The organism is Nocardioides sp. Leaf307 (assembly GCF_001423135.1).
Taxonomy (GTDB): Bacteria; Actinomycetota; Actinomycetes; order Propionibacteriales; family Nocardioidaceae; genus Nocardioides; species Nocardioides kribbensis.
The window spans coordinates 1943665-1999962 of the sequence record NZ_LMNY01000001.1 but is presented as its reverse complement, the minus strand read 5'-3'; the positions used below and the strand labels follow the sequence as shown (position 1 = coordinate 1999962).

Sequence of the window (56298 nt, the reverse complement as noted above, 5' to 3'; positions counted from 1 at the left end):
ACAGCCGCGACCCCGACGTGCTGCGCTGGATGGGGGTGCACGGCGACGGGGTGCCGGTCTGGCTCAACCGCCACTGGGTCGACGCCGACGTCAAGGTCACCACGGGCTTCGTCGAGCCCCACTTCTTCGCCGGCTTCAGCGGTGGACCCAAGCTGGTCGCCCCGGGGCTGGCCGGCCTGGAGACCGTGCTGACCCTCCACGACGCCGCCCGGATCGGCAGCGAGCAGGCGACCTGGGCGGTCTGCGAGGGCAACCCCGTGCACGACGACGTGCGCGCCATCGCCGCGGCCACCGGGGTCGACTTCGCCCTCGACGTGGTGCTCAACCGCGAGCAGCAGGTCGTCCGCGCCTTCGGCGGCGAGCTGCTGGCCATGCACGCCGAGGCGCGCGAGGTCGTGCGGGAGCTGTCGATGCAGGCGGTGCCCGACCTCTTCGACGTCGTGGTGACCAGCAACTCCGGCTTCCCGCTGGACCAGAACCTCTACCAGGCGGTGAAGGGCATGACGGCCGCTGCCACGGTGGTGCGGCCCGGCGGGCTCATCGTCTGCGTCGCGGAGTGCCGCGACGGCTTCCCCGACCACGGGACCTTCCGCGAGGTCCTCGCCTCCGAGGACAGCCCGGAGGCGCTGCTGGAGGCCATCTCGCGGCGCAGCGAGACCGTGCCCGACCAGTGGCAGGTGCAGGTGCTCGCGCGGGTGCTGGCCCGGGCCAGGGTCGGGGTGCACACCACCCACCTCAGCGACGAGGAGCTGCGCACGGCCCACCTCTTCCTGGTCGAGGACGTCGCCGCGGCGGTGCGCGAGGAGCTGGAGCGGGTCGGGCCGGGGGCGCGGGTCTGCGTGCTGCCCGAGGGGCCGCAGACGATCGCCTACGTCGACGCCGGCCGACCCGGCTGACCGGCCGGGGATGCGCCGGGGGACCGCCGCAGGACCGCCCGACCAGGGGACGACCGGCTTGACCTGATCGAACACGTGTTCGATCATGGGGGTGTGACCGCGATGCCCGCCCTCGACCCCAGCCGCCCGGTGCTCGACCAGCTCCGGGAGCGGGTCGCGGCCATGGAGGGCGGGCCGGCGCGGGAGGCCGTGGCGACGCACGCCGGGCTCTCCGACCTGCTCCAGCTGCGTGCCGGGGCGACCTACGCCGTCGACGCCGCCTCGGTGGGTCTGGCGCTGGCCGCGGAGGCCTCGCGGGCGGGGGAGTGGGTCGGCTTCGCCGGCTGGGCCGACTTCGGCGCGGAGGCCGCCGCCGAGCTGGGGGTCGACCTGACGCGCACCGTGCTGGTGCCCGAGCCCGGCGAGCACTGGCTCGAGGTGACCGCGGCGCTGGTCGACGTGCTGCGCGTCGTGGTGCTGCGTCCGCCGGCGAGCGTCGACGCCCGCTCCGCGGGCGTGCTCGACGCCCGGCTGCGCACCCGCTCCTCGGTGCTGGTCGTCCACGGCGACTGGCCCCGCTGCGACGCCCGGCTGAGCCTGGAGGAGTCGCGCTGGTCGGGCCCCGACCACGGCTCCGGCCGGCTGCGCGCGCGCCGGGCCCGCCTCGCCGTGCGCCGCGGCACGGCCCCGCCGGCGCGGGCGGAGGTGTGGTTCCCCGGGATCGACGCGCCGCTGGTCGGCGTCGACGAGCGGTCCGAGCGAGCGGCCCGGGTCTCCCGCCCCCGGGGCCCGGCGCTCGAGCCGGTCGGTCCGCTCGAGCCGGTCGGTCCGCGCGGCCCGGGCGGCCCGGCTGGACCCGTCGGCGTGCGTGGGCCGGGCGGCCTGGTCGTCGAGGAGGCCGGCGCGTGCGGGTGATGGTGGTGTGGTGCCCCGACTGGTCGGTGGTGGCCGGCCTGGCCGAGGCGCGACGCTCGCGCCAGCTGCCCGCGGCGGTGCTGGCCGCCGGCGCGGTGGAGGTGTGCAACGGCCCGGCCCGCGACAGCGGCGTACGACGCGGACAGCGCAAGCGCGACGCGCAGGCCCGCTGCCCCGAGCTGCTGCTGCTGGAGGCCGGTCCGGAGCGCGACGCGCGCCACTTCGAGCCGGTGCTCGCGGCCGTGGAAGAGCTGCGCCCGGGGGTCTCCCCGATGCGACCCGGGCTGCTCGCGGTGCGCGCGCCCGGGCGCTACTTCGGCGGGGAGGAGCACGCCGCCGCGCTGGTCGCCCAGACCCTGGTCGACGCCGGGGTCTGGGACTGCCGCATCGGGGTGGCCGACGACGTGTTCACCGCCGAGCAGGCCGCCCGCACCGCCGCGGTGCAGGAGGCCGTGGTCGTGCCCTCGGGCGGCTCGGCCGACTTCCTGCGCGGACTGCCGGTGCGGGTGCTGGAGAGCGACGGGCAGGCGGGGCGCGAGGTCGCCTCGCTGGTGGGTCGTCTCGGGCTGGGCACGCTGGGCGACCTGGCCGGGCTGCCGCTGGCCTCGGTGCAGGACCGCTTCGGCCGCTACGGCGCCGACCTGTGGCACCGGGTGCGCGGCGCGGGCCGCAGCGTCCTGGGCGAGCGCACCCCGCCGCCCGACCTCGACGTCGAGGTCGTCTTCGAGCCGCCCCTGGAGTCGGTGGAGGCCGTCTGCTTCAGCGTGCGCACCACCGCCGAGCGCCTCGTCTCCGGGCTCGCCTCGCGCCAGCTGGTGGCCACCGAGGTGCGGGTCGAGGCCGAGAGCGAGGGCGTCGTCGTCTCCAGCCGGGCCTGGCTGCACCCGCGCTGCTTCACCGCGCGCGACCTCGTCGACCGGGTGCACTGGCAGCTGCAGGGCGAGGGCGGGTCGCTGCGCTCGCGCCACGACGCGGGCGTCGTGCGCGCGCCGGTGGAGCGGGTGCGCTTCGTGCCCGAGACCGTCGAGCCCGCCGCGGCCCACGCCGAGGCGCTGTGGGGCGGCGGCAGCGACGAGCTCGTCGAGCGGGGGGTGGCGCGGGTGCAGGCGATGATCGGCTTCGAGTCCGTGCTGCGTCCCGTGCTCCAGGGCGGGCGCTCACCGGCCGAGCGGCAGGCCAGCGTGCCCTGGGGCGAGCGGCCCACCGGGCTGCGCCCCCTCGACCGGCCGTGGCCGACCCGGGTGCCCGGCCCGCCCCCGGTGCGGGTCTTCAGCCCGCCGCGGGTGGCCGAGGTCGTCGACGGGACCGGCCACCCGGTGGCGGTCAGCGAGCGGGGCGCGGTGAGTGCCGACCCGCGGCGCTTCCGCTTCGGCGCCGCGCTGCTGGTCGCGGCGCCCGGTTCCGCCGGTGTGCCTCAGACGGGCGGCCGGGCGGGAGCACAGGAGGGCCTGTGGGCCCTCGAGGACACCCCGCAGGTCGTCGTCCGCACCACCGGCCGTCCGCAGGTCGGCGCCGGCGCACACCCGCCCAGCGGGGCACCGGGGGCACCGGGCCGCCCGGGTGAGCGGCCCTGGCAGCCGGTGGCCTCCTGGGCCGGCCCGTGGCCGGTCGACGAGGAGTGGTGGGCGGAGACCGCGCCGGCCGACGGCTCCCGCGCCGCGCGCTTCCAGGTCGTCGGCGTCGACGGTCGCGCCTGGCTGCTGCGGTGGAGCACCGCCGGGTGGACCCTCGAGGCGGGCTACGACTGATGGGCTGGTCCAACCCCGCGGTGCCCTGGCGCGAGCTGGAGAGACGGCTCTCCGGTCGTCCCGGCGCGCCCGGTGCCGAGGACGCGCCGATCTCGCGGCGCAAGCACGCCCGCCCCTCGCAGCGGCCCATCGAGCGTCCGGCGGCGGTCACGCCGTACGCCGAGCTGCACTGCCACTCCCACTTCAGCTTCCTCGACGGGGCGAGCTCGCCGGGGGAGCTGGTGGAGGAGGCGGTGCGCCTGGGGCTGAGCGGGCTGGCACTGACCGACCACGACGGCTTCCACGGGGCGCCGCTGCTGGCCGAGGCCGCCGCGGTCCACGACCTGCGCACGGTCTTCGGCGCCGAGCTGTCGCTGGGGCTGACCCGACCGCAGAACGGCGTGGCCGATCCCGAGGGCTCCCACCTGCTGGTGCTGGCGCGGGGGGTGGAGGGCTACCACCGGCTCGCGGGCGCGATGACCGAGGCCAACCTGCGCGGTGACGAGAAGGGCCGCCCCGACCACGACCTCGACGAGCTGGCCGAGCGCGGCCGGGGGCACTGGGTGGTGCTCACCGGCTGCCGCAAGGGCACGGTGCACCGGGCGCTCGCGGCGGGCGGGCCGACGGCCGCGGCCCTCGAGCTCGACCGGCTCACCGCCCGCTTCGGCCTCGACGGGGTGGTCGTCGAGCTCTCGGCGCGACCGACGCCGCAGGACGCCGAGGCCAACGAGCTGCTGGCCGGCCTGGCCCGCGACCACGGGCTGCCGGTGGTCGCCACGGGCAACGTCCACTTCGCCCAGCCCTCCGGGCGCCGGCTGGCCGCGGCCATGGCGGCGGTGCGTGCCCGGCGCAGCCTGGCCGACATGGACGGCTGGCTCGACCTCTCCGGCGCGGCCCACCTGCGCAGCGGCGCGGAGGTGGCCGCGGCGATGGCGACCCGCCCCGAGGCGGTGCGGCGCTCGGTCGCGCTGGCCGAGGAGCTGGCCTTCGACCTGCGCAAGGCCTCCCCGCGCCTGCCCAAGCACCGCATCCCCGAGGGCCACACCCCCAGCTCGTGGCTGCGGGTGCTGGCCTGGCGGGGCTTCGAGGAGCGCTACGCCGGCACGCCGATGGAGGCCGAGGCCCGCGAGCGCGTCCACCACGAGCTGCGGGTGATCGAGGAGAAGGACTTCGCGGGCTACTTCGTCATCGTGCACGACATCGTCGCCTTCGCCCGCGAGCGCGGCATCCTGTGCCAGGGCCGCGGCTCGGCGGCCAGCTCCGCGGTCTGCTTCGCGCTCGGCATCACCGCCGTCGACGCCGTCTTCTACCGCCTGCCCTTCGAGCGCTTCATCTCCGCCCACCGCGACGAGGAGCCCGACATCGACGTCGACTTCGACTCCGACCGGCGTGAGGAGGTGATCCAGTGGGTCTACCGCACCTACGGGCGGCGCAACGCCGCCCAGGTCGCCAACGTCGTCGCCTACCGCCCCCGCATGGCGGTGCGCGACGCCGCCAAGGCGCTGGGCCACTCCCAGGGCCAGCAGGACGCGTGGTCGAAGCAGGTCGACGGCTGGAGCTCGGTGGTGGCCGCCGACGCCCGCGACCCCGAGGGCGGCCCCGCGCTCGACATCCCGCGCCCGGTGGTGGCGCTGGCCGAGCAGCTGCTGGGGGCGCCGCGCCACCTCGGCATCCACTCCGGCGGCATGGTGCTGACCGAGCGCCCGGTGGGGGAGGTGTGCCCGATCGAGCGGGCCCGCATGGAGGACCGCACGGTGCTGCAGTGGGACAAAGACGGCTGCGAGTCGATGGGGCTGGTGAAGTTCGACCTGCTGGGCCTGGGCATGCTCGGCGCGCTCGACCACATGATGCGCCTGACCGAGGAGCACCTGGGGGAGCGCTGGACCCTGGCCACGATCCCGCGTGAGGAGCCGGCGGTCTACGACATGCTCTGCCGCGCCGACTCCATCGGCGTCTTCCAGGTCGAGAGCCGGGCCCAGATCGGCACGCTGCCGCGCCTGCAGCCGCGGGAGTTCTACGACCTGGCCATCGAGATCGCCCTCATCCGCCCCGGGCCGATCCAGGGCGGTGCGGTCCACCCCTACGTGCGCCGGGCCACCGGCAAGGAGCCGGTCGTCTACGACCACCCCGAGCTGGTGCCGGTGCTCGAGCGCACCCGCGGGGTGCCGCTCTTCCAGGAGCAGCTGATGGCGATGGCGGTGACCCTGGGCGACTGCTCGCGCGACGACGCCGACCTGCTGCGCCGGGCCATGGGCTCCAAGCGCGGCGTCGAGCGGATCGAGAGCGTCAAGGCGAAGCTCTACGCCGGCATGGAGCGTCGCGGGCTGGTCGGCGACGCCGCCGACGCGATCTACGTCAAGATCCTCTCCTTCGCCAACTTCGGCTTCGCGGAGTCCCACGCGCTGAGCTTCGCGCTGCTGGTCTACGCCTCGTCGTGGTTCAAGCTGCACTACCCCGCGGCCTTCCTGGTCGGCCTGCTGCGCACCCAGCCGATGGGCTTCTACTCCCCGCAGTCGCTGGTGGGCGACGCCCGCCGCCACGGCGTCGAGGTACGCCGCCCCGACCTGGCCCGCTCCGGGGTGCAGGCCGGGCTCGAGCCGGTGGACCCGGGCGAGCCGGGCGCGGCGCGGGGAGGACCCACGGCGGGTGCCACCGGGCTCGAGGAGTGCCTCGCGGCGTCCTTCGAGCGCGCGGAGTGGGACCCGGCCCGCCCCGACCCCACCCGCACCCACCGGCGCGACGGCCACCTGGTCGTGCGCCTGGGGCTGGACTCGGTGCGCGGGATCGGCGCCGACGTCGCGGCGCGGATCGTGGCCGCGCGCGCGGAGGCGGCGTACACCTCGGTGACCGACCTGTCACGACGCGCGGGGCTGTCGACCCAGCAGCTGGAGGCGCTCGCCACCGCCGGGGCGCTGGAGTGCCTGGGGCTCGACCGGCGCCAGGCGCTGTGGGCCGCGGGCGCCTCGGAGAGCGCCGACCACCTGCCCGGCTCCACACCCTCGCCGGCCCCGCCGACGCTGCCCGGCATGAGCGCGGAGGAGGTGACCCTGGCCGACCTCTGGGCCACCCGGGTCTCGCCCGAGACCCACCCGGTCGAGCACCTGCGCGAGCTGCTCACCGGCAGCGGCATCTCCTCGGTGGCCGACCTCGCGCGCACCGAGCCCGGCCGTCGCGTGCACGTCGCGGGCCTGGTCACCCACCGGCAGCGCCCGGGCACCGCGCAGGGCATCACCTTCCTCAACGTCGAGGACGAGACCGGGATGCTCAACGTCGTCTGCTCGGTCGGCGTGATGCGCGCCCACCGCTCCGCGGCGCGGGGCGCGGTCGCGGTGGTGGTGCGCGGGATCCTCGAGCGGGAGGAGGGCGTGACCAACCTGGTCGCCGACCGCGTGGTCACCCTCGACTCGGTCATCGCCGGTGCGGGCTCGGCCCTCCAGCTGCGCCAGACCTCCCGCGACTTCCGCTGACCGCCCGCCCCGGAGCCCGGTCGGGTGCGTGCGGCGGGGTCGATTCCGGACCGGGAGCCGGGGTGTTGTAGTGTTCACGCGCTGTCCCGGTCACGCTCGCGTGGCCGCACGGGACGGGGTTCGGGCTGTAGCGCAGCTTGGTAGCGCACTTGACTGGGGGTCAAGGGGTCGCAGGTTCAAATCCTGTCAGCCCGACCGGAGAAGATGCAGGTGGGAGAGGGTGCCGGAGCGATCTGGCACCCTCTTCTCGCGTCTCGGGACTTCCTCCGACACAGGAAGAACAGCGAGGATGGGTGCGTGTCCAGGGTCCTTCTGCTCGGCATCGCTGCCGTCCTGATCGCCGCGACGTCCGGACTGGCCGGCTACGTCCTCGGTCGCGCCGAGGTGTCCGCGTGCCAGGAGGACCTGCGCACGACCATCGAGGCGCTGGAGAGGTCGCAGTCGCGTGCCCCCGACGACAGCGCGGTGTACGGCGTCTCCGGCGGCAGCTGCCTGAGATGACGGGTGGGACCAGCGAGCCCCGGTCCTCCGGCTTCTCCTACGACTCGGCCCGACCCGCTGAGGCGAGCGGCGCCGCCCCGTCACCTACGTCGAGCTGAGGCACCACGAGTACGCCGGGCCGTGTCGCAGACGACCGTGCCGGGACGCAGGTCGTGGCGGTCGGCGAGGACCTCCGCCACCACGGTGTCGAGGTCGACCGGCTCCGGGTGGTGGGTCGCGGCCTGGGCGCTGGCGTAGCCGAGCAGGTCGTCGATCAGCAGCTCCATCCTCCGGGTGGAGGAGCCGATGCGCCGGTTCATCGACGCCGCGTCGTCGGCGTCCGCGCCGAGGCGCTCGAGCTCGTCGGCGAGCAGCTGGTGCCACCCCGCCAGGCTGGCCAGGGGTGACTTGAGGTCGTGGGCCACCATGCCCGCGAATCCCTGCACCTGGCGCAGGTGCATCTGCTCCCGGGTGACGTCGCGCAGCAGGAAGACCGCGACCCTTCGCCCGGAGGCGGTGGGCAGGGGGGCTCCGCTGACGGAGTGGAAGGTGCGCTCCCCGGTGCCGCTGTCGACGTGCTGCACCAGCTCGCCCAGGATCGTCTCGCCGCCCAGCGCCCGGGTGTGCAGGCCGTCGTCGAGACGGATCGGGGTGCCGTCGGGGAGGTGGAAGCCGTGCTGGCCGGGATCGGCCATGTTGATCGCGGTGGACCCGGCCAGCAGCGCGTCGGCGGTGTGGTTGGACAGCACCACGGTGCCGTCGGCGTCGAGCACCACGAGGGCGTCGGCCATCGACGAGGTCACCGCCCCCAGCAGCTCGGCCTGCGACCGCGCCGCTGCCTCGGAGGCCAGCAGGCGGGCGGCGAGCAGCCCATGACGCTCCTCGCCGTAGGCCAGGAGCATGGCCAGGACGAAGCAGGTGCCCACGAAGAGCTGGGCGACGAGGGCGCGCAGCAGGGGGTCGTCGACGGCGGCGAGCACGCCGAGGCCCTGCGAGGTGAGGGCGACGAGGACCAGGGCGGTGCCGGTGACGTGGACCGCCGCGGCCTCCGGCGAGAAGCGGGTCCCGGCCCAGGCGGCGACCGCCATGAGCACGAAGGCGATCGGGAGCTGGGAGGCGACCCCGTAGATCAGTGCGAGGACCGCCGCGGTGGTCGCGACCAGTGCGGCGTACTCCAGCCGGCTCGTCGACCGGGCGCGGGCGCGCCCGGTGGGGCCCAGGAGGTGGTAGCCCCAGCGGAGGCCGGTCCCCTCCTGGGGCGCGCGGGCGGTGGGTGCGCGGCGCAGGGCGACCAGGGTGCCGACCAGCACCGTCACGGTCACCGAGCTCCGGCCGGTCCAGGCCACCACGGTCTCCCAGGACCAGCCGCCCCCGTCGGCGAGCACGGCCGCCCCGATGACGGGCGCCGTCGCCGCGGAGGCCGCCAGGGCGCTGGCCGCCAGGGCGACCAGGCCGGCGCTCGAGCGCAGGGCCGTGAGCAGGTCGTGGTGTCGCAGCCGACCGCGCCGTCGCGTCGTGACCTCGAGCCCGACGGTGCAGCCGCCGCACAGCGCGAGGTGAGCCAGCACGGTCAGGGCCACGCCCGACGGCGCCTCGAACACGGTCGAGGCCTCGACGGCCAGCACCGCTCCCATCGCCACGAGGGCCACGGCGCGGTCGGAGCGGCCCGGTCGCAGGACGAGCCAGGCGACCGCCACGGCCGCGGCGGGCCAGAACAGAGCGATCGGCGAGCCCGGGGGCCTGGTGTGCAGCCCGACCTCCGCGGCGAGGGTGAACCCGGCGACCCACGCGACCACACCGAGGAGGCGCGCACGGGACGCTCCCGATGCTGCCACCGGTGCACCACCTCCGCTCCCGAGCACGACCTCCGGTCCACATCGGCACGAGGACCGACACGCTGAGGGGTTGCGGCGCAGGCGCCTGCCGAGCCCCCCGGCGCGGTCAGTGTGCCAGCGCCCCGAAAGGACCGCCCAGCGCGACACGGGCGAAGCGCTCACCCGCCTCGCGGTGCGTCTCGGGCCCCGGGTGGAGGCCGTCCACGAGCGGGTGCCGGGCGTGGTCGGCCTCGTCGTAGAGCTCCAGGCCGTCGAGCAGGTGCAGGTGGGGGTCGTCGGCCCGCGCCGCGACCAGGCCCGCGAGCGCGCGGCGTACGACGGAGAGCGTGAGCCGGCCCGCGGCGACCTCGGACGGGTCGCCCGTGGCGACGAAGCGCAGCTCGCCGGCGCGCAGGGCGTCGAGGTCGGGAGCGGTCGGCCCGGGGGTGTCCTCGTGGAGAGGGCACAGCAGCGGGGAGAGCACGAGCAGGGGCGTGTCGGGGTGTCCGTCACGGATGGTGTCGAGGAAGCCGTGGACCGCGGGCACGAAGGCGCGCAGCCGCATCAGGTCGGCGTTGACGACGTTGATGCCGATCTCGAGGCTGATCAGGTCGGCCGGGGTGTCGCGCAGCGTGCGGGCCAGGAAGGGATCGAGCAGGGCGCTGCCGCCCAGTCCGAGGTTGACCAGCTCGACCCCGGCGGCACGGGCCGCGACCGCCGGCCACGTGCCCGTGGGGCTCGCGGCGAAGGACCCGTGGCTCAGGGAGCTGCCGTGGTGCAGCCAGACCGGGCGGTCGGCACGCTCGGCGGGGCCGACCGGGGCGTCGGAGCCCAGCGAGACCAGGGTGGTCGTCTCGTCGTGGGGCAGCCAGATCTCGACGGTCTTGTCGTGGCCGGGCAGACCGGTGAAGGTGGCGGTGCCGGCGGGGCCCAGGTCGTGGCGTGCGGTTCCGGCGGCCATGTCGAGGGTGACGGTGTCGCCTCCGCGGATGGTGGCGTCGGCGGTCGGCACGTCGTCGACCAGCAGGTCGTAGACGCCGTCGGGACGGGCGGGCAGGCCGGGGTAGACCCGCTTGGTGGGCACGGCCTCCAGGGCGAGCGTCGTGGCCCGGGTGCGCACCAGCAGCCGCACGCCGGAGGTCTGCGACTGCGCCATCGCCAGTTGGGCGTCGGCATGGCGCTCGCGCACCCACCGGGGCAGCCGGTGCGGCACGAGTCCGCGGTCGGTGTCCTCGAGGTCGAGCACACCGCGGACGAGGGCGTGCCCGGCCGGGGTGGTGAACGAGACCCGGTGCGCGAGTGCGGCGCCGGGGTCCGTCCCGGGGGAGGCGGGGGAGCCGCTGGACGAGGTGGGGGTCGAGGGGAGGGGGTCGTGGGTCACGGTGTCTCCTGGGTGGGGTCGGGCCAACGGCGCAGCAGCACGTCGAGCGCGTCGAGCGTGCGGCGCCAGGTGGTGTCGCTGTCGGGGCTGCTGTGGCCGAAGCCACCGGCCGCCTCGAGGCTGGTGTAGCCGTGGAAGACGCTGCCGAGCAGGCGCACGGCGTGGGTCTGGTCCTCCCCGGTGAGGTCGTAGCCACGGAGCACCGCGCGGGCCAGCTCGGCGTGGCGCGGACCGGCGCTGGCGGCGGCCGTGGCGGGGTCGAGCCGCAGCCTCGCGGCGTCGTGACGGCCGGGGTGCTCCCGGGCGTAGTCGCGGTAGGCACCGCCGAAGGCGACGAGGGCGTCCTTGCCGGCGCGGCCGGCGACGGCCGCGGCGACCCGGTCGGCCATCTCCTGCAGGGCCAGCAGGGCGACGCGGGTGCGCAGGTCGTCGGCATCGCGCAGGTGGGAGTAGAGGCTCGCGGGTCGCACCCCCACGCGCCGGGCGAGCGCGGCGGGGGTGACCGCGGCGAAGCCGGCCTCGTCGGCCAGGTCGGCGGCCTCGAGGGTGAGTCGCTGCGTCGTGAGTCCTGCGCGCGCCATGTCGTGTGTCTCCGTCCCGGTATTGCTAAGCACATCCTGCATCTGCCTACGAGTCATAGGCAAGTCGACGTCCGGCACCACCCTCCGAGACCGGACGGTGACCTCGAACCCCTCCGGTCGGCCCGCCCGCCGCCGATGGTGCGACTGCCCGGCACCCCCCTGACGCCGGACCCACCAGGAACGACAGCGATGACCCCCGACACCCCCTCGTCCGCCACGCCCGCACGCCCCCGCCGTACGCCGCGACACGTGACCCGCCGCGGCCTCGCCCTGCTCGTCGGGCTGGCCCTCGTCCTGGCGCTGGGCGCCACCGCCTCCGCCCGCCCGCGCGTGCCGGTGCACCTGGGCGCTAGCGTCGTCACGGTGGACCGGATGACGCTGTCGTCGGGCGCCGACGCCGCCCGCACGGTCGTGCCCGTGGCCGCGACGACCGCCGCGGCCACCGCGACGGTCACCGTCGACACCTCGCGCCGCGCGCAGGTCTGGCGCGGGGTCGGCGCCGCCCTCACCGACGCCGCCGTCGTCCAGCTCGGTGGCAACGACGCCGCCACCCGCCTGCTCTTCGACCGCACCCGCGCCGACGGTGCACGGCTGGACTGGGTGCGCCTCCCGCTGTCGTCGACCGACTTCTCCACCCGGTTGTGGACGTGGGGGTGGGACGGGCGCAGGGTGACGCCGCCCGCCGAGGCCAGGAGGGCGGTGGACTACCTGCTGACCCGGGCCCTGCCGCTCAACCCCGACCTGGAGGTCGTCGTGGCCCCCTGGTCGGCACCGGCCTCGATGAAGGACTCCCGCTCGCTGCGCGGCGGGTCGCTCCTGGTGGGCGCGGAGGCGTCCTACGCCTCGATGCTCGTGGCCCAGGCGGCCTGGCTGCGCGAACGCGGTGTGCCGGTCTCGGCGCTCAGCATCGTCAACGAACCCGGGCACGCCAGCGACTACACGACCATGCGCATGAGTGACGAGCAGCTGGCACGGGTGGCCGCCGCGGTCGCGCCCCGGCTGCGGGCGCTCGGCGTCGACCTGTGGGCCGTGGACCACAACTGGAGCGACCGGGCGCGCGTCGACGCGGTGCTGGCGCAGGCGCCCGGCGCGCACGCCGCCGCGGCCTTCCACTGCTACGGCGGGACCCCGGACCAGATGGCGGACCTCGCCGTGCCGTCGATCCTCACCGAGTGCACCGGCACCACCGACTCCCGGTGGGGCACCTTCCGCTGGGACTCCGCCCACCTCGTCGTGCGCAGCGTGCGGGCCGGCTCCGGCGGGCTGATGTTCTGGAACGCCGCGCTCAGCACGACCCCCGGCGTGGGTCTCGACGCCGGGTCGCGGTGGGGCTGCAAGACCTGCCGCGGCGTGCTCGCCGTGGCGCCCGACCGCACGGTGACGACCGGCCCGGAGCACGCCGTGCTCGCGCAGCTGGCGCGGGCGGCCCGTCCGGGGGCGGTCAGCGTGGCCAGCTCCACCACCAGCTGGAGCGTGTGGTCCTCGGCCTTCGTGCGCCCCGACGGCACGGTCGGGGTCTACGGCTACAACGACACCGGGCAGACCCAGCTGGTGCGGGTGGTCGTCGGGGGCACGACCTCGCGGACCTACGCCGTCGAGGCCGGGGCGGTCTTCACCTGGGAGGGCACGGTCGCCTGACGCCTGCCCCGCGCCACACTGACGAGAATCATTCTCATGTACGGTGGCTGGTGGTCGCAGGTGCGGCCCGAGGCGAGGAGGTGCGTGATGGCCAGGACGCGTCAGGACGGCGAGCCCACGGTGGCGGTCGGGGTGTGTGCGGCGGGCGGCTGCGGCCCGACGCACGCCCCTGTCCTCGAGGCGCTGCGCGCCGTGGTGCGGCAGGAGGTGGGCGCGGTGCTGGTGCGCACCGGCTGCCTGCGACCGGGCTCGTGCGCCGGTGACCGAGGCGGTGACCGAGGCGGTGACCGAGGCGGTGACCGGAGCAGCGACCGCTCCGGCGGCACGCGGGTGTGCGTGCAGCCCTGGGCTGCGGGCGGCGGTCGTGGCCGACGGTGCGAGACCGTCGCGGCCGACCCGGCCGCCTGCGCCCGGGTCGTCGCCTCCTGGCTGCGCTCCGAGCGCACCTGGCGGGCGATGCGCCGGTGAGCCTCAGTGCGCCTCGGGTCGACCGTGCCCGTACGCGGCGGGCCGCGCGCGGCCGAGGCAGTCCTGGAGCAGTGCGAGGTAGGCGTCCACCCCGGCGTCCTCGGGCCACGCCGCCCACGCGGTGCGGGTGGCGGCGAGCGACAGCTCCACCACCAGGGCGGCCCCGATCGGATCGTGCGGCAGGCGGGTCGTCATCCACGCCACGAGCTGCGCGGCGAGCTGCTCGCCGAGCTCGTGGACGCCGCGCTGCAGCTCCGGACTGTCGGCGACCAGTCGGCGGCGCGCGACCATGTCGTCACGGTCGGCCCGGGTCAGCCCGACCAGCACCGCGGTGAGCGCCTCCCAGGCCTCGCGCTCGACCGGCTGCGCGGCCAGGAGGTCGTCGAGGCGGCGTACGACACGGGGCGCGGGGTCGACGACCACCGCTTCCTTGGTGCGGAAGTAGTTGAAGAAGGTGCTGCGCGAGACGCCGGCGGCGCCGGCGATCTCCTCGACGCTGACCGCGTCGAAACCGCGCTCGGCGAAGAGGCGCCAGGCCGCGCCGCGGATCTCCTGCCACGCGGCCTGCTTCTTGTCCTCGCGCAGACCCATCCGGGAAGTGTGGAACAAAACCGACGACGTGCAAAGTTGTACTCCGTGCAGAAAGATCCCGGGGAGGAGCGGCGCCGCGCCGTCCGTCCCCTGCCGCCGTCGCACCGCCACCGAGAGGGAAGCCTCGTGCCCGACACGCTCACCGACCCCCACGCCCCCGCCCCGGCGGACCCCGGCGCGGGCCTGCCGCCGGGTGCGGCGCGCCTGATCGCACTGCTGGTCGGCTCCGCCTTCGTGGTGATCCTCAACGAGACGATCATGAGCGTGGCCCTGCCGCGTCTGATGGGGGAGTTCTCGATCGCGGCGTCGACCGCGCAGTGGATCACCACCGCGTTCCTGCTGACCATGGCCGTGGTCATCCCGGTCACCGGCTACCTCATCGGCCGCTTCTCGCTGCGCACGCTCTTCACGGTGGCCATGTCGGCGTTCACCGCCGGCACGCTGCTCGCGGCGCTGGCCCCCACCTTCGGGGTGCTCGTGCTCGCCCGGGTGGTGCAGGCCTCCGGCACCGCCATCATGATGCCGCTGCTGATCACCACGATCCTCAACCTCGTGCCGGCCGAGCGTCGCGGCCGCATGATGGGCACGATCTCCATCGTCATCTCGGTGGCTCCGGCGGTCGGCCCGACGGTGTCGGGGGTCGTGCTCGACCAGCTGAGCTGGCGATGGATGTTCTGGATCGTCCTGCCGATCGCGGTGCTCGCGCTCGGGCTCGGGCGCCTGTGGGTCCGCGACGTGGCCGAGCGCACCGCGGTGCCGGTCGACGTCGCCTCCGTCGTGCTCTCCGCCCTCGGCTTCAGCGGCCTGGTCTACGGCCTCAGCAGCATCGGCGAGAGCGCCTCGGGCGACGCCCCGGTCTCGCCCTGGGTGCCCCTCGGAGTCGGCCTCGTGGCCCTCGGCCTGTTCGTGCACCGGCAGCTGCGGCTGGGGGAGCGGGCGCTGCTCGACCTGCGGGCCTTCGGGTCGCGGGCCTTCGCCGTCGCCGTCGCCCTCGTCGTGGTGGCGATGATGGCGCTCTTCGGCACCCTCATCCTGCTGCCCATCTTCCTGCAGGACGTCCTGGGCCTCTCCACGCTGCGCACCGGCCTGGTCCTGCTGCCCGGCGGTGTCGTCATGGGCCTCATGGCACCGGTCGTCGGTCGGGTCTTCGACCGCGTGGGCCCACGTCCCCTGGTGCCGCCGGGCGCGGTGGTGGCCAGTGCGGCGCTGTGGCTGATGAGCACCTTCGACCAGGGCACGGCCACGGCCACCGTCGTGGGTGCCCACGTGCTGCTGAGCATCGGCATCGCGCTCATGTTCACGCCGCTGCTGACCTCCGCGCTGGGCTCGCTGCCCCCGCACCTCTACTCCCACGGCAGCGCCATCGTGAGCACGGTGCAGCAGGTGGCCGGCGCAGCGGGCACGGCGCTCTTCGTGACGGTGATGACCCGTGGCGCGACGCGGGCCGCCGAGGGCGGGTCGCCCGCCGCGGCCGCCACGGCGTCCGGCGTGCAGGACGCCCTGCTCTGGGGAGGCGTGGTCTCGGCGGTGGCCGTGCTGCTCGCACTGCTCGTGCGGACCCCGGCGGCCGCAGCGTCCGCACCGCAGCCGGCGGCCGAGCCCGGCACGGACCGGAGCCGGGCGGGCAAGCGTGGGAGCGACGAGTCCGCCTCGGTCAGCTGATCCAGATCATGGCTTAACTTTGGTCTAGTTCAGCGATATGCTTGACCGATGGTGCAGCTCTTCACCCTCATCGGCGACGTCGTCGGCTCCCGCGACCTGCCCGACCGCGGTGCGGCCCAGCGGCGCATCGTCGAGGTGCTCGCCGAGGTCTCCCGCGCCCTGACCCCGGCTCAGCGCCTCGAGGCGACCGTGGGCGACGAGCTCCAGGGAGCCTTCACGACCCTGGCCGACGCGGTGCTGGCCACCGCCCTGGTGCGCCTGGCCCTGCTGCCCGACGTCGACGTGCGCTGCGGTCTGGGCCACGGCGAGGTCACGGTCTACGACGACCAGCGCACCCCGCTGCTGCAGGACGGGCCGGGCTGGTGGGCCGCCCGCGAGGCCCTCGACGTGCTGGGACGCCCACGCCGCGCCTCCAGCCGCACCTGGTACGACGCCGGGGCCGGCGGCACCCACGCCGGCCCGGTCAACGCCTTCCTGCTCACCCGCGACGCGCTGCTCGACCGCCTCGGCGACCGCGGCCGCAGCCTGGCGCTCGCGGCGCTCCAGGGCCGCTCCCAGGCGGAGATCGCCGCCGACCAGGGCATCTCGCGGTCGGCGGTCAGCCAGCAGTTCGCCCGCGGTGTCGGTGCGCTGCGCGATGCTCACCTCAGCTTCGCAGCGGGAGAGACCGAGGCGGACTCTGGGGCGGGATCGGCGACGGGGCCGGCGACGGCCGGTCGGGAGGAGCAGCGGTGAGCCTGGTGCTGGTGGGGCTGTGGCTGATGGCCCTGGGGGCCTGCGACCTCGGTCGCCCCTCCCACGACCTCCTCAGCCGCGGTCGGCTGCTCGGCTGCCTCGTCGCGGGCCTCGCGCCGCTGCTGGTCGGGCTGGTGCTCCTCGACCTCGGGGCGGGCGAGGTCGTCGCCCTCTTCCTCCTGCTGGCCGTCGCGCTCGTGGTGTGGCTGCTGGCGTCGGCGCGGGCGATGGACGTGGGGCTCCCCGCCCGGTCGCGCTCACGCGCGCGGGTGGTCGCCTTCGCGGCGCCGGTGGCCGGCGCCGCCGTCGCCGTGCTGGGGGTGCAGCTGGTGGGCTCGGAGCCGGCCTGGCCCGCCCGCCTGGACGCCACGCTCCTCGCGCGCTGGCCCGCCGCCGACCTCCTGGTCGCCACCGGCGTCGTGCTCGCGCAGCTGGTGACGGCCAACATCCTGGTCCGCCTCCTGCTCGACGCCGTCGGCGTGCCCGCGACCTCGGGGGAGAAGCAGCTCAAGGGCGGGCGCGTGCTGGGCCCGATGGAGCGCGTCTTCCTGACCGGCCTGGGAGCGCTGGGCGAGCTCACCGCGGCCGCCATCGTCGTGGCGGCCAAGGGGCTGCTGCGGTTCCCCGAGCTGCAGCGCGCCCAGCGCGACCCGGGGCTGCCCGCCGACGGGCCGAGCGACGTGACCGAGTACTTCCTCATCGGCAGCTTCGCCAGCTGGCTGCTCGCCCTCGGCGGCGCCGCACTGATCCACCTGGCCTGATCCACCAGCCCTGTCAAGCCTGGGCCTTCACTGCGTCACAGTGAAGGTGACCGGCCTCAGCCGTGGCGCTCCGACCAGGCACGGAACGGCGCGGTCGGGTCCTCGACCGCCACCTGGGCCGCGGGCAGGCTGCGGTCCGCGGGCTCCCGGGCGTACTCGTCGTAGAAGCTCGCCAGGGTCATCCAGCGGCCACCGTCCTCGTAGTGCTCGCCCTCCTGCTCGCGGGTCGCGCCGAAGAGCACCCGGTCGGGTGCGGCGTAGTAGAGCGCGCCGAGGCACATGGGGCAGGGGTAGGCGGTGACGTAGACGTCGCAGCCCTCGAGGTCGGAGCGCCCCCGGGCGGCGAGGTCGCGGATCGCGGTGATCTCGGCGTGGGCGGTCGGGTCGCCGGACTGGGCGACCTGGTTGGCCGCCTCCACGACCACCTCGCCCGTCGCGGCGTCGACCACCACGCAGGCGAAGGGCTTGCCGCCCTGGTCGACGTTGAGCAGCGCGAGCTCGACGGCGCGCTGCGCGTGGCGCGGGTCGTGGCCGGCCTCCGCCCCGGTGGGCGCGTCGCGGTGGGGTGCGGTCACGAGGACTCCTGCGGGTCGTGGTGGGGCGGCCGGGGACGGCCGCGCGGGTGAGGTGCCACACCACCACGGCCCGCAGGGGCCTGCGCTCACCCCGGCGGACCGGCTTGCCGGGGCGCCTGCGGGCGACCGGTCAGGCGGGTGCGGGGAACGGGAACACCGCGGGGCTGCGGTGGCCGTCGGGCCCCACGGCGCGCACCCCGAGCACGACGTTGTCCTTCGACAGGTCCAGGGTCGCGCTCGTGCCCCGCACCGCGACGACGTGCTGCCACAGCGGCTCGGGGGTCGGGCGCCACACGACCTCGTACGACGCGGTCTCGCCCGACCCGGGCGACCAGCTCAGGGTGCTGTCGTTGGTCAGCGCGGTGGTGTCCACCACCACATCGCGCGGCACGCCCGGGGCCTGGGCCAGCGACCACAGTGCGGCGGCGTTGACCCGGGTGACGCCGGCGATGTAGTCCATGTCGCAGAAGCGCACCAGGTCGCCGTACTGCACGCCGTCCTCGACCCGCACGTCCTGGTGCTGGTGGGCGAAGTCCTCGGCCGGCTCGGTGAAGCGGGCCGCGGGGTAGCCCGCCTCGAGGAAGGGTCGGTGGTCGCCGCCGCGCAGGTAGCGGTCGAGGCGGTAGACCAGGCGCACCTCCATGCCGGTCAGGCGCGGGTCGGCGACCTCGGCGACGAAGCGGCCGAGCTGGCGCGTGGGGGAGTCGTTCTCCCCGCCGATCGAGAGCCGGGTCGCGGCGCGCGCCTCGTCCTCGCTCGTCGGCACGCCCTGCACGAAGAGCCGCACGCTGCGCCGGTCGCGCTCGCCGTCGTCGGCGCGGCTGCTGCCGACGATGTCGTCGGTGAACATGCCCTGGACGTCGGCGCCCTCCTCGGTGAGCTGGCGGGCCAGGAACGTGGAGCCGTAGAGGCCCTGCTCCTCGCCGGCCACGGCCGCGAAGAGGATGGTCGCGGCCGGGCGCCGGGTGGCCATGATGCGGGCCAGCTCCATGGCCACGGCCACGCCGCTGGCGTCGTCGTCGGCGCCGGGGGCGTCGGAGGTGGCGTCCATGACGTCGGTGGCGCGCGAGTCGTAGTGACCGGAGACGACGTAGACCCGTCCGGGATCCGAGGAGCCCTCCAGACGCGCCACGACGTTGCTGATCCGGGTCGGCGCGGGGATGCGCGAGGCCGGCTCCTGCACGTACGACGGGACCGTGACGCTCATCCGTCCGCCCGAGCGCGCGGCGTAGCGGCGCATCTCGGCGGCGATCCAGTCGCGGGCCGCGCCGATGCCGCGCTCGGGGTCGTCCTGGCTCGACAGCGTGTGCCGGGTGCCGAAGGACACCAGCTTCTCCACGATGGCACGGATCCGGTCGGGGTCGACCTCGGCCATGATCGCGCGCAGCTCGCGGTCGGCGCGCTGGGCGCGCAGCGGGCGCCCGGGCCCGTCGGGCCACTCCGCGGTGTCGAGGACGCCCGACGGGCCGGGTCCCCGACCGGGGCCGGCCACGGCGGCGGACCCGCCGGAGACCGTGGCGCCGACGGCTCCGGCGGCCAGCGCGCCCGAGCCGCCGAGCAGCCTGCGCCGGGTGGTGGCGGGGGGAGGCGAGGCCGGGTGGGGCGACGCCGTGGTGTCGCTGCCGGGGGCCTGGGACGAGGGGTGTGCGGGGTCGTGCATGGGTGTGCTCCCGTTCCGAGTAGACGAGGTGCGTGCCGTCCACCCTGCCACGCCCGCTCTCAGCCGCCCCTCACCTGCGGGTGGCAGGGTGGCGCCCGTGGCGACGCACACCGACGGGCCCGGCCCGTCCCCCGACCCCACTCCCGACCCCGCTGGTGGGCCCGCCCCCGGCCCCCGCGGCCGGGCCGCCCGGGGCGCCGAGGTGCCCGGCTCGACCGCCGTGCCGGCGCCGCGGAGCCCGGGAGGACCGCTGAGCCGCCGATTGCTGCTCGTCGAGCTGGTCGTGGTGCTGGCGCTCTCGCTGGGCCGCTCGACCGTCTACTCGGTGGTCAACCTGCTCGAGGCGGCGACCGCCCCCGGCGGGCTCGCGGGCCAGACGGCGTCGATGAACGGCTCCTACGCCCCCCAGCGACCGTGGTTCGACCTGGCCTACCAGCTGCTGGCCTTCGGCTTCTCGCTCGTGCCGGTGCTGCTGGCGGGCTACCTCCTGGTGCGCTCCGGCGCCGGCCTGCGCGAGCTGTGGGCCCGCGGGGGAGCGTGGCTGACCGGTCTGGACCTCGCGCGCGGTGCCGCGATCGCTGCCGGCGTCGGCTCGGTCGGGGTCGCCTTCTACCTCGTGATGCACGCGCTGGGCCTGAGCCTCACGGTGGTGCCGGACAACCTCCCCGACGTGTGGTGGCACATCCCCGTGCTCGTGCTCTCGGCGCTGGAGAACGCCGTCGTGGAGGAGGTGCTGGTCCTCGGCTACGTGCTGGTGCGGCTGCGCCAGCTGGGCCTGGGCGACCTGACGGCGATCGTCGTCGCCGCCGCGCTGCGGGGGAGCTACCACCTCTACCAGGGCCTCGGCGGCTTCGTGGGCAACCTCGTCATGGGCCTGCTCTTCGGCTGGCTCTACCGCCGGTGGGGCCGGGTGATGCCGCTGGTGGTGGCCCACACCCTGCTCGACATCGGCGCCTTCGTCGGCTACGCCGTGCTCGCCGGGCAGGTGTCCTGGCTGCCGACCTAGGAGTGGTGCGCAGCCCCGTCGAGACTCGTGACGCGCGTGACGACCTCCTCCAGCGGGGCCCGCGTGGTGCGGTAGGACGCCGTGGGGTGCCCGGGGTCGGGGTGGCCGAAGGAGATGCCGCAGACCACGCGGCGGTCCTCGGCCAGGTCGAGCACCTCGTGCAGCAGCGGCGACTGGCCCGCCAGGGCGGCCTGGGCGCAGGCGCCGAGGCCGAGGGCGTGGGCCGCGAGCAGGAAGGTCTGCACGTAGAGCCCGCAGTCGACCGCGCCGTAGGTGCCGAGCTCGGCGGCGGTCGTCACGACGGCGACGTGGGGGGCGCCGAAGAGCTCGAAGTTGCGCAGCCCCTCGGCGAAGGAGCGCTCCCGGTCGCCCTTGGCGATCCCGACGGCGTCGTAGAGCTGCCAGCCGCTCTCGCGTCGTCGCGCCTGCCGCTCCTCGGTGTAGGCCTCGGGGAAGGGGAAGTCGCTGCCGGCGCCGTCGAAGGAGGCGAGCATGCGCGCGCTCAGCGCGCGTGCGGCGTCGCCGGAGACCACGTGCACCTGCCAGGGCTGGGTGTTGCACCACGACGGCGTGCGCTGCGCGGCGAGCAGCAGCCGCTCGACCACCGTGTCGTCGACGGGGTCGGGCAGGTAGCCGCGGCAGCTCCACCGCTCGGCGAGGATGCGCTCCAGGACGTCGATGTCGCTCATGGGCGCCATCATGGCACTGTCCGTGACAGCGCTGCTGTCACGGTCGGGCGTGTGGCGTCGGCGTGGGCCGGGCGGCCACGGCCGGTGCCCGCGGTCGTCGGTGGTGGCGCCCGCGTCGGGATGCGATGCTCGGCCCATGAGCGCCTTCGACGCGTCGACCACGGTGGTCGTCGACGACCCCGACCACGGCCCGATCGACCTCGACGTCCACCTCGCCGGGCCCGACGACGGCGTGCCGGTGCTCCTGCTGCACGGCTTCCCGCAGTCGGCGCGCAGCTGGGACCGGGTCGTCGGGCGTCTCGCCGGGCACGGCCTGCGCCTCGTGGCGCCCGACCAGCGCGGCTACTCCCCGGGGGCCCGGCCCGCCGCGGTGGCGGCGTACGCCGTGCCGCGCCTGGTCACCGACGTGCTGGCGGTGGCCGACGCCCTGGACACGGGCCCCTTCCACCTGGTCGGCCACGACTGGGGCGCCTCGGTCGCGTGGGCGCTCGCCGCGCGGCACCCCGAGCGGCTGCGCACGCTGACCGCGCTCTCGGTGCCCCACCTCGCGGCCTTCGGGGCGGCCCTGCGCGAGGACCCCGAGCAGCAGCGCCGCTCGTCCTACATCCGGGTCTTCCGCGAGCCGGGCCGCGGCGAGGCCTCCCTGCTCGACGACGACGCCCGCGGGCTGCGCGCGCTCTACGGCGGCGCGGTCGCCGCGCCCGACGTGGAGGCCTACGTCGACCTGATGCGCTCGGGCGCCCTCACCCCGGCGCTGGGGTGGTACCGCGCCATGGACGGCGACCTCGCCGCCACCCCGCCGGTCACGGTGCCGACGACGTTCCTGTGGGGCGCCGACGACCTGGCCACCTCACCCACCGCGGCGCACGCGTGCGGGGCCCACGTGCGCGCCGACTACCGCTTCGTCGCGCTCGAGGGCGCCTCGCACTGGACCCCCGACGAGTGCCCCGACCAGGTGGCCACCGCCGTGCTCGACCGGGTGCTGGACCGGGTGCCGGCGCAGGAGGATCGGTCCCGCGAGGCCTGATCCCCTCACCCCGAAGGACCGGATCCGCGCGAGCCCCTGGCGCGGCCGGCGACGGGGTGGTCTTCTGTAAGGGCCCTACAGGCTCACACCTGGCGGGTGATGGATCACCCGCATCTCCGGGTGAACCTAGGGCTGCCTGCTGCCTCTGAGCGTTCCCGCTTTCGGGGGGAGCAGGTTGCGACAAGCACCCCCCGGGACCCGTCCCGGGGGGTGTTTCCCGTCCCGGTGCCCCGACCGGGCGGCCGCGCCCGGCGCGGCGCCTGCGCCGGTGGTCCAGAATCGGGGCATGAGGTTCACCGAGCACGAGATGACCGTCGCGGTCGACGCCGTCGCGCGCAGGCTGTGGTCGGCGACGCGCCCGCCCTGGGGGCGTGGCGACCTCGCGACCGCCTGGGCCCGGCTGCCGCGGGAGAGGAGCTACCGCGCCAAGGTCGCCGCGGGCGACGTCGTGCTCCCGGTGCTCACCGCGCTGCCCGAGCGCCCCACGGTCGGCAGTCGGCCGGTCTTCAGCGACGCCGAGCTCGCCGAGGCGGCCGAGCGGGCCACCGGCGAGCTCATGGAGCACCGACGGCCGGGCGCGTGGGACCGGCTGTCCGAGCGGCGCAGGCGGCGCCTGGTGAGTGGTGCCGTCGACCTGACCCAGGCCGCGCTGGAGGCCATGCCGGTGCGCCAGGACCCCGATGCGCTGATCGTGCCCGACCACCTGTGAGGCTCGCGGTCGGGCGCGGGCGCCCGTGGCTCGCGTCGGTGGTGGTGTCGCTCGTGCTCGGCGCCGCCTCGGGCTGCGCCGACGGGGCCCCCGGCCCGGGCGCACCCTCGCCGGGTGACGCGGCCTCGGCTCAGTCGGTCGGGTCGGCGCCCTGGCCCGACGGGCTGACGGCCTACGTCGACCAGTCCCGCCTCGAGCGGCAGGGCCGCGAGGTGTTCGTGCGCCTGGTGGACTCCACCGACCACGAGCTGACCGTGCTGCGGGCCGAGGTGGGCTCCGAGCGCTTCGCCACCACGACCTGGACCGGGGAGAAGACCTTCCTCAACGAGGCCGACCTGCCCTTCGCCCTGCCGCTCGCACGCTGCGGCACGGGATCGGACGCCACGGTGAGCCTCACCTACCGCGTCGACGGCGGCCCACCGGTGGAGTCGACGACCACCGCCGAGGACCGGTACGGCGCGGTCGGGCTCTTCCTCGACCGCGACTGCGCGGCGCAGCGGCTCGCCGACGCGGCCGACCTCGAGGTGGGCGAGCCGCGGGTGGTGGGCCGCGGGCGGGGCTCGGTGCTGGAGCTCGACGTGACGCTGCGCCCCACCGGCGCAGCGCGCCCCGTGACGGTGTTCCGCGGCTTCGAGGACACGGTGCTCTTCCGCCAGGCCGAGGGATCGGCCTCGGTCGGCTCGGGGGTGCGGGTGCGCCTGGCCACCGGGCCGCCCGAGCAGGTGCGGCTGCGGCTCGTGCCGAGCCGCTGCGACCCCCACGCGCTGGCCGAGGACAAGGTCGGCACCCTGGTCGGCGTGCGGGTGGGCGGCCCGGGGCTGCCCGCGGCGGCGTCGTTCTACCTGCCGCTGCCCGACGCCACCCGCGCGGCGCTGCGGGGCTTCTTCGCCACCCATTGCGGGCTCTGAGGCCCCCACGGTTAGCCTCGGCCGGGTGCTGCGTCCTCCCTCCACATCCCGTCCCTCCACGGCCCGGCACCCGCGGCCGTCCGCGCGCCCGGCGGGCCTGTGCGCGCTGGCGCTGAGCGCCCTCGTGCTGGCGGGCTGTGGTGCCACCGGCACCCCGTCGGGGCCGACCGGCAGCGCCGCGACACCGGGCACCACGGTGCCCTCCAGCGGGTCCGGCGCGGCCGGAGACGTGTCCTCGGAGGACGCGGCGGAGCCCACCGGCTGGGGCCCGACCCGCGGCGAGGTCGAGCAGGCCAGGGCGTTGGTCGCGGGGTGGGACGCCGAGCGGCTCGCCGGCCAGGTCGTCGTGGGCCGCTACGCCGGCACCGACCCGGAGGTCGCGGCCGACCTCGTCGCCGAGCACCACCTGGCGGGGGTGTCGGTGACGGCCGAGAACGTCGTCGACGCCGCGCAGGTGAGGGCCACCACCGCGGCCGTCGAGGCGGCCGTGAGCGCCGACGGCCGCGGCTTCCCGCCGGTCGTCGGAGTCGACCAGGAGGGCGGGCTGGTCTCCCACCTGTCGGGGGTGGCCACCGACTTCCCGGCCTTCGCCGCCGCGGGCGACGCGGTGGCCGCGGGGGAGAAGCCGGGTCGCGCCGTGGTGCGCGCCGCCGCCGAAGCCCTGGCCATGGAGCTGCGCGGTCTCGGCTTCACCTGGGTCTTCGCCCCGGTCGCCGACGTCACGATCGGCGCTGGCGACCCGACCATCGGCTCGCGGTCGCCGTCGACCGACCCCGCCACGGCCGCCCTGGCGGTGGCGGCCGCCGTGGCGGGCTACGACCGGGCCGGCGTCGTCTCGACCCCCAAGCACTTCCCCGGCCACGGCGCCGTGAGCGTCGACAGCCACGTCGCGCTGCCGGAGCTCGACGTGAGCATGGCCGAGCTGGCCGACCGTGACCTGCGCCCCTTCGCCAAGGCGGTGCTGCACGAGGCGCCGTCGATCATGGTCAGCCACGTCGCCGTCGACGCGGTCGCCCCCGGGGTGCCGGCGAGCCTCGCGCCGGAGACCTACGACCTGCTGCGCGAGGAGCTCGGCTTCGAGGGCGTCGCGATCACCGACTCCCTGGGCATGGGTGCGGTGGCCGGGCGCGAGGAGCCTGCGGTGACCGCGCTCGCGGCGGGTGCCGACCTGCTGCTGATGCCGGCCGACACCGCCCGCGCCCATCGCACCCTGACCCGGGCGATCGAGGAGGGTCGCCTCCCGCGCGAGCGGGTCGAGGAGGCGGCGTCGCGGGTCGTCGCGGTGCAGCTGTGGCAGCAGCGGGTCTCGGAGGAGCGGCCGGTGCCGGTGGACGCCGCGGGTGCCCCCGACCTCGCCGCCCTCGCCGACACCGCGGCCGCGGCCGCCGAGGAGCTGGCGGCCGCGGCCGGGTGAGCACGTGCCCCGCAGGGGCCCGGGACGCCTAGGTGGCGTCGGGCACCCTCATCTCGCCCAGCTCCACCCACTCGCGGTCCTCGACGACGACGCCGAGGATCGTGGGGGTCTGCTGCAGGTACGCCGGGAGCGTGCGCTGAGCCTCCTGGAAGTGCGCGGAGCCGACGTGGTCGGCGGCCGCGTCCTCGCGGAACGCGCCCAGCAGCAGGTACTGGCACGGGTCGTCGACGTCGCGCGACCAGTGGAACCACAGGCAGCCGGGCTCGGCCCGGGTCGCCTCGGTGAAGGCCCGCGCGATCTCGGGCCAGTCGTCGGCGTGCTCGGGACGCACGGTGAAGCGCGCCGTGTTGTGGATCATGTGACTCCTCCGGGGGACGGGTCAGGCCGGCGCCGGGGCGCCGGGAGTGGGGCCGGCAGCGGGACGCACCCCGCTGCCGTGGTGGTCGACGGCTGCCTGGATGCGGGCGCCGAGCAGGGCCGAGACCAGGCCGAGGGCGGCTCCGGCGAGGATCGCGACGAGGCTCCCGGTGAGGTCGAAGGCGGAGCCGAAGAAGACGGCCGTGCCGGCGAAGGCCCCCGGGATGAACGACAGCACCGACCAGGCGGACTCGACGCAGAGGATGAAGCCGACCACGGTCACCGAGAGCGCGAGCACCCAGGTGGCGGAGTCCAGCTCCAGCACGAGGCTGATGACGTAGCCCCAGGCCAGGCCGGCCAGGTTGGCGGCCAGGCCCTTGCGCAGCCCCTCGGTGCCGCCGCCGGCGGCGAAGAAGCAGGCCCAGGCGACGAAGGCGATCCAGGTGATCAGTCCGGCCTCGACGCTGACCCAGGTCCACGCCCCGGCCAGCAGTCCCACGGAGGCACCGATGCCCAGCAGGCCCTTCACGTCAGATCCCCTCGGGCGTGAGGATGGCCCGACCGCGCACGCGCCCGGCGTCGAGGTCGTCGATGGCGCTCTGGAAGTCGTCGAGGGCGTACTTCTGGGTGTGCAGCGTGACGTCGCCGCGGGCGGCGAGGGCCATCAGGTCGCACAGGTCGTTGTAGGAGCCGACCAGGTTGCCGATGATGTTCTTCTCCGAGGAGATCAGGTCGATGGTCGGCACGTCGATGTTCTCGCCGTAGCCCACCACGTGGTAGTCGCCGGCCTGGCGGGTCATCGCCAGGCCCTCGGCCGTCGACCCGTTCTCGCCGACGAAGTCGACGACCACCTCGGCGCCGTGCCCGCCGGTGAGGTCGAGCACCTCCTCCACCTGGCGGCCCTCGGCGACGACGCCGTGGTCGGCCCCGATGGTGAGGGCCAGCTTGAGCGCGTCGGGGTTGCGGTCGACGACGATCAGCTCGGCCGGGCTCAGAGCCTTGAGCACCTGGATGCCGATGTGGCCCAGTCCGCCGGCGCCGATGACGACGCAGCGGTCGCGCGGCGTGAGCCGGCGGGCGGCCTTGGCCGCCGCGTGGTAGGCGGTGAGGCCGGCGTCGGCGAGGGCGGCCACGTCGGAGGGCTCGAGCGAGTCGTCGATGCGCACGACGCTGCGCGCCGTGGTCCTGAGGTACTCCGCGTAGCCGCCGTGGGTGTCGATGCCCGGGAACTGGCTGGTCTCGCAGTGCACGTCGTCGCCCGAGCGGCAGGCGCGGCACAGGCCGCAGGTGACGAGCGGGTGCATGATCACCTTGTCGCCCTCGGCGACGTGGGTGACCGCGCTGCCGACCGCCTCCACCCAGCCGGCGTTCTCGTGGCCGATCGTGTAGGGCAGCTGCACCTGGGACTTCTCGGCCCACTGCCCCTCGAGGATGTGCAGGTCGGTGCGGCACACCCCGGCGCCCCCGACCCGCACGACGACGTCGAAGGGGCCGGTGGGCTCGGGCTTGGGGACCTCGGTCATCTGCAGGTCCTGGTGGTAGCCGACCACCTGGACGGCGCGCATCGTGCTCATGCGGGGAGCTCCTTCGTGCTGGTGGTGGGGCGGGTGGTGATCTCGGTGAGCGGCACGAACGTCCGGTCGGGGTCGGGTCGCTCGCTCTGGTCGGCCTCGGAGCCGGGGTAGCGGGTGGCGAGCAGGCCGCGGCAGAAGTGGGCGTTGCCGTCGATCGAGATGCGCGTCGAGCGGGCGCGGCGCAGCGCCATCGGCACGTCGCCCTCGGCGTACGGCGTGCCGTGCGCGTCGACGAGCACCGGCGAGGCCGGGTCGTTGTCCAGCCCGATCTCGCTCCTGCGGCGCAGCAGCGAGCGGGTGACCTCGTCGTCGGGGAGGTCGCCGAGCACGACGTCGCCGACGCGGGCCTCCTCGAGGTCGCTGCGCGAGCGCAGCAGACCGGTCAGGGCCCGCTCCATCGCGGCGGTGTGGGCCTTGCGCCGGAAGGTCTCGCGCAGCTCGTCGAGGTCCTGCTCGGCCTCGTGGCGGAAGGTGCCGCGGTAGCCCGCGTCGGCGGCGAGGCCGGCGTTGATGATCGCCGAGTCGTGGTGGTCGTCGAGCTCGACGACCACCCGCCCGACGCCGGGCAGCGCGCTGACCGCGTCCTTGGCGTCGGAGGCCATGAGGTAGGCGAAGTTGGGCGAGCAGAAGGACGTGGGCAGCCGCAGGTGGACGGTGACGTCGGTGGGCCCGCCCGCGCCGACCTCGACGCTGCGCACGAAGCCCAGGTCGGTGATCGGCTCGTCGAGCTCGGGGTCGATGACGACGTCCATGGCCCGGCGGACGCGCTCCTCGTCGGGCCCGGCCCCCGGAGCGGGGTCGAGCCGCACGCGCGTGGTCAGGGTCGCGGGCGCCATCACACGGCCGCCAGGTCGGCCCGCTCGGGCTCGCGCGGACCGGTCGCGGTCTCGTCGGCGTCGGGCAGCCGCAGTCGCGCGGGCACGTCGAGGTCGTAGAGCTTGGCGGCGTTGAGCCCGAGGATCTTCTTCTTCTGCTCCAGGGTGATCGGGGCGTACTCGCCGAGCTCCTCGGGGATCTGGAAGTCCACGAACGACTCCACCAGCCACTTCGGCGTCCAGATGGCGTAGTCGCTGGAGAAGAGGATCCGGTCCTCCCCGATCCAGTAGAGGAGCTCGCCCATGATCTGGGCGAAGTACTTCGGCCGGGTGTGGATGAACGGCATCGCGACCGCGAGCCCGCCGTAGACGTTGGGCTCCTGGGTGGCGATCCAGCAGAAGTCCTCCAGGCGGGGCAGGCCCACGTGCTCGACGATGAAGTTGAGGTCGGTGAAGTCGCTGGCGACGTGGTCGATGTCGGCCACGTCGAAGGCGTCGCGGTCGAGCGGACGGATCGTGGGGCCCTTGTGCACGTGGATGTTGCGGATGCCCAGCTCCCGGCACGCCTCGAAGTAGCGCACCGCCCACGGGTCGTCGAGCTTCCAGCCGCGTGAGTCGCCGTGCCACTCGGCGGTGTAGAGCTTCACGCCCTTGAGGCCGTACTTCTCGGCGTCGGCGTGGAGCTGCTCGAGGCCCTGCTCGCCGTTGCGCGGGTCGAAGTTGTGGTTGTAGGTGAGCTTGTCGGGGTGGGCCTGGGCGAGGGCGAAGGCCTCCTCGGACTGACCGAAGCCGGTGTTGTAGAACTCCTTGAGGTAGGCCGGCTGGAAGATCGCGTGGTCGGCGTAGCCGTCGGTGAAGACGTCCTTCATCAGCCGCTCGCCGCCCTGGTAGAGGTACTCCTCGTAGCCCCACTGCTCCGACTCGGGGCTGAGGTTGCGGTGGTAGTCGTAGAAGCAGTCGATGAACTGCTTGCCGTGGATGTTGCGCTGGTTCTCCGGCCGCGCGTCCCACAGCGCGATGTGCGCGTCGACGATGTAGAAGTCCTCACCGTTCTTGCTGTACATGCTCGATCCCCTCTGGACGGGTGACGGGTGTCACACCTGGTCTGGGTCGACGGTAGGCAGCCGACGGGGGTGTCGCCGAGGGGTGCCGTGTCTCAATCTGAGACACCGGGGCCTGCCGCCCGCGGCGACCCCGACGTAACGTGGGTCACACGACGGGGAGGTGGGACGTGGACGACGAGGTGGTGCCTCTGCGCGCGCGCCAGGTCGCACCGGGCGGTCCGGTGCCCGAGCGGGTGCTGGCCAGCTGGCAGCGCAGCGAGGACTACGGCGTGCCCCTCGACGAGGTCGACCCCGCCTTCGCCGGTGCCGTCGACACCGAGTCGCTCTTCTTCGAGTGCGGGCGCGAGGTGCTCGGCGGCCTGCACGCCACCCTGGCCTCGGAGCCGGTCTCGCTGATGCTCACCGACCACGAGGGTCTGGTGCTCGACCGGCTCTGCGGTGACAGCACCCTGCTGCGCGCCCTCGACCGGGTGCACCTCGCACCGGGGTTCGCCTTCTCCGAGCGCGACGCCGGCACCAACGGGCTGGCGCTGGCGCTGGCCGACCGGGTGCCGACCCTCGTGCACGCCGAGCAGCACTACAGCGCCAGCCTGTGCGGCTACACCTGCGCCGCGGTGCCCGTGCACGACCCGGTGACCGGGCGGCTCGAGGGGAGCGTCAACCTCACGACCTGGTCGCGCTCCTCCAGCGACCTGCTGCTCGCGCTCGCCCAGTCGGCGGCCGGCACGACCGCCGCCCTCATGCTGGCCCGCTCGCAGGGCCGCTCGCCCCGCCCGCAACCGCGCGGTCAGGTCTACCGCGTGGAGTCGGCCCGCGCGGTCAGCGGCTCGTCGACCCTGGCCGCCGCGCTCTCGGCGGCCTGGAACGCACCTGTCGCCGAGGCGGCCGCCGGGCTCGCGGCCGGGCACGTCGTGCTCGTGCTCGGGGAGCCGGGATCGGGGCGGGCGACGCTCGGTGCCCAGGCGCTGCGGCAGGTCAGCCCGCGCGACCGGATCCTCAGTGCGACCCCGCCCGACCCGCGCGACGTCGACGCCTGGCTCGACCTGTGGACCCCCGAGCTGGGCAAGGCCGGCACGGGGTTCGTCGTCGCCGACGTCGACACCCTCCCGCTGTGGGCCGCCGAGCGGCTGCGCGACCTGCTCGCCGCGACCGGCGCGCGTGGCGGTGCCGCCACCGCGACCCGGCTGATGCTCACCGCGCAGGACCTCCACGACGTGCCCGCGTCGCTGGCCCCACTGGTGGGCGCGGTCGTCGGGGTGCCGCCGCTGCGGGAGCGCCCCGAGGACGTCGTGCCGCTGGCCGCACACCTGGGGCGGCGCCACCGTGGCCGCGACCTCCGCTTCACCCCCGCCGCCGAGCGCGTGCTGCGCGACGCGTCGTGGCCCGACAACGTCGACCAGCTCGCGCGGGTGGTGCGCGACGCCGGCCGTGTCACCGACGTCGTCGACGTGCGCCACCTGCCCGCCGACCTGAGGGGGGCCGGCGGCCACCGCCTGACGCGCCTGGAGTCGGTCGAGCGCGAGGAGATTGCCCGGGCGCTGGCCCGGCCGGGGGCGACGGTGACGGCGGCGGCCCGCGAGCTGGGGGTCAGCCGCGCCACGATGTACCGCAAGCTGGCCCACTACGACCTCAGCGCCCCCGGCCGCGAGGCACGGGAGCGCTGAGGAGGACGCGGGGGAGTCGCGGTCAGCCGACCTGCATCTCGCCCAGCTCGGACCAGTCGGTGCCGGGGGCCTCGAGGCTCACGATCCTGGGGGTGGAGACGAGGTAGGGCGGCAGGTCCTGCTGGGCCTGCTTGAAGTGGTCGGAGGAGACGTGGGCGCCACCGGCGTCACCGTCGCGGAAGGCCTCCACCAGCACGTACTCGTGGGCGTCGTCGAGGCTGCGCGACCAGTCGAACCACAGGCAGCCCTCCTCGGCGCGGGTGGCCTCGGTGAAGGGCCGCGAGATCTCGGGCCAGTCCTCGGCGTGCTCGGGCTTGATCTGGAACTTCGCGGTGATGAAGATCATCGGCTCTCCTCGGTGCTCGTCTGGTGCTCGTCTGGTGCTGGTCTCTGGCAGGTCCGGTGCCGGCCGGGGTGCCGGCGTCCTGCGGGTCGGGGTCCGCGCGGTGCGCGGTGCGTGCGCTCAGCGCGGCCGCTTGGCCCGGCGCTCCTGCACGGTCGTCTGCACCTTGGCGGCAGCCGCCTTGATGCGTGCCTGGTTCTCCGGCTTGCGCGCCTCGTCGTAGATCAGCTTCGCGACGCCGAGCTTGCCCATCTTCTTCATCATGCCCATGCCGGGGAGGGTACCGAGGGGCCGAAGCGGGCACCGCCTAGGTTGGCCGGTGTGGGATCACAGGCGCCGTCGGGCGAGCCGGCCGGACCGGGCGGAGTGGCCGGAGTGGCCGAGGCGGCCGAGGTCGCCGAGGTGGTGGCCACCGAGCGCGCGCGGACCTTCCTGGTGCGCGTCGGCGGCCGCGACCAGTCCCACGTCGACCTCGACGACCCCTCGCGCCTGGAGTTCGGCTACGTGCGCCGCATGGGCGACGTCGTCGACGCCCACGGCGGGCCCGGGGCGCCACTGCGCGTCGTGCACGTCGGCGGGGCCGGGCTGACCCTTCCGCGCTACGTCGCCCACACCCGCCCCCGGTCGAGCCAGGTCGTGCTCGAGCCCGACACCGCGCTCACCGCGCTGGTGCGCGAGCGGCTCCCGCTACCGCGGCGCAGCGGCATCAAGGTGCGCCCCGTCGACGGCCGCACCGGCCTGGCGGAGCTCCGTGAGGGCGCCTTCGACCTCGTGGTGCTCGACGCGTACGCCGCCGGCCGGGTGCCCGCCGACCTCGTCACGCCGGCCGCCTTCGCCCTGGTCGCCCGCGCCCTGGCGCCCGACGGCCTGGCCCTGCTCAACCTCAGCGACCGCACGCCCTTCGCCCACACCCGCGACGTGCTGGCCGGCCTGCGGGTGCACCTGCCGCACCTCACGCTGAGCGCCGAGCCGCCGACGCTGAAGGGCCGCCGCGCCGGCAACCTCGTGGTCGTCGCCGGCCGGGCCGCGGAGCACCTCGCCGGGGGAGACCGGGCGCTGGCGCGCGGGGCGGTGAGTGCGCTCACGCCGTACGTCGTGCTCGACGCGGTGGGGGTGGCCAGCGGCTTCGGGGGAGGCACGCCCCTGCCCGAGCCGCCGGCGCCCGGCGGTCGTCCGGAGGGGTGAGCGGCTCGGGCGCGCGAGCGACCTAGCGTGGCGCCATGAGCGAGCAGAGCAGCACCCCCGCACCCGCCGCGAGCGACGTCCCCGCCCCGTCGCCGGGCTCCGGGCCCCGCGTGGCCGTGCTCGGCACCGGCGTCATGGGCGCAGGCATGGCGCGCAACATCGCCGCCGCGGGGCTGGCGACCACGGTCTGGAACCGCACCCGCGAGCGGGCCGAGCCGCTGGCCGACGTCGCCACGGTGGCGTCGTCGGCCGCCGCGGCCGTCGACGGGGCCGACGTCGTCGTGACCATGCTCTACGACCTCGACAGCGTGGAGTCGGTGGTGCGCGAGGTCGCGCCGGCGATGGGCGACGACGCCGTCTGGGTCCAGCAGAGCACGGTCGGCGTCGAGGGCTCCGACCGGCTCGTCGCCCTGGCCGAGGAGCTCGGCCTCACCCTGGTCGACGCCCCCGTGCTCGGCACCCGCGGCCCGGCCGAGGCGGGCGCCCTGGTGGTGCTGGCCTCCGGGCCCGACGACGCCCGCGACCGGATCGCCCCGGTGCTCGACGCCGTGGGCAGCCGCACGATGTGGCTCGGCGCCGCCGGCGCGGGCTCCCGGCTGAAGATGGCGGCCAACGCCTGGGTGCTCACCGTGCTCGAGGGGGTGGCGGAGTCGCTGCGCCTGACCCGCGAGCTCGGCCTCGACCCGGCACTCTTCCTGGAGGCCGTCGAGGGAGGGGCGCTCGACGCGCCCTACGTGCAGCTCAAGGGCGGCGCCATGCTCGCCGGCGACGACGAGCCGTCCTTCGCCCTCGGCGGCGCGCTGAAGGACGCCGACCTCATCCTCGCCGCTGCACGCGGCGCCGGGCTGGACCTCACCCTGGTGCCGGGCGCGCGCGAGCACCTCGCCCGGGCCGCGGAGGCCGGGCTCGGCGACCGCGACATGTCGGCGTCCTACCGGGTCGACTGAGCCCGACCCGACCCGACCCGAGCCGACCCGACCCGAGCCGACCCGACGCGCCCGAGCCGGCCCGGCCGGTTCAGGCGGTGCGCATGAACCCCACGGGGTCGTAGGACAGCCCCGGGAAGACGCGGGCCACCGAGGCGTCGGCGAACCGGCTCGTGACCACCTCGCCCAGCACCTGGCGGTAGTCGGTGGTGACCAGCAGGTCGGCGTCGAGGGTCGTGTCGAGGCCGGGCCAGCGGCCGTAGTAGCGCCCGCCCCTCACCCCCGCGCCGGCGACGAGCATGACGTTGCCGTAGCCGTGGTCGAGGCCCTGGTTGCTGTTCTCCACCACCCGGCGGCCGAACTCGCTGAGCACGACCATCGTGACCTTGTCGCCCGCGGCGCCGAGGTCGTCGAAGAAGGCGGCGACGGACCCGGCGAGGTCGGCGGCGTTGCGGCGCATGTCGCCCCACTCCAGCGTGCCGAGGTTGGTGTGCATGTCCCAGTCGCCCTGGTCGACGGTGACGACCTCGACCCCGACGTCGCCACGCACGACCCGCGCCACGTCGGCGAGAGCGCGACCGAGGTCGGTCGAGGGGTAGCGCCCGCGCCGGTCGACGGCGCGCTGCACCGGCGCGAAGCCCTGCACGGAGTCGAAGGTCGCGCGCACCCCGCGCCCCAGCGGGCTGGTGTCGCCGCCCCACAGCGTGCGCAGCGAACGCGGACGGCCGCCGGTGGTGTCGTACTGGTCGGCGCCGGGGATCTCCACCGAGTCGACGTCCTTGACCGCGAAGACGGGCGCCCCGCCGTAGAGCGAGGTCGGCACGACCCCCAGCCCGACGTGGAGGCCCTCGAGCGGGGAGGCGTCGGCGTCACCGCCGATGAGCCGGTTGAGCCAGCCCACGCGGGCGGTCGAGCCGGGGGCGGCGTCCTCGAGCTCCTCCATCGCCGAGAAGTGGGAGCGGTTGGCCACCGGCAGCCCCGTGGCCTGGATCGCGGCCAGGCGCCCCGAGGTCCACAGCGGCAGCAGCGGCGAGAGCTGGGGGTGCAGCCCGAACATCGCGTCCTTGGCCAGCAGGCTCTCGGAGGGCACGGCGATGCGCGGGCGGGCCCGGTAGTAGGCCGGGTCGCCGTGGGGCACCACCAGGGACAGCCCGTCGGCGGCGCCGCGCAGCGACACCACCACCAGCACCGAGGAGGCGCTCGCGGCCCGTGCGGGCGAGGCGGTCACCACGGCCGAGCCGATCGCGGTGGTGGCACCGGCGAGCGCGAGCCCCCGGAACAGGCCGCGGCGGCTCAGGCCGGCGTACTCGGCGCAGCAGGGGGAGCCGGCCGGTGTGACGGCGCGCGGTCCGGCGGGGAGGGGAGGGGTCGTCATGGGGTCACCGTCACCGGGTCATGTGCAGCGGGGAGTCGAGGAAGGTGGTGAGCAGGCGCTGGAAGGCCCACTTCACCAGGCGGTGCTCGCGGGTGATCCGCTCGCCCGGGCGGACGTCGCAGGCCTCGCAGCAGGCCTGCAGCAGCTCGGCGGTGGAGTGCACGCCGAGCAGCTCCTGGGCGAGGTGGTCGACCAGCAGGTCGAAGCGGATCGAGGCCTTCGGCAGCCACTGCCGAGGCGTGCGGTAGCGCATGCCGTCGCGGGGCCACCAGCCCCCGCTCATCGCGTAGTGCAGGCCGAAGGAGGCCACGACCCGCGAGGAGGAGGACCACGAGTCGTTGTCGAGCGGCGCCCCGTCAGGTCGGGGCCAGGACATGGGCGTGCTGCCGAGGTCGGAGCACTGCCAGAGCACGGCGTTGGCGCCCCACGAGTCACCGGCGCGACCCTGCGGCGGCTCGCTGACCTTCACCCGCAGGGCGCGGTAGGTCGCCACGACGTCCTCGCCGGGGTCCCTCACCTTGGCCCCGGCGGAGCCGGCGAAGGCCTCGGAAGCGACGAGGGCGCGCAGCACGGGCACGATGGCGGTGTCGGAGGCGAGGTAGACCCGGGCCAGCTCGTCGACCAGCGCCTGCGGCGGGTCGTCGCTGACGAACTTCACCGCCAGCTTGCGGGAGATCCTGGCCGCGGTCGCCGGGTGGTGGGCGAGGTGGGTGAGGTAGGCACGGGTGACGGCCCGGCCGTCGCGGTCGGCGTTGGGGTGGCTGAAGTCCATGACGCTGACGGGCCCGACGGCGTGGTGGCGCGGCTCGTAGGAGGCGGCCCAGGTGCGCCACATGTCCACCCACCAGCCGGTGAGGATGCGCGCGGAGGCCTTGACGTCGTCCTCGTCGTACTGGCCGCGCCCGACGGTGTGGAGCTCGAGGAGCTCGCGGCCGAGGTTCTCGTTGGGGTGCTCGGCGGTCGAGATGGCGCCGTCGAGGTAGAGCAGCATCGCGGGGTGCACCACGGCGTCCTGGAGCAGCTCGTCGAAGCGACCCAGGGCGTGCCGCCGGACGGTGTCGCCGTAGTCGGCGCGCCAGGTGAAGACGGCGTCGCCGTTGACCGGCACGTTGAGGTGGTTCTCCCAGAACTCCGTCATCACCTCGTGCACCTGACGGCCGGTGTGCATGCGGCGCAGCAGCAGCCAGCGCTGGTAGTCGTCCATCACCTCCCAGCCGCCCTCGACCTCGCCGACGTGGCGCTGCCACAGCTCCGAGGGCGTGCGTCCCAGCCCGGGCCACCACGAGGCGAAGGCTCCGGCACCGTCGGTGACCGAGCCGGCGTCGAGCTGCTGCTCGAACCACGCCCGCCCGCCTCCGGCCCTGCGCACCTGCCGCGCGAGCGCGGGGGTCAGGCCGTAGCTAAAGCGCGTGACCAGGTGACGGTCGCGGGCCCCGAGGAGGGGGGTGTCGCCGGCGAAGCGCGCCGGGCGGTACGCCGGGGCCGCCTCGGTGCGTCCGGGCGCGGCGAGCACGGTGGCGCCGACCCCTGCCGCGCCGGCCGCGGTGGCGCCGGCGCGCAGGACGCTGCGTCGCGAGGTGGTGGCGGTCGTGGCGGCGGTCGTGGTGGCGGTCGTGGTGGACGGTGCGGTGCGGGGGGACACGTCGGGCACGGGGGTACTCCAGGTCCGAGGGGGGGAGGGGCCGAGCCGGCCGACCGGGGAGTCGGGCCGTGGTGCGGGGGGACCAGCCTCATCGGCAGGGAGGCCGCGGGGCCTGAGGGGTCGGCCGCGGTCGGACGCACGGATACCCGACCTGGGGTACGCCCCCTCTCCCCGCACGTGACAGCGCCGCCCGGTCGAGCCCCATGGCGCCGGGCGGCGCTCGCCCAGGCTAGTGCGGGCCGCCCGGCCCGGGCCGCCCCCGCGTGGGCCGACCGGCCTGGTCACATCGGGCTAGACCGCTGCGCCGATCGGGGCCGGCCGGACCCGCCTCCCGGCGGAGTCGGTCGCGGGGCGTCGCGGTCGGGGGCGGCGCGCGACGGCTATGGTGAGGCCGCCGGCTCACGTGCACCGAGCCGGTCTCCGGGCCCCGCCCGGGTGCCCGTCCGTCACGGAGAAGAGCAGGCCGCAGTGTCCGACGCCCCGACGCCCGACCACGGCGTGTGGACGGTCCCCAACCTGCTGAGCGCCGTGCGCCTGGCAGGGGTGCCGGTGTTCCTGTGGCTGGTGCTCGGCCCCGAGGCCGACGGCTGGGCCCTCGCCCTGCTCATGGTCTCCGGCGTGACCGACTGGCTCGACGGGTGGCTCGCCCGCCGCCTGGGCCAGACCTCGGTGCTGGGGCAGGTGCTCGACCCCGTGGCCGACCGGCTCTACATCCTCGCCGTCGTGGTCGGGCTGGCCCTGCGCGACGTCATCCCGTGGTGGATGGCGGTCTCGCTGCCGCTGCGCGACGCGCTCATGTGGGGCCTGGTGCCGCTGCTGCGCACCCGGGGCTACAGCGCGCTGCCCGTGCACTTCCTGGGCAAGGCCGCCACGTTCAACCTGCTCTACGCCTTCCCGCTGCTGCTGCTCGGCGACGGGGACGGCACCGTGGCGACGCTGGCCGAGGTCTTCGGCTGGGCCTTCGCGATCTGGGGCATCGGTCTCTACTGGTGGGCCGGCATCCTCTACGCCTGGCAGGTCCGACGGCTGCTCGCCACCACGGAGCCGCGTCCGCGTCGTCGACCGCGACCGGCTCGAGCGGCCAGTCCGCGGAGCACGGGCACGGCCGGGGCGGCCACGACCGGGGCCTCCTCCGGGACGACGCCCGGGACGACGCCCGGGACCACTGCCGAGTCGGACCGGGTGAGCGGTGGCTAGCCGGGAGCGTCCCCCGGCCCCGACGACCCCGGAGGAGTCGCGGCACCCCGAGCAGCTCCCGGCCCGGGTCACGATGCCGTTGCTGACGCTCATCACCCAGCAGTCGCTCGACGAGGACTACCTCCACGTCGCGGAGCGTCGCGCCGAGCAGCGTCGCGCCGCCTCGCTCGGCGCGGAGCCCGAGACTCCGCCGACGCGCCGGGGCGGAGGCCACCGCACGGCGGCCGTGGTGGTCGCGGTCTTCGGGGTCATGGTGGCCACCGCGGCCCTGCAGACCTCGCGCAACGCCGACGTCGACCAGGCCGGCCGCAGCACGCTCATCGACCAGGTGCTCACGGCGCGGGCCGGCATCGCCGACCAGCAGGAGCGCATCAGCCGCCTCGGCGACCGGATCGCGGCCGCCGAGGCGACCACGGCCGCGCTGCGCGCCGACCGGGTCACGGAGGAGGCGCGCGAGCGCCGTCTGGCCGCTCGCACCGGCTACGGAGCGGTCGAGGGCGAGGGCGTCCGCATCACGGTGTCCGACCCCGCGACCGGCGGGGTGCTGGTGGAGGACCGCGACCTGCGCCTGCTGGTCAACGGCCTGTGGCAGGCGGGCGCCGAGGCGGTGTCGATCAACGGCAACCGGCTGACCGTGCTGTCGTCGATCCTGCTGTCGGGCACGACCGTGGCCATCGAGGGACGTGACCTGCGCCCGCCCTACGTCGTCTCCGCCATCGGTGACAGCCGCACGCTGCAGGCCGATCTGGCCGAGACCGCGTCGGGCGCGCTCTTCGCGCAGGTGGCCGCCCAGTACGGCTTCGGCGTCGAGAGGCAGAATGTCTCCTCGATGACCCTCCCGGCCGCGCGTCCCCGCCCCCTGCGCAGCGTCGAGGAGCTCGTCGTGACCCCGCCCGGCCCACCCAGGGGAGAGGAGAACGTGTCGTGATCGCAGCGCTCGGACTGCTGGTCGGCATCGTGCTCGGCCTCGCCTTCCAGCCCGACGTGCCCCTGTCGCTGGAGCCCTACCTGCCCATCGCGGTGGTCGCCGCGCTCGACGCCGTCTTCGGCGGCCTGCGGGCCTACCTCGACGGGATCTTCGACGACAAGGTCTTCGTGGTCTCCTTCGTCTCCAACGTCGTCATCGCCGCCGCGATCGTCTACCTCGGCGACAAGCTCGGGGTCGGGGGACAGCTGTCCACGGGTGTGATCGTGGTCCTCGGCATCCGGATCTTCTCCAACGTCGCGGCGATCCGCCGCCACCTCTTCCATGCCTGAGCCCACGCCGCAGGCCCCGGGGCAGCCGCGGGCCCCGCGACCGCCGGAGGAGCCGCAGGCGCCCCCGACCGCGCAGCGGCCCGCGCGACAGCGGCCGGCCGAGCCGGGCCGTGACCGTCTGGTGCGCGCGCTGCTCAAGCCCACGCGCGGCCAGGCCATCGTGGCGGTGCTGCTGGCCCTCGTGGGCTTCGCCGGCGTGACCCAGGTGCGCAGCAACGAGGTCGACGACTCGTTCGCGGGCTACCGGGAGCAGGACCTCATCGACGTGCTCAGCGGCCTCGCGGGCGCCTCGCAACGGGCGCAGTCGGAGATCACCCGGCTCGAGCGGACCCGCGACGACCTCGCCTCCGACACCTCCGCGGAGGCCGCGGCGCTGGCGCAGGCGCGCAGCGAGGCCGACACCCTGAGCATCCTGGCCGGCACCGTCCCCGTGACCGGGCCGGGCGTGCGGATCACCCTCAGCGAGGTCACCGGCACCGTGGGCGCGCAGGCCCTGGTCGCGATGGTCCAGGACCTCCGCACGGCCGACGCCGAGGCGATGCAGCTCAACGGACGGGTCCGGCTGGTCGCGCAGAGCTCGTTCGCCGACGCGACCGGGGGCATCGTGGTCGACGGGGAGCTCCTCGAGGCGCCCTACGTGCTCGACGTCATCGGCGCGCCGGCCACGCTGTCGGGCGCCGTCGACTTCTTCTCCGGCCCCCGGCTCCAGCTCGAGGAGTCGGGGATCGAGGTCGAGGTCACCGAGCTGACCTCCCTCGACATCGAGAGCGTCGCCGAGAGCACCCAACCTGAGTACGCCGCCCCCGCGGAGGGGCAGTAGCCTTCCGTGACCCCGACCGGAGGAGAGACCGTGTACCCCGACGACCTGCTGTACACCGCCGAGCACGAGTGGCTGCGCCAGCCCGGTGAGCACGACGGCTCCGTCCGCATCGGCATCACCCACTTCGCCCAGGACGCCCTCGGCGACATCGTCTACGTCTCGCTGCCCGAGGTGGGCGACACCCTCGAGGCCGGCACGACGTGCGGCGAGCTGGAGTCGACGAAGTCGGTCAGCGACATCTACGCGCCGGTGACCGGCGAGGTGGTCGCACGCAACGAGCAGCTCGACGCGACCCCCGAGCTGGTCAACAACGACCCCTACTCCGGTGGCTGGCTCTTCGAGGTCGTGCCGAGCGACCCCGCCCAGCTCGACGCCCTCATGGACGCCACCGCCTACACCGGCACCCTCGAGGGCTGAGCGGCCCCCACCGGGCACGTGGAGCGGGAGCGGCCGGGCTCGGCCTGCTGGTAGGTTCGGGCCGACACTCACCCTCAGGCCAGCCTTGAGGGTTCGGGTGCCCGTCCGAGCCCGCGCCCCACCCGCTCGACCACAGCCCAGCAGCTGGAGGAGAAGAGATGCCTTTCTGCACAGCCTGCGGTCGGCAGAACCCCGACGACGCACGGTTCTGCTCCCAGTGCGGCACGCGTCTGGTGACGCCGGCCGACGTGCCCGCCCCGGCCTCCGCGGAGCCGCTCGGGGAGTCCACCGCGACGATCCAGATCGGTCTGGGTGACGCCAAGGTCGAGACCTCCGACCGGCAGCTCAACCCCGTCGACGCCGCCGCCGTCGACGCCCTGCCGACCGGTCACGCCCTGCTCGTGGTCCAGCGCGGCCCGGGCTCGGGCAGCCGCTTCCTGCTCGACAGCGACGTCGTCTACGCCGGGCGCCACCCCGAGAGCGAGATCTTTCTCGACGACGTGACGGTGTCGCGCAAGCACGCGGAATTCAACCGCGAGGGCGCGTCCTTCACCGTGAGCGACGTCGGCAGCCTCAACGGGACCTACGTCAACCGCGACCGCATCGACCACGTGCTCCTCAAGGACGGCGACGAGGTGCAGATCGGCAAGTACCGCCTGGTGTTCTTCTCCGGTCACGAGGGCAGCTGACGCGTGGCCTCCACCGGCGGCCCGGCACCCAGCGGGGGGCACCGGGCGCGGATGAACATCGGGGAGGTCCTCGAGCGGCTGCGCGCCGACTTCCCGAGCGTCACGATCCCCAAGATCCGGTTCCTCGAGGACAAGGGGCTCATCAAGCCCGAGCGCACGCCCGCGGGCTACCGGAAGTTCTCCCACGACGACGTCGAGCGGCTGCGCTACGTGCTGCGGATGCAGCGCGACCACTACCTCCCGCTGAAGGTGATCGGCGAGCACCTCGACGCCATCGACCGCGGCCTGGAGCCGCCGCCGATCGACACCGTGGTGCCGACGGTGCCCACCGTCGCGCTGGCCCCCGACGGCCTGCCCAGCCCCGAGTCCTTCCGCCGCCAGGACAACCTGCGGCTCTCGCGGCGCGAGCTGCTGAAGGTCGCCGAGATCTCCGAGGAGCTGCTGGGCCAGCTCGAGCAGTTCGGGCTGATCGTGGCGCGCACGGGCACGGGCCTCTACGACACCGACGCCCTCGTGCTCGCCCGCACGGCGCGCGAGCTGGCCGACTTCGGCTTCGAGCCGCGGCACCTGCGCGCCTTCAAGACCGCCGCGGACCGGGAGGTGGGTCTGGTCGAGCAGGTCGTCGCGCCGCTGCAGCGTGGTCGCGACGCCGCGGCCTCGGCCCGGGCCGAGCACGCCGCCAACGAGATCGCCGCGCTCTCGGTGCGCCTGCACGCCACCCTGGTCAAGGCCGGCCTGTCGCGCTGACCGGGCCGTCGGCGGCGCCCACCACCCCGGAGTAGGGTGAGGACGTGCGCGAAGTCGATGTCATGGGAGTCCGGGTCGAGATGCCCTCGAACCAGCCGATCGTGCTGCTGCGCGAGATCACGGGGGAGCGGTACCTCCCCATCTGGATCGGGGCGGTCGAGGCCACGGCCATCGCCTTCGCCCAGCAGGGCGTCGTGCCGCCGCGACCGCTGACCCACGACCTGCTCAAGGACGTGCTGGAGGCCACCGGCGACGAGCTGACGGAGGTGCGCATCACCGACGTCAAGGACGGCGTCTTCTTCGCCACCCTGGTGCTCGGCAGCGGCGCGGAGGTCAGTGCCCGGCCCTCCGACTCGATCGCGCTGGCCCTGCGCACCGGCACCCGCATCGTCTGCGCCGAGGAGGTCCTCGACGAGGCGGGTCTGGCCGTGCCGGCCGAGCAGGAGGACGAGGTGGAGAAGTTCCGCGAGTTCCTCGACCACGTCACCCCCGAGGACTTCGAGGCGGGCCAGGAGCCGACGTAGGGCCGGCCAGACCCTCACCCTCAAGTAGAGGATGAGGGTGAGGACACGCGGGCCCGAGGTCTTTGACGGGGTCACGCGGCGGGCCTACCTTGAACTGTCTCTGTTGTAACTCCACCGGTGTCGTTGCTCCGCAGCTCACCACCTTCCCCGGTGTTACGCGCTAACGGAGTAGACCCACGGAGGACCGTGTGAACGAGCATGACACGAGCAAGGGCGTCGACGCCCAGGCGGCCCTGGCCGCCGAGGTGGCCGTCGAAGCCGCCGAGGAGCAGGGCCTGCTCTTCACCGACGACGTCTCGCCCCTGCCCAGCGACACCGGCTACCGCGGCCCCACGGCCTGCAACGCCGCCGGCATCACCTACCGCCAGCTCGACTACTGGGCCCGCACCGGCCTGGTCGAGCCCACCGTGCGCGGCGCGAAGGGCTCGGGCTCCCAGCGGCTCTACTCCTTCCGCGACATCCTGATCCTCAAGGTCATCAAGCGGCTGCTCGACGCCGGCATCTCGCTGCAGCAGATCCGCACCGCGGTGCAGCACCTGCGCGAGCGCGGCACCGACGACCTGACGCGCGTCACGCTGATGAGCGACGGCGCCTCGGTCTACGAGTGCACGAGCAACGACGAGGTCATCGACCTGCTCCAGGGCGGCCAGGGCGTCTTCGGCATCGCCATCGGCGGTGTGTGGCGCGAGATCGAGGGCACGCTCGCCGAGCTGCCCAGCGAGCGCACCGGCGACGACGCCGCGGAGGCCCCGTCGGCCTCCGACGAGCTCGCCGCGCGCCGCGCCGCGCGCAAGATCGGCTGACGCCGACCCGACGTACGACGGCCCGTCGCCCCACCCGGGGCGGCGGGCCGATGTCGTGCTCGGGCCTGCACCGGGGCTAGAGTGGCACCGCTGACTATCCCGCGCGGGAGAGTCTCCGGGTCGCTGGCCGGCCCGGGGCGCCGAAGGGGCAATTCCTCCCCGGAACCTCTCAGGCACCCGGACCGCGCGGTCGAGGCAACTCTGGAGGCGCGACGACGCCCCGACAGAGGGGGAGGCACCCGGACGACCACGCCCCGAGGAGCCGCCACGTGTCAGACCACCCCACCCTCGCCGAGCTCGACACGGCCCTGCCGTTCGTCGACCGTCACATCGGCCTGAGCCCCGCCGACGTCACCACGATGCTCGAGCGGCTCGGCTTCGACTCGCTCGGCGCCCTCATGGACGCCGCCGTGCCGGGGGGCATCCGCACCCCGGAGTCGCTCGACCTGCCGGCGGCGGTGGGTGAGGACGTCGCCGCGCGCGAGCTGCGCGAGCTGGCCGGCGCCAACCGCCCGGGGGAGTCGATGATCGGCCTGGGCTACCACGCCACGCTGACCCCGGCCGTCATCCGGCGCAACGTGCTGGAGGACCCCAGCTGGTACACCGCCTACACGCCCTACCAGCCCGAGATCTCCCAGGGCCGCCTCGAGGCGCTGCTCAACTTCCAGACCGTCATCGGCGACCTGACCGGCCTGCCCACCGCCAACGCCAGCCTCCTCGACGAGGGCACCGCGGCGGCCGAGGCGATGACCCTGGTGCGCCGGGGCAACCGCAAGGCCTCGGGGCCGTTCGTGGTCGACGCCGACGCGCTGCCGCAGACCGTCGACGTGGTGCGCACCCGCGCCGAGGCGATGGGCATCGAGGTGGTCGTCGCCGACCTCGACCACGGCCTGCCCGGTGGCGAGGAGCCGGTCTCCGGCGTCCTGGTGCAGTACCCCGGCGCGTCGGGGCGCGTGCGCGACCCGCGCCCGCTCGTCGAGGCCGTGCACGCCCGTGGCGGCCTGGCCGTCGTCGCCGCCGACCTGCTGGCGCTCACCGTGCTGGAGTCGCCGGGCTCGATGGGCGCCGACGTGGTCGTCGGGTCCTCCCAGCGCTTCGGTGTGCCGCTGTTCTACGGCGGCCCCCACGCCGGCTACATGTCGGTGGCACCCGGACTCGAGCGCCACCTGCCCGGTCGCCTCGTCGGGGTGTCGGTCGACGCGGAGGGCCGCCCGGCCTACCGCCTGGCGCTGCAGACCCGTGAGCAGCACATCCGTCGTGACAAGGCCACCTCCAACATCTGCACCGCCCAGGTGCTGCTGGCCGTGGTGGCCTCGATGTACGCCGTCTACCACGGCCCCGACGGCCTGCGGGCGATCGCGACCCGCACCCACCGCTACGCCGCGGTCCTCGCGCGTGCGCTGGCCGACGGCGGCGTCGACGTGCTCACCGCCGACTTCTTCGACACCCTCACCGTCGCGGCGCCCGGCCGCGCCGCCCAGGTCGTGCACGCCGCCCGCGAGCTCGGCCTGCAGCTGCGCCTGGTCGACGAGGACACGGTGGGCGTCTCCACCTCCGAGTGCACCACCCGGGCCACGATCGACCGCGTGCTCGACGCCTTCGGCGTCAGCGCCGACCTCGACGCGCTCGACGCCACCACGGGCGACGCCCTGCCCGAGGCGCTGCGCCGCACGAGCGACTACCTCACCCACGAGGTCTTCCGCACCCACCGCAGCGAGACCCAGATGCTGCGCTACCTGCGCCGGCTCTCCGCGCGCGACTACGCCCTCGACCGCGGCATGATCCCGCTGGGCTCCTGCACCATGAAGCTCAACGCGACCACCGAGATGGAGCCGGTCTCGCTGCCCGGCTTCGCCGACCTCCACCCGTTCGCGCCCGCGGGGGACGCCGAGGGCTACCGGCGCATGGTCGAGCAGCTGGAGGGGTGGCTGGCCGAGGTCACCGGCTACGACCGCGTCTCCATCCAGCCCAACGCCGGCTCGCAGGGCGAGCTGGCCGGGCTGCTGGCGATCCGGGGCTACCACCGCGCCCGCGCCGCCGAGGGCGCACCGGTGCGCGACGTGTGCCTGATCCCCAGCTCGGCCCACGGCACCAACGCCGCCTCCGCGGTGATGGCCGGCATGAAGGTGGTCGTGGTCAAGGCCGCCGACGACGGGGGTGTCGACCTCGACGACCTGCGTGCGGCCTGCGCGAAGCACGCCGAGGACCTCGCGGCGATCATGGTCACCTACCCCTCGACCCACGGGGCCTACGAGGACACCATCGGTGAGCTCTGCGAGATCGTGCACGCCCACGGCGGACAGGTCTACGTCGACGGCGCCAACCTCAACGCGCTCCTGGGCTACGCCAAGCCGGGCGAGTTCGGCGGCGACGTCTCGCACCTCAACCTGCACAAGACCTTCTGCATCCCCCACGGCGGCGGCGGGCCCGGCGTCGGTCCGGTGGGCGTGCGCGCTCACCTCGCGCCGTACCTGCCCTCCCACGCGATGCACCCCGAGGCGGCCAAGCGCGAGGGGATCGGCCCCATCAGCGCCGCGCCGTACGGCTCGGCCGGGATCCTGCCGATCTCGTGGGCCTACGTGCGGATGATGGGCCCCGAGGGCCTGACCCGGGCCACCGCCTCGGCGGTGCTGTCGGCCAACTACGTCGCCGCGCGGCTCGGCGAGCACTTCCCGGTGCTCTACCGCGGTCACGGCGACCTGGTCGCCCACGAGTGCATCCTCGACGTGCGCGGGCTCACCAAGGACACCGGCGTCACCGTCGACGACGTGGCCAAGCGGCTGGTCGACTACGGCTTCCACGCCCCGACCATGTCGTTCCCGGTCGCCGGCACCCTCATGGTCGAGCCCACCGAGTCCGAGGACCTCGCCGAGATCGACCGCTTCTGCGACGCGATGATCGCCATCCGCGGCGAGATCGACCGCGTCGCCGCGGGGGAGTGGACGCCCGAGGAGTCGCCGCTGCGCGGGGCGCCCCACACCGCCCGGGTGCTGGGTGGGGAGTGGGACCGTCCCTACTCCCGCGAGCTGGCGGTCTTCCCGGCCGGGGCGCACACCGCCGCCGACAAGTACTGGCCGCCGGTCGGCCGGATCGACCAGGCCTACGGCGACCGCAACCTGCAGTGCTCCTGCCCGCCGCTGGAGGCCTTCGCCGAGTGAGCCCCGCCCGCGCGTGCGGGCCTGTGAGGACGATCCGAGGACGGCACGAGGCCCGGACCCCCGCGGGGGTCCGGGCCTCGTGACCTGGGCCGGTGGCCGGCTCAGCGGGTGGCGCTCCACAGCCGCTGCGCGCGCTGGGGGACCATCACGCCGCCGGGGCCGGTGGGCCCGCTCGCCGTGGTGCGCTGCTCGATGCCGCGCACCAGACCCTGGTCGACGAGAAGGAACTGGCGCGGCGAGATCGCGACGTAGTGCAGCCGCGTCGCGCGGGTGCGCACGACGCCCGACTCACCGGCCCCGAGGCGCAGCCGGCCCTCGGGACGCGCTCGGCGCGGGTCGCCGTAGAGGACCACGACGCGCAGGTCGTTGGGGTTGGTGAAACGCACCCGTCCCGGACGGTCCAGCTTCTCGACCACCAGGCGCTCGGGGTCCTGCACGGTGAGGGTGACCGTGGCCGGAGCGCTGAGCCTCTCGCTGTTGCAGGCCTGGTAGGTCAGCGTGACGTCGACGGGGCGGCCGTCGAACCCGCCGTAGACGGCGACGACCAGGCGGCCGTCGACGACGGAGGTGTCGACGTCGAGCCCGTTCAGCGCGCCCACCGCCTCGCTGGCGCGACACACCGCCAAGCTCTCGCCCTGCGGGTCGACGTCGTTGCGCAGCACCGGGACCGACACGGTCTGACCGAAGTACACCGATGCCGTGTCGTCGGCTGCGAGGGGAGCCGCGACGTCGCGGGCCTGGGCGGGCGCGACCGCCGGGCCGAGGAGGGTGGCGCCGAGCAGGCCGGCGAGGGTGGAGACGACGGCCGCGCGACGGCGGCCCTGGGTGGTCCTCATGGTTCCTTTCCCGGCCGCTCCCGATGAGCGGCCGGAGGAACTGTAGGCCCTGGAGCACCCACGCGTGCGGTAGACCTGGCACATGGCCCACCACGAGATCGAGCGCACCTACACCCCTCCGCCGCAGGCTCCGGTGCCCGACCTGACCGAGCTGCCCGGGGTGGCGCAGGTGGGGCCGCCCGTCGTCACCGACCTTGAGGCGGCCTACGTCGACACCCCCGACCTGCGCCTGGTGCGGGCGGGCATCTCGCTGCGTCGGCGCACGGGCGGGACCGACGCGGGCTGGCACCTCAAGCTGCCGGTCGGCGAGGGGCGCGACGAGCTGCGCCGTCCCCTCACGACGGGCACGACGCCGCCCCAGCAGCTGCGGACGCTGGTGGCGGCGCGCGTGGGCGAGGCGCCGCTCGTGGTGGTCGCCACCGTGCTGACCCGGCGTACGACCCAGGAGCTGCTCGACGTCGACGGTACGGTGCTGGCCGAGCTGGTCGACGACGAGGTCACGGGATCGCCCGGCCCGGGCCTGGCCGGCGAGACGTCACCCGGGGCGGTGACGGTGTGGCGGGAGTGGGAGCTGGAGCTGGTCACGGCCGGCACCGACCTCCTCGAGGCGGCCGACGAGCACCTCGCCGAGCTGGGCGTCGAGGTCGCGGCGGTGTCCCGCAAGATCGAGGTGGTGCTCGGCGAGGCCCTCGCCCGTGCCGCTACGGCCCCGGGACGCCCCGGCCGAGGCAAGCCCGCCGGACGGCTGGTCGAGCTCCGCCTGCAGCAGCAGGTGGAGGCGCTGCTGCGCCGCGAGACCGAGATCCGCCGCGGCGGCGACCGGGGCGTGCACCAGGCGCGGGTGGCGTGCCGCCGGATCCGCTCGGCTCTCGCGACCTACCGCCCGCTGCTGGACCGCGAGGTCACCGAGCCGGTGCGCGAGGAGCTGCGGTGGCTGGCCGGCGAGCTGGGCGGCGCGCGCGACGCGGAGGTGGTCCACGACCTGCTGCGCCAGCGGGTGGTCGACCTGCCGGCCGAGCAGGTCGTCGGCCCGGTGCGCAGCCGGCTGCGCTCCACCTACGGCGCCAGCCGCCGCGCCGACGTCGTCGCGGTGCTCGACTCGCCGCGCTGCCGGGCGCTGTGGCCGGTGCTGCAGGAGCTGGCGGCGCGCCCGCCCCTGTCCGAGGAGGCCCAGCTGCCCGCCCGGAAGGTCGCGGTGCCGCGGGTCGGTCGCGACGTCGCGCGGGTGGAGCGGGCGGTCGAGCGCGTCGTGGACGGTCTCGACCGGCTGGCGCGGACCGACGACGACCCCGCGAGCGTCGAGGTGCGCCGCGAGGTGGAGGAGGCCTGGCACGACGCCCGCAAGGCCGCGAAGCGGCTGCGCTACGCCGCCGAGGTGCTCGAGCCGGCGTGGGGCAAGCGGGCCAGGCGGCTGACGAGGACGGCCAAGGCGATCACGCAGCGGCTCGGCGAGCGTCAGGACACCGAGATCACCCGGCGGCACCTGCTCGACCTCGCGCGCGCCGCGACGGCGGCGGGGGAGAACGCGTTCACCTACGGCGTGCTGCACGCCCGCGAGCAGGCCCGGGCCGAGGAGCTCGAGACGGCCTTCCTCGACGCCTGGCCGCGCACGCGCTCGCGGCTGCGCAAGCAGGCGCGCTCGCTCGCCTGAGCGCGAGCGGTCACAGAGCCTGGGAGACGCTCGACATGTTGAAGTCGGGCACGCGCAGGGCCGGGGTGGCGGTGCGGCTGAAGTAGTCGTCGCCCCACTCCCGGCTGAAGCTGGGCACGGTCGCGGAGGCGTGGCTGAAGCGGCCGAGCAGGTCCACCGGGCTCTCGTTGAAGCGGAAGTTGTTGACCACCCCGGTGATCTCGCCGCCCTCGACGAGGTAGACCCCGTCGCGGGTCAGCCCGGTGAGCAGCAGCGACTGGGCGTCGACCTCGCGGATGTACCACAGGCACGTCAGCAGGAGGCCGCGCTCGGTGCCGGCGACGAGGTCCTCGACGCTGCCGGTCGCGCCGTCGACCTCCAGCACCAGGTTGTCGATGCCCGGGGTGACCGGCTGCCCGGTCATGGCCGCGGAGTGACGCGTCTGGAGCAGCGAGACCAGCTCCCCGTCGCGGATCCAGTCGGTGCGTCCCAGCGGCAGGCCGTTGTCGAAGACCGACGACTCGTTGCCCGAGGAGGTCGCCACCTCGAAGGGGGAGCACGGCAGCGAGGGGTGGGCCGGGTCGGAGAAGAGCCGCACGCCCCGCGCGGCCACCTGCTCGCCGATCCGGGTGCCGCCGCCGCGGCGGCTGTAGACCGACTGGCCCTCGTGGGCGACGCGTGCACCGGCCGACCAGTAGGCGTCGATCATGAGGTCGGCCACCGAGCCGGGGGGCAGGATCGTGTCGTAGCGCCCGGCGGGGAGGTCGACGCGGCGCGAGCCCCAGGCCAGACGGCGCGCGAGGGTCGCGTCCATCTCGAGGGCGTCGACCTCGGTGAAGTCGCGGGTGGCGCCCCCGACCCACGCGCTCTGCGAGAGGTCGGTCGGCTTGCCGGTGCAGCCGTAGTGCCCGGTCGGCTGCACGTGGCGCAGCCGGAGCCCGGTCGACGAGCCGAGGTAGGTGGTGGTCATCTCGTGGTTGACGAACCCGTAGAGCAGGCGGTCCTCGGCACGCGCTCGCCCGAAGGCCTCCCCGAGCGCCGGGGCGAAGAGCCGGTAGACACCGATGTCGGTCGGCACGGGCGCCTCGTCCCAGTCGGGGGACACCCGCTCGGGGACCAGGTCGGCGGCGTCCTCGGCGGGCGAGGCCAGCCGGGCGGCGGCGTCGGCGGCGGCCACGAGCGCCGCCACCTGCCCCAGCGATCCGGCGCTGCCCGAGACGGGGGCGGCGGCCACGCCGTCGGCGGTGCGGGCGAAGGACACCACGGTGGCCGAGATGCGGTGCATGACGCCGTTGGTCGTCAGCGTGTTGGTGGCCCAGCGCAGGTTGGCGCTGGTCGCGTCGGTGACGACCACGACGCAGTCGTCGGCCTCCGACAGGGCCAGGGCGTGCTCGACGAGCTGCTGGGGAGTGGGGGAGGTGCTCGACATCAGTGACCCGCCTCGTCGGTGGTGTTGAGGATGCGCACGCCCCGGAAGAGCGCGGTGGGGCAGCCGTGGCTCACGGCCGCGACCTGTCCGGGCTGGGCCTTGCCGCAGTTGAAGGCGCCGCCGAGCACCCAGGTGTCGGGGCCGCCGACGGCCTCCATCGACCCCCAGAAGTCGGTCGTCGTGGCCTGGTAGGCCGCGTCGCGGACCTGACCTGCGAGCTCGCCGTCGACGATGCGGTAGAAGCGCTGGCCGGTGAACTGGAAGTTGAACCGCTGCATGTCGATCGACCACGACTTGTCGCCGACGACGTAGAGGCCGCGCTCGACGCGACCGATCAGCTCCTCGGTCGTCGGCCCCTCGGGGTCGGGCTGCAGCGACACGTTGGCCATGCGCTGGACGGGGATGTGCCCGGGGGAGTCGGCGTAGGCGCACCCGTTGGAGCGTCCACCGTTGAGCTCGGGCAGCATCGGCCCCATCGGCCGGTCGAGCTGGTAGCCGACGAGCACCCCGTCGCGCACGATGTCCCACTCCTGGGTCTCCACCCCCTCGTCGTCCCACCCGGTGGTGGCCAGACCGTGCTCGACGGTGCGGTCGCCGGTGACGTGCATGACCGGGGAGCCGTAGCGCAGCGTGCCCAGCAGGTCGGGGGTGGCGAAGGAGGTGCCGGCGTAGTTGGCCTCGTAGCCCAGCGCACGGTCGAGCTCGGTGGCGTGGCCGATGGACTCGTGGATGGTGAGCCAGAGGTTGGAGGGGTGGACGACCAGGTCGTGCACGCCGGGCTCGACGCCCGGCGCGGCGAGCTTCTCGGCCAGCAGCTCGGGCACCTCGGCGAGCTCGGAGTCCCAGTCCCAGCCGCCGTCCCAGGGGCCCTCGGTGCAGTACTCCCAGCCGCGGCCCACCGGCGGGGCGATGCTCGCCATGGAGTCGAACGTGTCGGCCGAGGAGCCCATGGCCTCGAAGCCGGGCATCATCCTGACCCGCTGCTGGGTGGTGCGGGTGCCGGCGAGGTCGGCGTAGTACTTGTTCTCCTGCACCTGGGCCAGGTGCGCGGAGGCGTGCTCGACGGCGGGGGAGCGGCGCAGCCGGTCGGTCCAGCCGACGAGCAGCGCGGCCTTGTCGGCCACCGGCACGTCGAGCGGGTTGACGACGTAGGAGGAGACCCAGGTGACGTCGTCGTGCACCGGCTCGGGCGCCAGCACCACCGGCTCCGCGGTCATGCTCGCGGCGACCTCGGCCACCCCGACCGCGGTCTCCGCCACGCGGCGGGCCTCTTCGGGGGTCAGCACCACGCCGGAGGCGAAGCCCCAGGACCCGCGGTGCACCACCCGCACGGCGAAGCCGAGGTCCTCGCTGTCGCTGGCGTCCTGGAGCACCCCGTCGCGCACCGCGAGCGACTGGTAGCGCACCCGCTCGAAGCGGAAGTCGGCGTGCGTGGCCCCCATCTCGGCGGCCCGCGCGAGGGCGGTCTCGCCCAGCGACCGGAAGGGCAGCGCCAGGAACGTCGGGTCGAGCCTGGCCTGGTCGGGTCGCGCGGCACTCATGGCGCCGAACCTAGCCGACGCGGCCCGTGGGCGCCGCCCGTCAGTAGGGTGAGCGCCATGGAACAGCGCCCCGTCTCCCGCTGGCTGCCGGGCCGTCGCCGCCCCGCGCCGCCGACCGGCCCCGCCTGGCTCGGGCTGGGTGCCCAGCGCTCGGGCACCACCTGGTTCACCGAGCTGCTGACCCAGCATCCCGAGGTGGGTCTCGGCACCAACGGCAAGAAGGAGCAGCAGCTCTTCCACCGCGTCGCCGACGGCCTGGTGCCGGCCCAGGAGTACGCCGACCTCTTCCCCGCCGACGGCCTGCGCCGCGGTGAGTTCACCCCGCAGTACCTGCGCCACGCCTCGCTGCCGGCCTACGCCGCGGCCCACCTCGCCCCGGAGGTGCCGGTGCTGGTGCTGCTGCGCGACCCCATCGAGCGCTTCCGCAGCGCCATGCGGTGGGCCGGCACGCGCGGCAAGTCGTGGCCCTACCCGCTGCAGATCACGATGCAGACCTTCAGCGGCTTCTACGCCGACCAGCTCGACACCTGGGCCGCCGCGATCGGGCGCGAGCGACTCACGGTGATGGTCTACGAGCAGGTGCGACGTGACCCCCAGCCCGCCGTCGACGCGGTGTGGCGGGCCCTCGGCGTGGAGCCCGTGCCGCTGGCGCAGGTCGAGCGCGAGTCGACCTCCTCGAGCCGGGTCGAGTGGGACTGGCCCGAGGGCCTGAGCGACTCGCTGCGGGTGATGTACGGCCCGCAGCTGCCCCGGTTGCGTGACGACTGGGGTCTCGACCTCAGCGCGTGGACCCAGATGCTCTGAGCCGGGACGCGTCGTCCCCGGGGCCGCGCCGGGCCGCCGGCGACCGGGGCGGCCGCCACGGTCAGGTCGGCCGCGACCGACGCCGCGGCCGCGACGGACCGGTCAGCGGCTGACGGCCAGCGTCGACCCCGACCGTCCCTTGCTCACCTGGAGGCGGGCCGTGATGCGGTCGCGCATCTCGCCGACGTGGCTCACGACGCCCACGACGCGTCCCCCGTCGCGCAGCGAGTCGAGCACGTCCATGACGTCGTCGAGGGTGTCGGCGTCGAGCGACCCGAAGCCCTCGTCGACGAAGAGGGTGTCGAGGTCGGCGCCGCCGGTCTCCTGCGTGATGACGTCGGCCAGGCCCAGGGCCAGGGCGAGGGAGACCACGAAGGTCTCCCCGCCCGACAGTGTCGCGGGGTCGCGCGACTCCCCGGACCAGTCGTCGCGCACGAGCAGGCTGAGCCCGCCGCGGGTCTCACCGGCGCCGCGGCGCCCGGAGTGCTCCAGGGCGTAGCGGGCGTCCGACATCCGGGCCAACCGCTCGTTGGCCGCGGCCACCACCTGGGAGAGCCGGTAGGCGAGGACGTAGGCGGAGAGCCGCATCTGCAGGGCGTTGTCGGCGGCCTTGCCCTCGACGAACGTGGACAGCCCCGTCGCCAGCTCCAGCCGCTCGCGCACCGGCGCCCACTGCTCGAGGGCACGCTCCAGCTCTCGCACCAGGTCGGTGAGCCGACCGCAGCGCGTGGTCCAGGTGGCGGCCACCGCGCGCGCCGACTGGAGCTCGGCCTCCGCGGCCTCCCAGGCGCTCTGCGCGGCGGCGGGGTCGGTGTCGGCGCCGTCACGGGGACCCACGTCGCGCAGCTCGTCCTCGACCCGGGTCAGCGCCCGGTCGTGGGCGTCGACGGCATCGGCCAGCCGCTGCACCTCGGGCTCCTCCAGCACCGCCGCCAGGGCGGCGCCCGGGTCGGCGAAACCGGCCTCGGCCGCGGTCTCGGCTAGACGCGTCCGGGCGTCGGCGACAGCGTCGCGCCCCCGCTCGAGGTCCTCGAGCGCCGTCCGTGCCTCGCGGAGGCGCTCGGCCTCGCCGCGCAACGAGGCCAGCAGCGAGCCCAGGTCGCCGGGCTCGCTGTCGTCGTCGCCGTCGTCGCCGTCGTTGCCGTCACCGTGGTCGCGGCGACCGACGCGCTCGAGCACGGCGGCGATCTCGGAGCGGATCTCGGCGATCTCGGCGGTCACCGCGCGGGCCGTGGCCTCGTGGTCGGCCACCGCGGCGTGCGCCGCCTGGAGGCGGTCGGCGAGGTCGCCACGCCGCTGCTCGAGGCGACGCTCCTCGGTCTGGAGGGCCTCGACCTCCGCTGCGGCCGCCGCGGCGGTCGTGGCCTGCTCGCGCAACGCGGCGGCGCGGGACTCGAGCGCCTCGAGGGTCACCCCGCCCGACCGCTCGCGGGCGAGGGCGTGGCGCGTCCTCAGGTCGCGCAGGTGCGACTCGCGCACGTGCTCGTCGGCCTTGGCGTCGTCGAGCGCGCGCTGTGCCTCCTTCTCCGCCGCCGCATCGGCCGAGCCGGGGGCGGCGACGGCCTTGGCCGGGTGCTCGGCGGAGCCGCAGACGGGGCAGCAGCCGCCGACGGCCAGGGCGCCGGCGAGCTCGGCGGCCATGGCCTCGATGCGGGCCTCGCGCACGGAGAGCAGGTGCTCGTGGGCCTGGCCGGTGGTCTCGCGGGCCTCCAGCCACACCTCGTGGGCCTGGGCGGCCGACGACTCCAGGCGGGCGGCCTCGAGGGCGGCCTCGAGCCGTGCGGTGGTCTGGTCGAGGTCGGCCCGGACGACGCCGAGGAGGGCGGTGGCGGCGCGGGCCGCGTCGAGACGCTCGCGCGTCGCGGCCAGGAGGGCCGGGAGCGCTGCGGCCTGCTCGGCGTCACGGGCGAGGTCGGCTCGCAGACGCTCGAGCGCGGCACCGGTCCGCTCCTCGAGGCGGCGCGCCGTGACGAGGCGCTCCTCGCGCGGCACCAGCGCGGTGACACGTGCCGCAGCGTCGACCGCCGCGGCCTCGCGCTGCGCCAGGTCGTCGGCGGACGGTCCGGTGGACGCACCGGTGCACGGGGTGGACGTCTCGTCGGACAGCCCGCGCCGGTCACCGTCGGACAGCGCGCCGAGGGCCGCTGCTGCCCGCCGCTCCGCGGCGTCCGCCGCCAGGGCGCTCTCCTCGGCCCAGCGGTGGAGGGGCGCCACGGCCGCGGCCCGCCGGGCCTCGGCGAGCCGCACCCTGCGTCGCTGCTGCGCCGGCTCCTCGGCGACCAGTCGGCGGTGCTCGGACTCGGCGACGCGGCGGCGACGGTCCCGCTCGGCCGCGAGCCGGGCGCGCTCGAGCGCCTCCCGGGTCTCGCGCTCGCCGAGCGCGGCCGCGGCCACGGCCTCGGTGGTCGCCGCCAGCGACGAGGTCGCCAGCGCGCGCAGGTCGCGACCCCACGCCAGCAGGGTGCCGTCGGCCGCCAGCAGGTCGAGGCCCGGCACCGTGTCGACGGTCGTGTCGGCGGTCGTGTCGGCGGTCCTGGCGGCGCCGGACCCGGTGACGGCGCCCGGGGCTGCGCCGGGCGTGGCGTCGGGCGGGGCGTCAGGCGGGGCGTCTGCATCGGCGGCTCCAGGTGCGAGGCCCGGCAGCGCGGCGTCAGCGGCCTCGCTGACCCGACTGACCAGGTCGGCGACGCCCTCGCGGCGCGACTCGGAGTCGCGGCGCAGCGCAGTGCGGTGCTCGCGCAGCCAACGCTCGACGTCCTCGAAGCGGCCGGTGCGGAAGAGCTGCTGCAGGAGCCGGTGGCGCTCCTCGGAGCGGGCGCGGAGGAAAGCCTGGAAGCGGCCCTGCGGGAGCATGGCGACCTGGGTGAACTGGGCGACGTTCATGCCGACCAGGCCGGTCACGAGCTGGCCGGTCTCGTCGAGCCGGGTCGACAGGGTCGTCCACTGACCGCCGACCCGCTCGGCGACCACGACGCTGGCCTGCTGCGTGGTCATGCCGGTGCCGCGCCGCTTGGGCCGTTCCCACTGCGGGGAGCGGGTGATCCGGAAGCGGCGTCCGGAGAGCGTGGCCTCCAGCTCGACGCGGGGCGCCACGCCCTCGGCGGCGTGGTCGGAGCGCAGTCGGCGCGCGGCGTTGCGGTCGCCGGGCACGTCGCCGTAGAGCGCGAAGCACACGGCGTCGAGCACGCTCGTCTTGCCGGCGCCGGTGGGGCCGGTGAGCAGGAAGAGGCCCGCGGCCGAGAGCTCGTCGAAGTCGACGGAGACGGTGTCGGCGAAGGGGCCGAAGGCGGTGACCTCGAGGTGGTGCAGCCGCATCAGAAGAGCCGCCCGTCGGCCGCGGCCGCGGAGGCGGCCAGCAGCATCTCCGGGTCGGCCCGGTGGACGGACTCCTGGTCGGACCCGTGGTCGCCGGGGCGCCGCACCGGATCCAGGTCGGGGTCGTCGCAGCAGGCGTCGACGGCGCGCCGCAGCAGCGCCCGCTCGGCCGGGGAGGCCTCCTCGCCCCTCATCGCGGTCATGAACTCCAGCGCGATGTCGTGGTCGCTGCGGCCCTGGGTGCGGCTGGACGGCACCGCTCCGACCGCGACGGGGGTGCTGTCGAAGCCCAGGACGAGGGTGTGGGGGAAGCGGCGCCGCAGCCGCTCCATGGCCTGCGCGGGCCGGCCCGCGTCGGTGAGGGTGACCTGCACCCAGGACTGCTCGTGCTCGGCGAGTCGCGCGTCGCTCAGCAGGGTCTCCAGCTCGCCCCGCAACCGGGCCAGCGGGCGGGGCACCGGGGCGTCGACGAACTGCGCCGACAGCCTCGCCGTGCCCTCGCCGGGCGCCGCGGGTGCGCCGAGGTCGACCAGCCAGGACCCCTTGCGGTGGGTGGCCTCCGAGAAGGAGTACGCCAGGGGCGATCCGCTGTAGCGGACCGCGTCGGTGAGGGTGTGACGGCCGTGCAGGTGTCCGAGCGCGGTGTAGTCGACGCCGTCGAAGACCGACGTGGGCACCAGCGAGACGCCGCCGACGCTGATGTCGCGCTCGGAGTCGCTGGGCTCGGCGCCGGCGACGAAGGCGTGCGCGAGCACGACCGACCGGGTGCCGGGACGCCCGGCCAGGTCGGCGCGCACGCGCCGCACGGCCTCGGTCAGGGCCGCCTGGTGGGAGCGGGAGGTCAGGCCCCACGGCTCGCGCACGGCGTCGGGGTCGAGGTAGGGCAGGCCGTGGACGGCCACCGGACCGTGCTCGTCCTCGAGCAGCACGGGGCGCCCGACGGTGGCGGGGTCGGTGCGCAGGTGCACGCCGGCGGCGTCGATGAGGCGCGCGCTGAAGCCGAGCCGCTGGGCGGAGTCGTGGTTGCCGCTGGTGACCACCACCCGGGCCCGCGACGCGGCCAGCCGGGAGAGCGCCTCGTCGGCGAGGCGCACCGCGTCGAC

Annotated in this window: 50 protein-coding genes, 1 tRNA gene, 1 pseudogene and 1 riboswitch (2 of these 53 cut by a window edge); of the genes and pseudogenes, 31 read left to right on the top strand and 21 right to left on the bottom strand. The window is 75.2% G+C overall.

The features are described 5' to 3' along the window. From larA to ASF50_RS18465, 6 genes are all read left to right on the top strand, one after another. Positions 1 to 896, top strand: partial view of a nickel-dependent lactate racemase gene (gene larA / locus ASF50_RS09150; RefSeq protein WP_082502942.1) — the 3' portion only. It extends 463 nt beyond the left edge of the window; the window shows 896 of its 1359 coding nt (coding positions 464–1359); its start codon lies off the left edge, out of view; the stop codon is at positions 894 to 896. Positions 897 to 998: 102 nt separating this feature from the next. After that, on the top strand, positions 999 to 1790 hold the full coding sequence (locus ASF50_RS19260; protein ID WP_414855736.1) for a hypothetical protein: 792 nt from the start codon (positions 999 to 1001) through the stop codon (positions 1788 to 1790). Further along, complete coding sequence (locus tag ASF50_RS19645; RefSeq protein ID WP_235557624.1) at positions 1790 to 3538, top strand: Y-family DNA polymerase; 1749 nt, start codon at positions 1790 to 1792, stop codon at positions 3536 to 3538. Before ASF50_RS19260 ends, ASF50_RS19645 begins: the two co-directional genes overlap by 1 nt. After that, positions 3538 to 6984 (top strand): error-prone DNA polymerase, encoded by a 3447-nt coding sequence (locus ASF50_RS09135; RefSeq protein ID WP_056904120.1) that lies wholly within the window; start codon positions 3538 to 3540, stop codon positions 6982 to 6984. The genes ASF50_RS19645 and ASF50_RS09135 overlap by 1 nt, the downstream gene beginning before the upstream one ends. A 121-nt stretch (positions 6985 to 7105) precedes the next feature. Beyond that, positions 7106 to 7179: transfer RNA gene (locus ASF50_RS09130), tRNA-Pro, on the top strand. A gap of 102 nt (positions 7180 to 7281) precedes the next feature. Continuing rightward, on the top strand, positions 7282 to 7485 hold the full coding sequence (locus tag ASF50_RS18465) for a hypothetical protein (protein ID WP_082502940.1): 204 nt from the start codon (positions 7282 to 7284) through the stop codon (positions 7483 to 7485). 80 nt (positions 7486 to 7565) lie between these two features. On the opposite strand, the gene ASF50_RS09125 is transcribed toward ASF50_RS18465, so the two are convergent. The 3 genes from ASF50_RS09125 to ASF50_RS09115 all read right to left on the bottom strand — a co-directional run bounded on the left by ASF50_RS09125 (position 7566) and on the right by ASF50_RS09115 (position 11240). Next, entirely contained in the window at positions 7566 to 9299 is a 1734-nt protein-coding gene (locus tag ASF50_RS09125; protein ID WP_156718179.1) for a histidine kinase dimerization/phospho-acceptor domain-containing protein, read from the bottom strand. Positions 9300 to 9405: 106 nt separating this feature from the next. Beyond that, entirely contained in the window at positions 9406 to 10659 is a 1254-nt protein-coding gene (locus tag ASF50_RS09120; protein ID WP_082502938.1) for a GDSL-type esterase/lipase family protein, read from the bottom strand. Beyond that, positions 10656 to 11240, bottom strand: coding sequence for a TetR/AcrR family transcriptional regulator (locus tag ASF50_RS09115; protein ID WP_056904118.1), 585 nt, complete (start codon positions 11238 to 11240; stop codon positions 10656 to 10658). The genes ASF50_RS09120 and ASF50_RS09115 overlap by 4 nt, the downstream gene beginning before the upstream one ends. Positions 11241 to 11489: 249 nt before the next feature. On the opposite strand from ASF50_RS09115, the gene ASF50_RS09110 reads away from it, so the two are divergent. Continuing rightward, positions 11490 to 12878 (top strand): glycoside hydrolase family 30 beta sandwich domain-containing protein, encoded by a 1389-nt coding sequence (locus ASF50_RS09110; protein WP_056904117.1) that lies wholly within the window; start codon positions 11490 to 11492, stop codon positions 12876 to 12878. An 87-nt stretch (positions 12879 to 12965) separates the two neighbouring features. After that, positions 12966 to 13346 (top strand): hypothetical protein, encoded by a 381-nt coding sequence (locus tag ASF50_RS09105; protein ID WP_056904116.1) that lies wholly within the window; start codon positions 12966 to 12968, stop codon positions 13344 to 13346. A gap of 3 nt (positions 13347 to 13349) precedes the next feature. Here the strand turns inward: ASF50_RS09105 and ASF50_RS09100 are convergent, their stop codons facing one another. After that, a complete protein-coding gene (locus tag ASF50_RS09100; protein ID WP_056904115.1) occupies positions 13350 to 13937 on the bottom strand; it encodes a TetR family transcriptional regulator in 588 nt (195 codons plus the stop codon). Between the two features lie 126 nt (positions 13938 to 14063). Between ASF50_RS09100 and ASF50_RS09095 the strand changes: the two genes are divergently transcribed. From ASF50_RS09095 to ASF50_RS09085, 3 genes are read left to right on the top strand one after another with little or no spacing between them, the layout of a single operon-like run. Beyond that, positions 14064 to 15599 (top strand): DHA2 family efflux MFS transporter permease subunit, encoded by a 1536-nt coding sequence (locus ASF50_RS09095; RefSeq protein WP_082502934.1) that lies wholly within the window; start codon positions 14064 to 14066, stop codon positions 15597 to 15599. A 48-nt stretch (positions 15600 to 15647) separates the two neighbouring features. Further along, positions 15648 to 16334 carry a SatD family protein gene (locus ASF50_RS09090; protein ID WP_056904114.1) on the top strand — a complete coding sequence of 229 codons (687 nt, stop codon included), beginning with the start codon at positions 15648 to 15650 and terminating at the stop codon, positions 16332 to 16334. After that, the gene (locus tag ASF50_RS09085; RefSeq protein ID WP_056904113.1) at positions 16331 to 17095 is read left to right on the top strand and encodes a hypothetical protein; all 765 of its coding nucleotides are present in this window, start codon (positions 16331 to 16333) and stop codon (positions 17093 to 17095) included. The genes ASF50_RS09090 and ASF50_RS09085 overlap by 4 nt, the downstream gene beginning before the upstream one ends. 56 nt (positions 17096 to 17151) lie before the next feature. On the opposite strand, the gene ASF50_RS09080 is transcribed toward ASF50_RS09085, so the two are convergent. Further along, on the bottom strand, positions 17152 to 17670 hold the full coding sequence (locus ASF50_RS09080; protein WP_056904112.1) for a nucleoside deaminase: 519 nt from the start codon (positions 17668 to 17670) through the stop codon (positions 17152 to 17154). 130 nt (positions 17671 to 17800) lie between these two features. Next, positions 17801 to 19330: a M28 family metallopeptidase gene (locus ASF50_RS09075; RefSeq protein ID WP_082500302.1), complete on the bottom strand. Its 1530-nt coding sequence runs from the start codon at positions 19328 to 19330 to the stop codon at positions 17801 to 17803. Between the two features lie 97 nt (positions 19331 to 19427). On the opposite strand from ASF50_RS09075, the gene ASF50_RS09070 reads away from it, so the two are divergent. Further along, positions 19428 to 20336, top strand: coding sequence for a CPBP family intramembrane glutamic endopeptidase (locus tag ASF50_RS09070; protein ID WP_235557602.1), 909 nt, complete (start codon positions 19428 to 19430; stop codon positions 20334 to 20336). Here the strand turns inward: ASF50_RS09070 and ASF50_RS09065 are convergent. Beyond that, positions 20333 to 21025 carry a nitroreductase gene (locus ASF50_RS09065; RefSeq protein WP_235557601.1) on the bottom strand — a complete coding sequence of 231 codons (693 nt, stop codon included), beginning with the start codon at positions 21023 to 21025 and terminating at the stop codon, positions 20333 to 20335. The genes ASF50_RS09070 and ASF50_RS09065 overlap by 4 nt on opposite strands. 136 nt (positions 21026 to 21161) lie before the next feature. Here ASF50_RS09065 and ASF50_RS09060 point away from each other — a divergent pair, with 136 nt between their 5' ends. The 4 genes from ASF50_RS09060 to ASF50_RS09045 all read left to right on the top strand — a co-directional run bounded on the left by ASF50_RS09060 (position 21162) and on the right by ASF50_RS09045 (position 25083). Further along, positions 21162 to 22052, top strand: coding sequence for an alpha/beta fold hydrolase (locus ASF50_RS09060; protein WP_056904111.1), 891 nt, complete (start codon positions 21162 to 21164; stop codon positions 22050 to 22052). Positions 22053 to 22338: 286 nt separating this feature from the next. Beyond that, positions 22339 to 22761 carry a hypothetical protein gene (locus ASF50_RS09055; RefSeq protein ID WP_056904110.1) on the top strand — a complete coding sequence of 141 codons (423 nt, stop codon included), beginning with the start codon at positions 22339 to 22341 and terminating at the stop codon, positions 22759 to 22761. Beyond that, positions 22758 to 23669 (top strand): hypothetical protein, encoded by a 912-nt coding sequence (locus ASF50_RS09050; protein WP_056904109.1) that lies wholly within the window; start codon positions 22758 to 22760, stop codon positions 23667 to 23669. Before ASF50_RS09055 ends, ASF50_RS09050 begins: the two co-directional genes overlap by 4 nt. A gap of 25 nt (positions 23670 to 23694) precedes the next feature. Continuing rightward, entirely contained in the window at positions 23695 to 25083 is a 1389-nt protein-coding gene (locus tag ASF50_RS09045) for a glycoside hydrolase family 3 N-terminal domain-containing protein (protein WP_235557600.1), read from the top strand. Between the two features lie 28 nt (positions 25084 to 25111). Here ASF50_RS09045 and ASF50_RS09040 read toward each other — a convergent pair whose 3' ends face one another. The 5 genes from ASF50_RS09040 to ASF50_RS09020 are packed head-to-tail and all read right to left on the bottom strand — an operon-like array spanning position 25112 to position 28893. Beyond that, positions 25112 to 25441, bottom strand: coding sequence for a putative quinol monooxygenase (locus tag ASF50_RS09040; RefSeq protein ID WP_056864492.1), 330 nt, complete (start codon positions 25439 to 25441; stop codon positions 25112 to 25114). Between the two features lie 21 nt (positions 25442 to 25462). Further along, positions 25463 to 25969 (bottom strand): DUF1097 domain-containing protein, encoded by a 507-nt coding sequence (locus ASF50_RS09035; RefSeq protein ID WP_056904107.1) that lies wholly within the window; start codon positions 25967 to 25969, stop codon positions 25463 to 25465. A gap of 1 nt (position 25970) precedes the next feature. Beyond that, positions 25971 to 27014: an NAD(P)-dependent alcohol dehydrogenase gene (locus tag ASF50_RS09030; protein ID WP_235557599.1), complete on the bottom strand. Its 1044-nt coding sequence runs from the start codon at positions 27012 to 27014 to the stop codon at positions 25971 to 25973. Further along, on the bottom strand, positions 27011 to 27850 hold the full coding sequence (locus tag ASF50_RS09025; RefSeq protein ID WP_082502932.1) for a metal-sulfur cluster assembly factor: 840 nt from the start codon (positions 27848 to 27850) through the stop codon (positions 27011 to 27013). The genes ASF50_RS09030 and ASF50_RS09025 overlap by 4 nt, the downstream gene beginning before the upstream one ends. Continuing rightward, positions 27850 to 28893, bottom strand: a complete 1044-nt coding sequence (locus ASF50_RS09020) for an amidohydrolase family protein (RefSeq protein ID WP_056864490.1) — start codon at positions 28891 to 28893, stop codon at positions 27850 to 27852. Before ASF50_RS09020 ends, ASF50_RS09025 begins: the two co-directional genes overlap by 1 nt. Before the next feature lie 167 nt (positions 28894 to 29060). On the opposite strand from ASF50_RS09020, the gene ASF50_RS09015 reads away from it, so the two are divergent. Continuing rightward, positions 29061 to 30557, top strand: coding sequence for a helix-turn-helix domain-containing protein (locus ASF50_RS09015; RefSeq protein WP_082502930.1), 1497 nt, complete (start codon positions 29061 to 29063; stop codon positions 30555 to 30557). 22 nt (positions 30558 to 30579) lie between these two features. Here the strand turns inward: ASF50_RS09015 and ASF50_RS09010 are convergent, their stop codons facing one another. Together ASF50_RS09010 and ASF50_RS19455 are read right to left on the bottom strand one after the other, a co-directional pair. Continuing rightward, positions 30580 to 30903 (bottom strand): putative quinol monooxygenase, encoded by a 324-nt coding sequence (locus ASF50_RS09010; protein WP_056904106.1) that lies wholly within the window; start codon positions 30901 to 30903, stop codon positions 30580 to 30582. 117 nt (positions 30904 to 31020) lie between these two features. Further along, a complete protein-coding gene (locus ASF50_RS19455) occupies positions 31021 to 31170 on the bottom strand; it encodes a hypothetical protein (RefSeq protein WP_165699044.1) in 150 nt (49 codons plus the stop codon). Between the two features lie 105 nt (positions 31171 to 31275). Here ASF50_RS19455 and ASF50_RS09005 point away from each other — a divergent pair, with 105 nt between their 5' ends. Together ASF50_RS09005 and ASF50_RS09000 are read left to right on the top strand one after the other, a co-directional pair. Beyond that, complete coding sequence (locus ASF50_RS09005) at positions 31276 to 32085, top strand: spermidine synthase (protein WP_056904105.1); 810 nt, start codon at positions 31276 to 31278, stop codon at positions 32083 to 32085. A gap of 35 nt (positions 32086 to 32120) precedes the next feature. Beyond that, a complete protein-coding gene (locus tag ASF50_RS09000; RefSeq protein ID WP_082502928.1) occupies positions 32121 to 33032 on the top strand; it encodes an NAD(P)-dependent oxidoreductase in 912 nt (303 codons plus the stop codon). 70 nt (positions 33033 to 33102) lie between these two features. On the opposite strand, the gene ASF50_RS08995 is transcribed toward ASF50_RS09000, so the two are convergent. Then, positions 33103 to 34386 (bottom strand): DUF1501 domain-containing protein, encoded by a 1284-nt coding sequence (locus ASF50_RS08995; protein ID WP_056904104.1) that lies wholly within the window; start codon positions 34384 to 34386, stop codon positions 33103 to 33105. 10 nt (positions 34387 to 34396) lie between these two features. Beyond that, complete coding sequence (locus ASF50_RS08990) at positions 34397 to 36037, bottom strand: DUF1800 domain-containing protein (protein WP_056904103.1); 1641 nt, start codon at positions 36035 to 36037, stop codon at positions 34397 to 34399. 459 nt (positions 36038 to 36496) lie between these two features. On the opposite strand from ASF50_RS08990, the pseudogene ASF50_RS08985 reads away from it, so the two are divergent. The 10 genes and pseudogenes from ASF50_RS08985 to gcvP form a co-directional block, all read left to right on the top strand. Beyond that, positions 36497 to 37066: pseudogene (locus tag ASF50_RS08985) on the top strand (CDP-alcohol phosphatidyltransferase family protein); the annotation flags it as partial. 151 nt (positions 37067 to 37217) lie between these two features. Continuing rightward, positions 37218 to 38153: a DUF881 domain-containing protein gene (locus tag ASF50_RS08980; protein ID WP_156718177.1), complete on the top strand. Its 936-nt coding sequence runs from the start codon at positions 37218 to 37220 to the stop codon at positions 38151 to 38153. Next, entirely contained in the window at positions 38150 to 38482 is a 333-nt protein-coding gene (locus ASF50_RS08975; RefSeq protein ID WP_056864484.1) for a small basic family protein, read from the top strand. Before ASF50_RS08980 ends, ASF50_RS08975 begins: the two co-directional genes overlap by 4 nt. Then, entirely contained in the window at positions 38475 to 39302 is an 828-nt protein-coding gene (locus tag ASF50_RS08970; protein ID WP_082502925.1) for a DUF881 domain-containing protein, read from the top strand. The genes ASF50_RS08975 and ASF50_RS08970 overlap by 8 nt, the downstream gene beginning before the upstream one ends. A 30-nt stretch (positions 39303 to 39332) precedes the next feature. Beyond that, positions 39333 to 39719 (top strand): glycine cleavage system protein GcvH, encoded by a 387-nt coding sequence (gene gcvH, locus ASF50_RS08965; RefSeq protein WP_056864483.1) that lies wholly within the window; start codon positions 39333 to 39335, stop codon positions 39717 to 39719. A 158-nt stretch (positions 39720 to 39877) separates the two neighbouring features. After that, on the top strand, positions 39878 to 40408 hold the full coding sequence (locus tag ASF50_RS08960) for an FHA domain-containing protein (RefSeq protein WP_056864482.1): 531 nt from the start codon (positions 39878 to 39880) through the stop codon (positions 40406 to 40408). Between the two features lie 51 nt (positions 40409 to 40459). Beyond that, the gene (locus ASF50_RS08955) at positions 40460 to 41155 is read left to right on the top strand and encodes a MerR family transcriptional regulator (protein WP_056904316.1); all 696 of its coding nucleotides are present in this window, start codon (positions 40460 to 40462) and stop codon (positions 41153 to 41155) included. Positions 41156 to 41199: 44 nt separating this feature from the next. Beyond that, entirely contained in the window at positions 41200 to 41679 is a 480-nt protein-coding gene (locus ASF50_RS08950; RefSeq protein ID WP_056864481.1) for a bifunctional nuclease family protein, read from the top strand. 188 nt (positions 41680 to 41867) lie between these two features. Continuing rightward, positions 41868 to 42482, top strand: a complete 615-nt coding sequence (locus tag ASF50_RS08945; protein WP_056864480.1) for a MerR family transcriptional regulator — start codon at positions 41868 to 41870, stop codon at positions 42480 to 42482. 94 nt (positions 42483 to 42576) lie between these two features. After that, positions 42577 to 42677, top strand: a riboswitch (glycine riboswitch). 74 nt (positions 42678 to 42751) lie between these two features. Next, positions 42752 to 45640 carry an aminomethyl-transferring glycine dehydrogenase gene (gene gcvP / locus ASF50_RS08940; protein ID WP_056904101.1) on the top strand — a complete coding sequence of 963 codons (2889 nt, stop codon included), beginning with the start codon at positions 42752 to 42754 and terminating at the stop codon, positions 45638 to 45640. A 101-nt stretch (positions 45641 to 45741) separates the two neighbouring features. Here gcvP and ASF50_RS08935 read toward each other — a convergent pair whose 3' ends face one another. Continuing rightward, positions 45742 to 46476: an Ig-like domain-containing protein gene (locus tag ASF50_RS08935; protein ID WP_056904100.1), complete on the bottom strand. Its 735-nt coding sequence runs from the start codon at positions 46474 to 46476 to the stop codon at positions 45742 to 45744. A gap of 82 nt (positions 46477 to 46558) precedes the next feature. On the opposite strand from ASF50_RS08935, the gene ASF50_RS08930 reads away from it, so the two are divergent. Next, a complete protein-coding gene (locus ASF50_RS08930) occupies positions 46559 to 48127 on the top strand; it encodes a CYTH and CHAD domain-containing protein (RefSeq protein ID WP_056904099.1) in 1569 nt (522 codons plus the stop codon). A 10-nt stretch (positions 48128 to 48137) separates the two neighbouring features. Here the strand turns inward: ASF50_RS08930 and ASF50_RS08925 are convergent, their stop codons facing one another. Then, on the bottom strand, positions 48138 to 49535 hold the full coding sequence (locus ASF50_RS08925; protein WP_056904098.1) for a metallopeptidase TldD-related protein: 1398 nt from the start codon (positions 49533 to 49535) through the stop codon (positions 48138 to 48140). Continuing rightward, a complete protein-coding gene (locus ASF50_RS08920) occupies positions 49535 to 51076 on the bottom strand; it encodes a TldD/PmbA family protein (RefSeq protein ID WP_056904097.1) in 1542 nt (513 codons plus the stop codon). The genes ASF50_RS08925 and ASF50_RS08920 overlap by 1 nt, the downstream gene beginning before the upstream one ends. 57 nt (positions 51077 to 51133) lie before the next feature. On the opposite strand from ASF50_RS08920, the gene ASF50_RS08915 reads away from it, so the two are divergent. After that, positions 51134 to 51880: a sulfotransferase family protein gene (locus ASF50_RS08915; RefSeq protein WP_056864474.1), complete on the top strand. Its 747-nt coding sequence runs from the start codon at positions 51134 to 51136 to the stop codon at positions 51878 to 51880. 102 nt (positions 51881 to 51982) lie between these two features. On the opposite strand, the gene ASF50_RS08910 is transcribed toward ASF50_RS08915, so the two are convergent. Both ASF50_RS08910 and ASF50_RS08905 read right to left on the bottom strand, forming a co-directional pair. Continuing rightward, positions 51983 to 55195, bottom strand: coding sequence for an AAA family ATPase (locus ASF50_RS08910; RefSeq protein ID WP_056904096.1), 3213 nt, complete (start codon positions 55193 to 55195; stop codon positions 51983 to 51985). Then, on the bottom strand, positions 55195 to 56298 hold the 3' portion of the coding sequence (locus tag ASF50_RS08905; protein WP_082502923.1) for an exonuclease SbcCD subunit D. Its footprint extends 168 nt past the window's final position; only the last 1104 of its 1272 coding nucleotides appear in the window; its start codon lies beyond the right edge, outside the window; it ends in the stop codon at positions 55195 to 55197. The genes ASF50_RS08910 and ASF50_RS08905 overlap by 1 nt, the downstream gene beginning before the upstream one ends.

What these genes read in the sequence shown, in the direction of transcription:
- ASF50_RS09055 (WP_056904110.1), top strand. Translation starts at nt 22,339, where the DNA reads ATGAGGTTCACCGAGCACGAGATGACCGTCGCGGTCGACGCCGTCGCG.
- ASF50_RS09090 (WP_056904114.1), top strand. Translation starts at nt 15,648, where the DNA reads ATGGTGCAGCTCTTCACCCTCATCGGCGACGTCGTCGGCTCCCGCGAC.
- ASF50_RS19455 (WP_165699044.1), bottom strand. Translation starts at nt 31,170, where the DNA reads ATGGGCATGATGAAGAAGATGGGCAAGCTCGGCGTCGCGAAGCTGATC.
- ASF50_RS08935 (WP_056904100.1), bottom strand. Translation starts at nt 46,476, where the DNA reads ATGAGGACCACCCAGGGCCGCCGTCGCGCGGCCGTCGTCTCCACCCTC.
- ASF50_RS09030 (WP_235557599.1), bottom strand. Translation starts at nt 27,014, where the DNA reads ATGAGCACGATGCGCGCCGTCCAGGTGGTCGGCTACCACCAGGACCTG.
- ASF50_RS19260 (WP_414855736.1), top strand. Translation starts at nt 999, where the DNA reads ATGCCCGCCCTCGACCCCAGCCGCCCGGTGCTCGACCAGCTCCGGGAG.
- ASF50_RS08920 (WP_056904097.1), bottom strand. Translation starts at nt 51,076, where the DNA reads ATGAGTGCCGCGCGACCCGACCAGGCCAGGCTCGACCCGACGTTCCTG.
- ASF50_RS08915 (WP_056864474.1), top strand. Translation starts at nt 51,134, where the DNA reads ATGGAACAGCGCCCCGTCTCCCGCTGGCTGCCGGGCCGTCGCCGCCCC.
- ASF50_RS08930 (WP_056904099.1), top strand. Translation starts at nt 46,559, where the DNA reads ATGGCCCACCACGAGATCGAGCGCACCTACACCCCTCCGCCGCAGGCT.
- ASF50_RS08970 (WP_082502925.1), top strand. Translation starts at nt 38,475, where the DNA reads ATGCCTGAGCCCACGCCGCAGGCCCCGGGGCAGCCGCGGGCCCCGCGA.
- ASF50_RS09040 (WP_056864492.1), bottom strand. Translation starts at nt 25,441, where the DNA reads ATGATCCACAACACGGCGCGCTTCACCGTGCGTCCCGAGCACGCCGAC.
- ASF50_RS08925 (WP_056904098.1), bottom strand. Translation starts at nt 49,535, where the DNA reads ATGTCGAGCACCTCCCCCACTCCCCAGCAGCTCGTCGAGCACGCCCTG.
- ASF50_RS08910 (WP_056904096.1), bottom strand. Translation starts at nt 55,195, where the DNA reads ATGCGGCTGCACCACCTCGAGGTCACCGCCTTCGGCCCCTTCGCCGAC.
- ASF50_RS09020 (WP_056864490.1), bottom strand. Translation starts at nt 28,893, where the DNA reads ATGTACAGCAAGAACGGTGAGGACTTCTACATCGTCGACGCGCACATC.
- ASF50_RS09000 (WP_082502928.1), top strand. Translation starts at nt 32,121, where the DNA reads ATGAGCGAGCAGAGCAGCACCCCCGCACCCGCCGCGAGCGACGTCCCC.
- ASF50_RS09065 (WP_235557601.1), bottom strand. Translation starts at nt 21,025, where the DNA reads ATGAGCGACATCGACGTCCTGGAGCGCATCCTCGCCGAGCGGTGGAGC.
- ASF50_RS09115 (WP_056904118.1), bottom strand. Translation starts at nt 11,240, where the DNA reads ATGGCGCGCGCAGGACTCACGACGCAGCGACTCACCCTCGAGGCCGCC.
- ASF50_RS09100 (WP_056904115.1), bottom strand. Translation starts at nt 13,937, where the DNA reads ATGGGTCTGCGCGAGGACAAGAAGCAGGCCGCGTGGCAGGAGATCCGC.
- ASF50_RS08955 (WP_056904316.1), top strand. Translation starts at nt 40,460, where the DNA reads ATGAACATCGGGGAGGTCCTCGAGCGGCTGCGCGCCGACTTCCCGAGC.
- ASF50_RS09025 (WP_082502932.1), bottom strand. Translation starts at nt 27,850, where the DNA reads ATGGCGCCCGCGACCCTGACCACGCGCGTGCGGCTCGACCCCGCTCCG.
- ASF50_RS09075 (WP_082500302.1), bottom strand. Translation starts at nt 19,330, where the DNA reads ATGCACGACCCCGCACACCCCTCGTCCCAGGCCCCCGGCAGCGACACC.
- ASF50_RS09105 (WP_056904116.1), top strand. Translation starts at nt 12,966, where the DNA reads ATGGCCAGGACGCGTCAGGACGGCGAGCCCACGGTGGCGGTCGGGGTG.
- ASF50_RS09010 (WP_056904106.1), bottom strand. Translation starts at nt 30,903, where the DNA reads ATGATCTTCATCACCGCGAAGTTCCAGATCAAGCCCGAGCACGCCGAG.
- ASF50_RS08995 (WP_056904104.1), bottom strand. Translation starts at nt 34,386, where the DNA reads ATGACGACCCCTCCCCTCCCCGCCGGACCGCGCGCCGTCACACCGGCC.
- ASF50_RS09135 (WP_056904120.1), top strand. Translation starts at nt 3,538, where the DNA reads ATGGGCTGGTCCAACCCCGCGGTGCCCTGGCGCGAGCTGGAGAGACGG.
- ASF50_RS09060 (WP_056904111.1), top strand. Translation starts at nt 21,162, where the DNA reads ATGAGCGCCTTCGACGCGTCGACCACGGTGGTCGTCGACGACCCCGAC.
- ASF50_RS19645 (WP_235557624.1), top strand. Translation starts at nt 1,790, where the DNA reads ATGGTGGTGTGGTGCCCCGACTGGTCGGTGGTGGCCGGCCTGGCCGAG.
- ASF50_RS08960 (WP_056864482.1), top strand. Translation starts at nt 39,878, where the DNA reads ATGCCTTTCTGCACAGCCTGCGGTCGGCAGAACCCCGACGACGCACGG.